Below are 57,671 nucleotides of genomic sequence, written 5' to 3'. Positions count from 1 at the left end.
TTGCATATTGAGTGCTGTATAAAGTTCAGATTGCTTATCGTTTAATATCGATGCAAAATCTCGCCCCTTCTCAGCGTTTAAGACTGCATTAATTATTAGTTCCACTTTTGCGTTGCTGTTACGCCAGTAAGGGTTCCAGCTATTTTGATGCTCAGCCAAACGGTTAATAAGGTTTATAATCGTATTACCTATCGTTCCCTGATTATTTAAAATCGCAATGGCTTTGTCATAATGCGTTTTTGGAATAAACACTAGTTCTGAAGTATTTAGCCGTTCTGAGAGTTGCTCTTTAATATGTAAATAAAGCTCATTAATCCTGGCATCCATAAATGGAAAGTTATCAGCTAATTCCCTGGATAGCTCCGGGGACAGTTTAAGCATATCAGGAAGCGGCATGGAGGACGCCTTTTCAAATAATCGATTAAATTCCTCGATTATCTCTGAGCTAGGCGCTAGACATGTCTCATTTTCTTGCAGCTTTCGTAATTTATTAGCAAATTTAATAATAATCACTAGATGGCCAAAAAAATTGGAGACAGTGTCGAATGCTTCCTTTGCATTGATAGCTCGATTCCCCAGCTGAATTGTTGAAGCTATCCTTTTTTGCTCATCCACAGCCTGATCATAAGTCTCTATCTGTATACACAATTGGTTGAACAAAGGCATTAGCTGCTTCGCATACAAATCCTGCTGATTAATTGCAGCTGCTATATATTCATAAATTTTTGCAAACTCAAGAACACGTTCCATCGACATTTTACCAATGTAGGACTCGTAGCCTGTTACTATTTCCTGCTTTTGTAACTGCGATAAATCCTCATCAAAATGACCTAAAAATGCTTCCAGGTTTGATGGGGTTGCCAGGGCAGGCAATATAAAATGAAAATGCTCATGCGGGCTCTTTTTGAATAGCCAGCCAAGATGCTTATTGCGGGTGTTGTGGGCATAATCATGCATTGCGCCTTCCCCTATGGCGAGTGTTTCATACTCATGGCCCAGGCGATTATAACGCTCCTTGAACGCTTCCAGTTTATCTAATGGCACATAAACACTTATAAACCGGCCATTAATTTTTATTTTTTGAATAAGGGGATTTTCAGGAAATCTTTTTAAGAACATATCGGCTCTCCAAAACAATTGAGCCATTATAACATTAATTGATCTATATTTGAACACCGATTTTTGTTAGTTGCTTATCAGGTCAAAATGACTTTGAATAATGTCGTTTCCGCGTAGGGGGAAATCCATCTTGCAAACAACGTCAGAAATTATCTTGAGAAATAGATTCCCGCCCTTCCAATTAGCCTTAAGTTTTTCTTGACATTAAGAATGTATGATGTAGCGCCCCCTCGCCCGCGCAAGAAAAGTGATTAAAATCCAGGTGGTAAGCGCGGGAGAGGGTTGGGGAGAGGGAATGACTCCAATCATTGTTAGAACAGCTTTGAATAGTTCCTATCTATATTAATTTTCTTGTAATGTACGGGGATTTTATTCCTGCTGAAACCGGTTTTTTACCCTCTCCCCAACCCTCTCCCGCGAGAAACATAAGTATTTTGCTCAAATTTCTTCCGCGGGCGAGGGGGCTATTTACACAATTGATCTACTGGAGTCAAGAAAAACTTAAGGCTAATTGGAAGTTCCCGCCTACGCGGGAACGACACGATAATAGATCTGTTTGAGTAATTGGTAAGTCATCCGCTGACTATATAAATAATGAGGGGATTCCTCAGAGACAAGCCGAGCTACAACATAGAATCTGTAATTGACTTATTCGTGTTCGGGATCTACTACAAATATTCCAGGTGCATTACGAAGATATTCATTGTAGTCCATTCCATAACCAAAAATATAATGATCCTCTACCTCAAGCCCGACAAAATCTGCTTTTTGCAGGCCATTCGGAACTCTCTTGCGGTATTTATCTACCAGAACGGCACTATATACCGCCTCAGCCCCCATCTCGGCCACTGTGTCAATAATAGCTGCCAGAGTAACCCCCCCATCAAGAATGTCATCTACAACCAATACCGTACGCCCTTCAAGATTTACGCTGGGCTTTACTTTCCAGATAAGCTCGCCGCCACGAATCTCGCCGTTATAGCGTGTCGCATGGACATAATCAACTTCAAGAGGAAAGTTAAGCCGGGGAAGCAAGTTGCCCATAGGAACCAGGCCGCCAATCATAACGCATAAGATGACCGGATTTTTATCCTGCAGCACTTCATTGATACTGGCCGCCATCTTGTCCAAGGCAGCTTCCACTTCCTGGGTGCTAAAAAGAAGCGATGACTTTTCATAAACTTCTTTGATATTAACTGGTATTGACATCAGAATTCCTAAAATTGAATTAATTAATCTGCAAGCATCGTCTTCATTAAATATTATTCTCTTTTACCAGGCACTGGGAACATACTCACCTTGGCCTCCGACTTGCCATGCTCTTTAATTTTAGCAACTCCCTGCTTGTTCACTTCATCGATTCGATGAATGGAATGAAGCGGGATGAATGTTTTTTTAATGTTGCTAAACTCCAGTTTAAGACGCTCCTCGGAAGGGTCGACTACCAGCGAAGAGTTTTCACCAAATACAAAGTCCTCTACCTCAAGAAAGCCAAACATTTCACTTTCGCTAATTTTACGAGCATAAATTTCATACACCGTCTCCTGATGATTAAACATAATGCGGTAAATAGTTTTTTTTGACATAATTTGACCTGAAGTAAGTGACTTGGGTGCAGTCTATAAAACGATAGACAATCCTGGCGCGATTATACCGAATTTATTCAGAGTTTACACGCTCCTGTTCATCTTGAGTCAACGAGTCTGCTCTGAGTTACAACCCTGCTGGGCTGGTCGGATACGCATTTCAGCCAATTGTTCTTTGAAAGTTATCGCCTGAGGATGAATAGGATCTTCCTGATATTTTTTCATAACCAGACAATAAAATCCTGAAGGAAGAATCGATATCATCTTGCTTAATTGATTTAACACCTTAAATCTCTGTATCCACAAAGGATTACTGCAGGGCGGGATATAGTGAAAATAGGATAGATGGCATTGAATAAAGCCTCGATGAATCATCGCCCTTTTGACCGAAAAAGCGGAGCGTGTTGTACTTCGAGTATGGCCAAAACACAAATTCTCTGACCAGCGCAGGCGCGCTCCCCATAAACTGATTGGATTAATGCCAAGAAATACCGCATAACCCATAGGTTTTAATATTCGATCAATTTCATCAACAACCGCTATGCGAGAAGTACCCTCCAGGGTCAATGGCGCTAAAACACAATCGACACTATTTCTGTCGAGAGGCAGCAGATCCAGTTCTGAATTAAACGTACTGAGATTAACATTGGAATGCGGTGTTGCAATCCATTTGTGCTGATAACGTAAAAGAGGAAGCCATTCGTTTTTCCCACAGCAACCTAATTGCAGCAGGCATTCACCATGAAGCAACTCTTTCAACGGCTGGAGCTCCTCGCAGAACGCTTTTGATACTGACAAACCTGGCTCGCTTAAAAACCATTCATCCAGCATCCTGAATCGGCTCTTTTGTTTTTCTAGGGACAAGCTTTATTCCAGTTATATAACCAGCTTCTTTTGTATCACAGGCATAACAGAAACAGCAAGATTACTGTATTTCCTTACCAGCACAGACTCGTCTATTTCGTGCATTGAGCTGATTTTTTGTCTATAGTAATCATAGTATTAACTTCTTAATAAACTGATGGCAATCACAACGGAAGAACAAAGACTACAAGGGATTGCGCAGCTAATGGTCCATGAAAATCTCCTTGACAAGACCAAAGCCCTTGAATGTCAAACTCAGGCTCAACAGAATAAGCAAACTTTATTGCAATATCTGGTGCAGAATCATATTTTGAGCGCACAGCAGGTGGCTTTGATTGTCGCACAGAATTTCGGCCTGCCTTTTATTGATTTGGATAGCGTTGATCCTGAAGTGCTTCCGGTATCACTCGTTAACGAAAAGCTTATTCGACGTCATACTATTCTCCCCCTTTTTACCCGTGGAAACCATCTTTTCCTGGCCACGGATGATCCCAGCAAGCAAGCGTCTTTTAAAGAAATTCAGTTTCATACCGGTCTTCACACCAACACGATTGTTGTTGAAAGCAATAAATTAGCAAAACTGGTTGATCGATTACTCAATGAAAAAGAAAATCAGGGACTAAATGACTACGTTAAGGAAGACCTTGATGATCTCGAAATAAGCGCAGACGAGGAAGAAGCAGATCGCAGTGCGGCCGGCGAAGATGCTCCCGTTGTTAAATTCGTCAACAAAATTCTTTATGAGGCAATTAAAAAAGGCGTTTCGGACATTCATTTCGAGCCCTATGAGCGTGATTATCGTATCCGCTACCGGCTCGATGGTCTTTTAAACGAAGTGGCTGCCCCTCCTGTCAGTCTGGCAAGTCGAATTACAGCTCGAATAAAAATCATGTCCAATCTGGATATTTCAGAAAAACGAATCCCTCAGGATGGACGTTTTAAACTGAAACTTTCCCGTGCACGCTCTATTGATTTCAGAGTAAGCACCTGTCCGACAATTGCTGGTGAAAAAGTTGTCATGCGGATCCTGGATCCCGGGTCGACTAAACTTGGAATTGAGGCCCTTGGATTTAGCCCTCTGCAACGAGCTCATTTTCTAAAAGCAATTGAAAAACCGCAGGGTATGATATTGGTAACCGGCCCGACGGGAAGCGGTAAAACCGTAACCCTCTATACCGCCTTGAATATTCTGAATACTAAAGAAAGCAACATCTCGACAGCGGAAGATCCAGTGGAAATCAAGGTGCCTGGAATTAATCAGGTTAACATTAATCCCAAAGCGGGATTAACGTTTTCAAACACCCTGAGAGCATTTTTACGTCAGGATCCGGATATTATCATGGTGGGGGAAATACGCGATCTCGAAACGGCAGAAATTGCGGTCAAAGCTGCACAAACAGGACATCTTGTCTTATCGACTCTGCACACCAATAGTGCGGCGGAAACCCTCACCCGTCTGGTAAACATGGGAATTCCCTCTTTTAACATAGCAAGCTCTGTCAGTCTATTGATTGCTCAAAGACTTGCGCGTAAATTATGCGATGCCTGCAAAGTAGTTCGTGATGATACCACGCCCAAAAGTCTTGTTGAATTGGGATTCTCAGAGGAAGATAGCCAGAGAATGAAAATCTATAAGGCAGTCGGCTGTCCCAATTGCAATCAAAACGGCTATCGAGGGCGTGTTGGGCTTTTTGAAGTGATGCCAATGTCCAAGGCACTGGGTGAAATTATCATGTCAGGCGGTACATCCCTTGACATTCTAAAGCAGGCACAGAAAGAAGGAATGTGGACCATTTATCATGCCGGACTTGAAAAAATAAAGGAAGGAATTACGACCATCGAAGAGGTCAACCGAGTCACAATGGATTAATCTATGGAAAAAACTGAAAATAATTTAAAAAGCTTTCGCTGGGAAGGCGTTAATCGGGCCGGAGAAAAGGTTAAGGGGATAATTGAAGCCAAGACTTTAGTTCTGGCTAAAGCCGATTTAAACAAGCAAGGCTATATCGTTAAAAAAGTAGTCAAAAAGAGAAAGCCCTTTTTTGATAGAAAAAATAAAAAAATCAAGCAGGCAGATATCACAATTTTTAGCCGGCAACTCGCGACTATGATTGCCGCGGGAATCCCCCTCATTCAATCTTTTGATATTGTCACAAAAGGCCAAACGAATGCGAGGATGATCAAACTGCTGGAAAATGTAAAAAAAGATATTGAGTCCGGTACGGGCATGGCGGAAGCATTATCAAAGCATCCGGTGTATTTCAATGAATTGTTTACAAATCTCGTGGATGCCGGGGAAAAATCCGGTTCATTGGATATCATGCTAGACAAGGTTGCCACCTATAAAGAAAAAATCGAAACCATTAAAAAGAAAATTAAAAAAGCATTAACCTATCCTATCGCCGTCCTTATCGTTGCGATTCTGGTAACCGCTGCATTACTCATCTTTGTAGTGCCGCAATTTCAATCCCTTTTTGAAGGCTTTGGCGCGGACTTACCTGCTTTGACAAGAGGCGTTATTGATTTATCAAAGTTTTTCCAATCCTATTGGTATATTATCTTTGGATTGCTGGGGGGTGCTATTTATGCCTTTATTTATGCAAAAAATCATTCACCTCAATTTGCGCATACCATCGATCGCAGCCTGCTTAAAATTCCGATTATTGGTACTATTCTCGTCAACGCGTCTATCGCTCGATTCGCTCGAACGCTCTCAATAACCTTTGCAGCAGGATTACCGCTGGTGGATGCACTGAAATCAGTCGCCGGTGCGACAGGAAATATCCTCTATGCAGAGGCTACCGACAAGATTCGCCAGGATGTCTCAACAGGCCAGCAAATGCAGCTTGCTATGCACAATACCCATATGTTTCCTAATATGGTGATACAAATGGTTGCCATTGGTGAAGAATCAGGTACTCTTGAAAAGATGTTAGGCAAGGTAGCTGATTTTTATGAGGAAGAGGTTGACAACGCCGTTGATGCCCTAAGCAGTTTGTTAGAACCGATAATTATGTCGATTCTGGGTATTTTGGTGGGCGGATTGGTTGTTGCTATGTATCTGCCTATTTTCAAACTTGGTTCTGTGGTGTAATTTCATGCTTGATCAACTCTCACAACTACATCCCGCAGTATTATATTCTTTCATAGCTCTATTTACATTGTCAGTAGGCAGTGTACTCAATATGATTATTTATCGTTTGCCAATTATGTTAAAACGACAATGGACTGAGGAGTGCGAGTGTCTTTTGAACCTTGAAACAGAAAAACCGGCAGCAAATATTAATCTTTTTTTCCCCCGTTCATTCTGCCCTTCCTGTAAAAAAACCATTCCGGCAATTGCTAATATTCCACTGTTCAGTTATCTCTTTTTGCGTGGAAAGTGCAAATCCTGCAAGCAAAATATCCCATTTAAATACCCATTTATTGAGTTGCTGACCTGCGCCCTTAGTCTTTATGCGACCTGGGTATTCGGCTTTACCTGGCTATTGCCGCTTATTTTTTTGTTTTTATGGATATTAATTATCATGGTCTATATTGACCTTGAACATCAGATCCTTCCTGATAATCTGACCCTAAGTTTATTATGGCTTGGACTTTTGGCTAATACACAGCATCTATTTGCAGATTTACCCAATGCAGTCATTTCAGCCGCAGCGGCCTACCTGTTTCTCTGGTCGATTATGAAAATCTTCTACCTCATAACTGGTAAGATAGGAATGGGCAATGGAGACTTTAAGTTATTTGCCGCTTTTGGTGCCTGGTTTGGCTGGATAATGCTTCCTCTGATTTTGCTTTTAGCATCCCTTTGCGGGGCAATTATCGGATTAATATATCTCCGTTTACAGGATAAAGACCGCAATACCCCGATTCCATTTGGCCCTTTTTTATGCTTCGCTGCACTAGTCGCTTTATTTTGGGGCAAATCAATAATCCATTGGTATCTCGGATTTTGGCTGTGACTCGGTAAAAAGGTGAATTGTTCTGCTCATGATTAACAGCAAAGGCATCAAATCAAGCTCTTAATTGATTATTTATTTTAATAACCAATTCAATAATGTTACGAGCCTGATATTTATTTTTTAATATGGAGATGTGGTCTTCTACCGTTCGGAAAGATAAATGCAGGCTCTGGGCAATTTCTTTTGCTCGTTTGCCTTGCATGAGAAATAGTGCAATGTCCAATTGTCTTGGAGTCAGTTTTTTTTCGGTATCGGTGTTCAATAGAGAGTTGATATCGGCTTTCTCACAGATCTCAATCGGGGTGCTGTTATATTCATGGATTAATTTGTTTTTTTCAGCACGTTCGATCAGGCTTTTACCTTGATCTTTAAAATAGTCACAAAATTGCTGCAAAAAATCTAGATTGTTTAAATAAAAATTGACCATGCCTTGCGTATTTGATGAGGTGGCAAAACAGAAAAACTCTGTGTAAGTTTCAGATTTTCGTACTATATAAATGCCATTATCAATCTGAAAGTTAACGCGCACCCATTCCACTATCACTTGATTTTTTAAGGAGGAAAAAAGCATTGCCTGATTCAGATAAAGTTCAGGACTGGCATCGATATTACCAGTTTTATAAAACTCATTCTCCAGAAAAGCCTTTAAGTGAGGAGCATTTGTGGTAAGACGAATACGGGAACCATCTAAATAATTTTTATTATAAGTAAAATAATTAATATTGTATTTTTCTAAAGGCTTGATCAGCTCTTGCATTTCGCTGCTGGCTGTAAAGAATAAATGCTTATCCGAAAGACGCATGCTAGAACAAATATTAATCCAGATGTGCAGTAATTATACCACTCCGATTGATTTGAATCAAATTTTCAGTATCCAGTCACTGACAAATGGATTCCTTAACGAATGGCAATGAAAGTTATGAAATACCTATTTACTACCAGGCTTAAGAAGTTTTTTTTCTTTGCTCTGTATTACTTTGAAAAGGATATATGCACTTAAACAAGAGGGAATTAATGCCAAAAATGCAAAACCAAAGAGGTAGGAGATAAATAACTCCATAAATGGCGCAAAAAATACTAATAAAAATTCAGGGAATTTCCAAACCACATAGTTATTCAACAAAGCATCTAATAGGAACATTAACAATAAAGATAAATTCCCAATATAAAAACCTAATAGAAAATAGGGATACGGCTGGTGTGACAAACGTTTTTTCATTATTTTAATTATTAAGACACTGGCTATGAGTGACGAAAATAAAATTATTGCTCCATTTATGTCTTTGCTAAGTGGTGAAGATTTTAAAATTTTAAAGCTATCAGCGAAGCCAAATATTAAAAGAAAAACTATGACACCAAAGAAGAAATAGGAAAGGATGTAAATACTTATTATTTTATATGTTTTCACTCTTAAATTACCTTATGGTAAATACTATAATCCTAATCAAAACAACTTCTCCTGGAAATATATATCAATTCTGACAATAATCAATGAAAAGATATGTTGACTTCATGGAGATGAATTTGACTGTGAACCACTTCGTTAAATTACTAATCTGGATCCTTATATTTCAATTGATAGGTTTTTCATTAGGATTATTAACACAAAGCAACCTACACCCCTGGTACGAAAGTCTTAATAAATCAGCTCTCACCCCTCCAGGCTTCGTTTTCTCAATTGTCTGGACAATTCTATATGTGATACTTGCATTCATAGCCTGGACTTTATGGAATAAAGAAAAACATATTTATTCTGACTCATTCCGTTACTTATTCGCACTCCAGATGCTTATAAACTGGGTCTGGACGCCATTTTTCTTTCAGTTTCATTACTTGATTTTCAGCGCTTTTCTATTAATGATTCTTATTATGATTAATTTGATATTAATGGTAAAAATCCGAACCACGAATAAATTAGTGTTTTCATTATTGTTACCTTATATTATTTGGCTTGTCTTCGCTTTTTACCTCAATGCAGTGATCGCATTGCTTAACTAAAAAGCAAAATTATTCACTCAGAAGCTAATTTGCATTACTGAATGCTATCAGAGCTCCCAGAAGGTATGAGAGCTTTTAGTGGTTCATTATAAGGTCCGTATCTTCCCTACTCTAAATATTTCATTAGGTGGGTCTGGTGTCATACACTGGATGTGAATAAGTATAAGATTCTTCCGTAGGCTGTTCGCCACCCAGGATATTTCGTTTAAAAAATTGCGGCCAGGTTTCAGGACAAGGTTTATTTATTTTCTTATCAATTGAAGTCCAGTTAACATATCGATTGTCCGCAACACTTAGCGTCCTTCTAAAATCTGCTCCCTCTTCCTCTTCACCATATTTCTGATAAAAACCGTACTTTATGAATGTATTATATAGCTTACGCAGCTTATATTCCTGAGTATTCTTATTAAAGAACAGTGAATTGGTTTGCGCAGGTTCAGCGAATTCAAAACCTGTGGCTGGTTTACCATTAATAAGTAATCCATTTACAACATGAGTCCAAGGTTTTTCTCTGAAGTAGGCGTAAAAATCAACAATACCTGAATAAATAAATGTTCTGCCAAAAGGCAAACCCTGATTATCTAAAAGTGCTGCTACATGGAATGGCGTGGGTTCAAAACCAGCTTCACGAATGAAATACTCCATATCCGCAAGAATTTCATCGCTTAAGATAATATTTTCCAGAACTAATTGTCTGGCCCTTTCAATTATTTCCGGATTTTCCCAGCATTCTGGTTTATTAATTGAGTGCCAAAACTCTCTTGATAACCTGGAGGTATGGACCAGACGGGCGTAAAATCCATCATCAGGTTGATATGATGAGCGTAATTCAATCAATCGTTTTAGATCATTTTTTTGAGCAGTCAGGGAATCATATTGATTGGCTCTTAATCTGGCAATAACATTGAAGCGGTCCTCTTCTTGTACTTCCTCTGTCTGAGGAACAGGGTACGGCGTCGCCCGTGTAAAACGAACTAACTGCTCTGAAAGCCAACTCCTAAATGTATGAAGATAATCGATTGCAGGATTAGAATATCCAATCTGAGGGCTCTCTGAAACTGACCATTGCGCTTTAATTGTATTGAGATGTTTCTTTCGGGCACGTGCTGGATGGTAGTTTAATTTGTTGATTATTTCTTTTCTTTCTTCCGGTGAAAGGAAAAGTCCATAAGCTTGTTGCTGATACTCAAAAGCCTCATTAATTGCATTATCTTCAAGACTTACATTGCGCAGCAAAAGATCAGCAACACTAATAAATAAACGAAATTGCTCCTTGGAATACTCGCGTGAATAATACCTGACAGGAAGCAGATGTTTACCCAGAGAGCCGCCAATGACTGCATGGAAAGAGAGATAATAGCGTGTATCACCAATATCCAAAGGGGTTCTGTTTAGAAGTGATTTGAATTGTGAAAGAATTTCATCCTTGCCTGAAATTTGAAAATGATCAAAGACAGCTTGTTGATCCCGGATACACCAGGTATTTTCTTTTAGCTTCGCTAAGGGATCTTCTTTTGCCACATAGGGAACTGCGCTTAGCTGATATACCGGCTCAAGGGAGCGCTCATCCACTTGAATTTTAAGTTTCAGAATACACTCTCTGGAAAAATGAGTAATATGAAGCGAATCGTCCTCATCAGAGGATGAGTCACTGTCACTCCAGTCCTCTAATATTTCGGTGGCGGGATAATTACTAGCTGTGGAAGTGCTCTCGGGATTAACAATTATGCTATCTTCATTCATGAAGGCGGTTCCTATTTATAATACGGGTTTGACTATTTTATTTGACTTCAGCTTCTACGGTACTGTTTATATCAAAAGCTGTAAGCGTTGCTTTTTTAGAAACTATAAACAAGCCTCTGGATGATAAAGACATTTTACCCCCTACGGGTGCCTGCCAAACCACTTGATGTTTTTTTGATTTTGAATAGGCTTTTGTTTCTTTCCCATCCGAAACAAAAACCAGGTTTTTAGTGACCAGGAGATCCTCAACTTTATGATATTCAGACTTATCAATGCTCCACTCCACGTTCCCTGTCTCTGCATTGATTGCCGTAAGATGAGAGTCTTTAATAACATAGACGTTTTTATCATCCACTGATGGATTGCTGGACACATTAGAAATTGCAAATTCAATTTTATCTTCTGCAATATTAAATTTAGTTAAGAAATGATTACTGGTCACAAAAGCAGAATCACCCAAGAGGACGGGAGTTGGATCATAGTCATTACTCCATTCCCAATTGTCATCGTGAATTTTAGCGAGAACCTTGCCTTTGTTTTTATCAAGCTTATACAGGTATCCGGCATTATAATAAAGGGCATACTGTTTATTTACAGCAGGAGAAGCTCCGTTAGACAAACGAGGAAAAGGAGTATGCCAAAGTTTATTGTCTTTATGTGCATCAAAAGCAGTAATTCCAGAGTAATAACCAGAGCTAATGAACACGACGCCTTCATCAATCACAGGCGCCTTGTAATCCTGGTATTGTGCAGGAAAATGCGATGAAAAAATGTATTCGCCTGTATTTTCATCAAATGCCCTAAGCCTGGTTTTATACGAATCGCTATACACCGTTTGTACATAAACCACACCATCATGATAGGCACTTGGCTGAACGGCCACGTGGTTTAAATCTGCGGTCCAGACAACCTGCCCGTCTGTAAACGAAAATGCTTCTAATGAATTTGCCTGGCCATAGTTATATCTTGAGACAAATACATACTTCTGACCAATGGAGGCCTGATGAACTTCAGTTCTCCAACCTGGAAAGCCGTCCTGTCCCACGGGTACTGCCCAAAGCTTTTTGATCAGTTCAGGATCAATGGCGATGGGAACATATCCTGTATGGGCAGCATTGCCCTGGTAGGTTTCCCAAATGGAGGTATCGACTGATTGACCCGTGTTTGAGTAAGATACAGAGAATGATAATAGACCAACTGAAAGTGCTGCCAGCTTCCCTAACTTTCCTGATAACATCATGTTTTCCTTTGATTAAACCACTTCAGATCCACGCTGTTATATCATAAAGGTTAGGGCTTTTAAAGCTCAGACCTATTCACTTGTTGGCTTGAGCTGGCACACAGCTCCACTGCGCCCTGCGGCTAGTCCCCACTGCCATTAAGTTAGGGAAATTCTGCAATTGCATGTAGGTTGTGCCCTTGGCACAACCTTGAGTTCTGAAGTGGTTCAACTCCTTTGCGTGGGCCTAAGAGCAATTACATAAGGCTTTAACTCTTACTCCTACGTCCCTCGCTTTATGCGGGGAATCCAGTTTATCTATCAGACCTCTGGATCCCTCGGACAAGCCGAGGGACGTAGAAGTTAGGAGCAAGGCAGTATAGAAGAAGCAAATAGGAGTACTAACTTTTGCCTCTGAGTTTAGTTAGGGCAGAAAAGAACTCAGGTTTATTTAAACCGAGAGAGGCAAAGATTTGCGGTACCTTATCCCAGCTATTTTCCTGATTGATACTGGCAACAATCATCTCAAACCCTTTCTCACGATCGGGCTCAACACCCCAGCCATTGATATAAGCAAGTCCTTGCAAGCGTTTGGCTTGGATGTGATTCAGTTTCTGTGCAGCAATAAAATAGGCATGCGCTTCGTCATACAATTGAGTCATATGTTTTTCATTGATTGTGCTGGAAAAGATTTTATCTTTTTCCAATTGCTCTCTGAATTTAGCTTCCTCCAGGAGATCTTTCCCCAGCAGATACTGGGCTTCTGCATCATCAATTGCTGCGGCTGCGCGTTGGCACTCCCGAATCATCTGATCAGCAAATGGATACTTTTTCTTTCCTCTCAGGGATTTATAAATATCAATCAGTGTTTTATAAATTGCGCGCTCCTTAATCAGAGCCTCTTCGCTCGGCTGAGTACTTAAACGACTTTGCTGCAAAGCCTTTAATTTTTTATTGAGCGATTTGATTTTATAACGTTTAAAAAATGTCATGATTACCCCCAAATTCCTTGTATTTATGAGATATAACTCATATCGAAAACATTAACCAATCCACAAAAAGCACAAGCATTACTATTCCTATGATTAAAAGTAACAATTGCGATCCGAATGTCACGCTCTCAAGTCTGTTCTTACTCTGTTCTTCTTTCTCATCTGAAGGCTTGTCAAAGCCGTGAATTTTATTATCGATGGCATTGGAGGTACTATAAGAGATAAGCCCTGTAATCAATGCCGGAATTAAAAACATCAGAAAAACACTCCAACCCGCCGCTATTTCACTAATGCCGTACTTTTCAACTAACCATTGGCGAAAGGTAATCGCAAATTCTGGCACATCATAAACCCAGTTAAAAATAAGATAAGGAAACAGATAAAGGGCAAGGCAAATCAGTACCAGACACATGGCAAGACTAATCATACCCGTTATGAACAACTTATTGTTGTACTCAAATCGACTGGGTTCCATTGCATATCCTCTTAATCATATACAGTGCATAAAGTTGCATCCCTTTGTAAATCAACCAGTTTTTCTATTTGAGAAACTGTTATTCGATAGCGCGATAACGGCGGTAAATCATCTAAAGGGAAAAATTTAACATCACTGATTTCATGGCTCACAGAAAACTCCCCACCAACGATATTGCAATCAAATATACATTTATAAATATAGGGCCAATGTGGCGGATGATCATGTTTTGCTGTATCCCAGAGCGCAAGCAATCTGTTTACCTGACAGATTAGCCCTGTCTCCTCCAATACCTCTTTAGCCACACATTCCGAAGGCGATAGATTTACATCCGCCCATCCACCAGGCAAAGACCATTTATTATCCTGAGCCTCTCTGACTAATAATAATTGATCATCTTTACGAATAAAGGCCCTGACATCTATTTTAGGACAGGAATAACCAATTTCTGTAAGAAATTCTACAGAAAGATGCTCGGAATTTAAGTCGCAAAGAGGTGAAAACAATTCTGCGGCAATTCGCATTAATTGCTGGTAGCGCTCGAGATCAAAGGGATCTTTGCTGTATGCCAGTCCAATTTGAGCTATTGCCTGGATTTCAGTGGCAATTGCGTGTAAATCTCTTGTTTTCTCTTTTAATTCAGTCATTCAAATTGTTTCTATAACTTTATGATTAAATTCAACATAGCAGAAGAATGCACTCTTGCCAAGTTTGCCGAAACTGGATAAATTTTGTAATATAGTGTCAATCTGCTAAACCAAAAGGCAAAAGAATGAAACGGTATGTTTTTATGATTTCAGATGGCACCGGGATTACTGCTGAAACCTTAGGCAATAGCCTGATGACCCAGTTTGAAAATATCGTTTTTGAAAAGCAAACCATCCCTTATGTGGATACTCATGAAAAAGCCGAAAAAGTCGTTGAGCGTATAAACAACTGCTATAAAGAAACCGGCGTTAAACCCTTGCTGTTTATGACATTAGTCAATATGGAAATCGCTAAGACGATTCGACTGGCAGAGGCCTGTGTTTTTGATTTATTTAATACTTTTATCGGCCCGCTTGAGACTGAACTGCACTCAAAATCATCCTACACTGTAGGCCGTACTCATGGGGTTGCTAATTCCCAATCCTACAGTAATCGCATTGAGGCAGTCGATTATGCCCTGATGCATGATGATGGCATCAAAATCAGAGATTACGATAAAGCCGATATTATTCTTGTGGGTGTCTCACGCTCTGGCAAAACACCCAGCTGTCTTTATATGGCTTTGCATTTTGGTGTGTTGGCCGCCAATTATCCTTTTACTGAGGAAGACACACTCCATTATCATCTACCCGAGATATTACGGCCTTACAAGCGTAAATTATTTGGCTTAACTATTGATCCTGAACGTCTGCAGCACATAAGAACCGAACGCCGTCCAAATAGTCAGTATGCCTCAGCTGAACAATGCCGGCTTGAAATTGCAGAGGTTGAAGCAATGTATAAACACGAGAACATTCCCTATTTGAATTCGACCCGCTTTTCTATTGAAGAAATCGCTACCAAGATCCTCGCCGCGGCAAATATAAAGAGAAAGTTTTAGTTTGTCATCCCCGCGCATGCGGGGATCCATCTCTGAACTCGCTATAAAGCCAACCGAGGAATAGATTCCCGCCTTCGCGGGAATGACAAATTTCCGTACTTAGTTATTTAACCTGCCACATCGCCATAAATTGATCCACAGACATCGCAGCCAGTGAATTGGTATCATACATGGCAGAGGCTATTTTTTCAGTTTGTGGCGTTGAGAAGCGGGTTTTCAGATTACGCATAAATTTATCATTTAACACCGGGATCCCTTCAGCACGGCGTCTCTTATGTCCAATTGGATACTCAATGCTTATCAGTTCAGATTGGCTTCCATCTTTAAACACCAGTTGCATACTGTTGGCAATCGAACGCTTGTCCGGATCATGATAATCTTTGGAAAAAGATTCATTTTCAGTAACATGCATCAGTTCCCGCAGCTGGTCGATTCGTGGATCGGAAGCATAATCATCTTCATAATGCTCAGCTCTTAAATCACCATGCAATAAGGCAACAGCAGCCATGTACTGCAGGCAATGGTCTCTATCCGCCGGATTATGAAGCTTCCCCTGCTTACTGATGATACGAATAGCCGATTCGTGGGTAATCATCTTAATTTGATTAATCTCATCAAACCTTGCAATAACCTCCGGATGAAGTTTAACTGCGCATTCCACTGCAGTTTGTGCATGAAACTCCGCCGGAAAGGATAATTTAAAGAGGACATTTTCCATAACATAACTGCCATAGGATCTTTGGAAAGCGAATGGCTTGCCTTTGAAAAGCACATCATAGAAGCCCCATTTGGGTGCTGACAAGGCGCTTGGATAACCCATTTCACCCGCCTTGGCAATCAATGCCAGACGAACTGCACGGGAGGTAGCATCGCCGGCAGCCCAGGATTTTCGCGAACCGGCATTAGGCGCATGGCGATAGGTGCGAAGGCTTTGACCATCGACAAAAACCTGCGATAAGGATCGTAACAGCATATCGCGATCACCACCCAATAATTGGGCTGCCACCGCTGTACTGGCCACTTTGACCAGAAAAACATGATCCAGTCCGACACGATTAAAACTGTTTTCCAGTGCCAGACAACCCTGTATTTCATGCGCCTTGATCATAGCAGTCAAGACATCCTGCATATACAAAGGCGACCTGCCCTGCTTTAAATTGAGTCTGCTTATGTAGTCGGCAACTGCAAGAATTGCCCCTAAATTATCAGATGGATGTCCCCATTCTGCCGCAAGCCAGGTATCGTTAAAATCGAGCCAGCGAATCATCGCGCCAATATTAAAAGCCGCCTGAACCGGATCCAGTTCGTAGGAAGTTCCTGGCACTCTCGCCCCACCCTGCAGCTCAGCCCCCGGTACAACAGGCCCCAGGAGCTTGGTGCATTCTGAAAAATTAAGCGCCAGCATTCCACAGCCCAGAGTATCCATCAGGCACAGCCTGGCAGTCTCATAAGCCTCAGGGCTATTTATTTCATAGTTCAGAACATAGTCTGCAATATCCTGAATCACCGAGTCATAATCTGGTTTTACATTATCTTCAACATAGGAATGCATATTAACCTCGTTTTTCAATGGGCAGGTAAGATTTTGGCTCTGGTCCGGTATATTCTGAAGTAGGCCTGATCAGCTTGTTATCCGCTCGCTGTTCAAAGACATGGGCAGCCCATCCGGTGATACGGGACATCACAAAAATCGGTGTAAACAGAGGAGTTGGAATACCTGCATAGTGGTATGCCGAGGCACTGTAGAAGTCCAAATTGGGAAAGAGCTTCTTTTCTCTGCGCATCACAGCTTCAACCCGCTCAGAAATATGATATAACTGAGTGTCATTACGCACTTCTGCTAATTTCTTCGACCATTCCTTGATAATATCCGAACGCGGATCACTCACGGTATAGACCCGATGGCCGAATCCCATAATTTTTTCTTTATTAGCCAGCATTGACATCAGCCGTGATTCTGCCTCATCGGGGTTTTTAAACTGTTCCAGCATTTCCATCGCCGCTTCGTTGGCACCGCCATGCAAGGGTCCACGCAAAGTACCAATAGCTGAAGTAATTGCAGAATAAAAGTCAGATAATGTGGCAGCAGTAACTCTGGCAGCAAAAGTAGACGCGTTAAACTCATGCTCTGCATAGAGAATCAATGAAACATTCATCATATCTCGTTCGAGTTTTTCGGGCTTTCTGCCATGAAGCATTGCCAGAAAATGGCCACCGATGGAGGTTTCATCGGTTTCAAGACTAATTTCCTTACCTTCAAAATGATAGGCATGCCAATAACAAATCATTCCTGGAAATGAGGCTAGCAGGCGATCAGCAATATCATATTGCTGCTTGAAATCAGTTTCTGGCTCAATGTTTCCAAGAAACGAGCACGCTGTTCTCAATACATCCATCGGATGTGAATTCCTGGGAATCATTTTAAGGACTTGTTTTAATGGCTCAGGTAATTTACGCAAGCTCATCAATCTGTCTTTATAAGCATCCAGCTCTTTTTGAGTGGGTAAATGACCGTAGTGAAGAAGATAGGCCACTTCCTCAAAGCTGGCATAGAGGGCCAAGTCATCAATCGAATATCCACGGTAGTTTAAGCCCTTTCCAGCTTTCCCTACTGTACAAATTGCTGACTGCCCAGCAACAACTCCAGCTAATCCGGCTGTATTATTGACCATCCTCTTTCTCCCTCAGTTGATCCAAAATTTGTTCATAGCGGTGATATCCCAAAACATCATATAATTCTTCTCTCGTTTGCATTGAGTCAAGCAATGAAGACTGGGTTCCCTGATTCAGAATTGTTTCATACATTTGTAAAGCAGCTTTTGACATGACTCGAAAAGCACTCAGCGGGTAAAGAATAAGGCTGATACCTGCCTTCTTCAGCTCATCGCGCGTGAATAGAGGGGTCTTGCCAAACTCGGTGATATTTGCCAGAACGGGCACAGGCAAACTGTCTGTGAATTGCTTATATTCATCAAGCGAAGCCATTGCCTCTGGGAAAATCATATCAGCACCCAGTTCTACACAAAGCTGGGCACGCTCAATAGCAGCAGTCATGCCTTCTACCGAGTAAGCGTCCGTTCTTGCCATAATGACAAACTGTTCATCAGTACGCGCATCCACCGCGGCTTTTATCCGATCGCCCATTTCGCTCATACTGACTATTGCTTTATTGGGGCGATGGCCGCAACGCTTGGCAATAACCTGATCTTCTATATGAATGGCGGCAACCTTCGCATCTTCCATTGTCCTGATTGTCCTGGCAATGTTGAATGCATGCCCCCAACCGGTATCGACATCCACTAAAAGTGGAAGCTCGCTAACAGAGGTGATCCGTCGCGCATCTTCAGCAACTTCCTGCAAACTGGTCATACCCAAATCCGGTAAACCATGAGATGCGTTGGCGACACCTGCTCCAGATAAATAAATTGCCTGGCAACCTGCACGCTCTGCCAGCATAGCGCAATACGCATTAATTGTTCCCATCACCTGAAGTGGCGCCTGGGTTTTTACTAATAACCTAAATCGTTTCCCTGCAGATTCAGTCATAACATGATTCCATCCTGAGTGTGTTGGCATTTTTACATGATGGATGATGTATGGCAAGACGAAAAGACAGAAGTTTTAAAAAGCAATTTATGTGAAATAGCAAGAGCTTAAATGAATACAACACTATAGCGAGGCTTACGGGGAGCAATCCAAACTAAATCATTAATGCTTAGTCTGGATTGCGCACTAAATCTTTAACATTCGAAACAATTGCAGCTTATCGTTTATCGATTTGCTTCCACCAATTGGTTTTGGTTTGAGTAGCCCAATGGCCTTCACGCATGCGATTAACAAACTCTTCAGTTTTCTCAGGACTTGAAGATTTGCTATCCAGCTTGATGCACCAATCCCAATCGCCGGTGGTTGACCACATATTTTCTATGCCGTCCCATTTGGACATCATGTTCATCATGTCAGAAGATGATTTTTCAGTTTTTAAGAAAATAACACTGTTCCAATTGTTCATCATTTTAACTATCCTTAGTCAATTTATAAAAATCGTCTTTACCGACGACTTATTCAGCATAAACCATAATATTTAAACTTGCCACGGACATTCAGACGATGCCTTAAAAATTTTTTCTCCCCTTAAAGCAATCCTCACCCTAGCCCTCACTGCTATTAAGTTAAGGAATTATTGTAGGTTGGGCCCTTGGCCTAAATCACCAGCTGGCCTTTAAGAAACCACTTGCAGCTGCCAGTTATATAGACTCTGTCAGAGGACACCTCACACCAAAGCTCGCCTTTTCTTAAAGAACCCTGAACTGCTTTTAAAGTATTCTTTTGCAAGCGTTCAGCCCAAAATGGTGCCAGTACACAATGCGCTGATCCAGTTACCGGATCTTCAGTGATATTATGCTTGGGATAAAAACAGCGCGAATAAAAATCATGGTCTGCTGCAGCTGACGTAATAATTAAACCGCGTTTGAGTAATAAGCTTAAACTTCGATAATCTATTTGTGCCGAAGCGACCGCAGTTTCATCAGAAAGCAGAAACAGATAATCCAGTTCACTTTCATAAAACTCCACTACTTTCTGATCGAGCAGCGTCTCATATTGTTCCGGTGCGTGGATTTGAGAATACCCGAGTCTTGGGAAATCAAGCATGTAACGCTCTGATTTCTTTTTGACGCTTAACTGCCCGCCGATACTGGAAAAATGAATCACATCACCGCTGCACTTGCCCAGTTCAAACAGAACGAATCCAGCTGCCAGAGTGGCATGGCCGCAAAGACTGATTTCGCCTTTAGGAGTAAACCAGCGGATATGAAAGCCATTACTCGTTTCAATGACAAATGCAGTCTCGGACAGATTGTTCTCTACCGCGATTGCCTGCATCAACTCATCATTTAACCAATCGCTTAGGAGACAGACAGCTGCTGGATTACCATGAAAAATCTTGTCAGTGAACGCATCTATTTGAAAAATTTCAATACTTAACACAACAAACCCCTCATGGCAGTCGGTCTTAACAAATGCTGCCAAGATTAACTATCTCTGCAATCAGAATCAAGGAAAAGTTATTTGAACGCAGAATCTATTTTTTGTGCATAATTACTATTTTTTCCCAAACACAATACGTTTGATTAAAAAACGACCCGCTGATAGTGCTCGGATAGTGTCTCTGGGCAGAAACCCAGGTTCATTATTTATAAGCCCGGCAAGCCATTCCGCACAGACAGGCACGCTGGTCAGGCCGCGCGAACCAAAACCTGAACAGACATACAATCCAGGGAGATAACTCCCACTCGCCGCAATCCAGCGTTTAGAGTCATCGGCCAATCCTGCAAAGCGCTTCAAAAAAGTATGCGCATCTGGCACAGGTCCTGCCACTGGAAGATAATCAGGGGCTGCAGCTCGAACACCTGCCCATTGTTCACGCACTTCTTTTTGCCAGTATATATTACCAGCCAGAGAGGCTAGCCTGTTTAAATTCAGCTGACTCCCCTGGTCATCCACTTGATCATGCGTAAAATTTAATTCAAATGTGGCACCCACAGCATGAAGGCCATTTCGCGCAGGAAGCACATGTCCATCGCCGCATAGCGGCCGGGTTAAAGCACGACTTTCAAATGATTCATCAATCCAGGTCATCTGCCCTTTGATTCGTTTCAATGGCAGCCAGCTGGTTTGCTCAAACTGACTTGCCTGATATCCATTTGCAATAACCAGGACTTCCGCTCTCTGGCTATTAACCAGCCAATATCCATTCTCGTAGTGAATTTGAGAAATGGATGTCTCAGTCTGAGTATTAATTCCTGGATGCTCAAGTAAAAAACGACATAACTCAGGCAGATCGATCCATCCGGTCTCAGGTATAAACAAACCTCCATTTTCCAAAACAATACCAGCCTTTTGAGAGGCCTCTTCTGCATCGATTGGAACAGCCATTTCAGGATATAGTTCGAGCCATTTTTTTAAACTGGACTGTAATTTACGTTCCTTATCGCTATAAGCGAGTTGAATAATACCCTTTAAATCAGCAAACTTTTCAATAGCTGGTAATTGCTTATAAAAACGCAGCGCATAGAGATAGGCCATCAGCATGAAATCGGTCAGAGGAGATTTAAAAGCAGATAGCTGAGGATATAATATCGCCTGCGAGTTTCCTGAGGCGCCTTGAGCTGGATTGGCTGCCCGTTCAAGCACTGTGACTTTCCATCCCCGCCGGGCAAGCGCATTGGCAGTCATTGCTCCTGCAAGACCTGCCCCTATAATAGCTGCTTTGCGGGTTGTTATTTCTTTTTTTGTTGAAAAATGCCAGGGGGTACTTCGTCTGCCGCCATTATACCGTGCGGTGAGAAGTTCCCCGCTTAGCATATCAGTCTTCGCATCCAGTTTATTTAGTTTATTGATTATAAAACCACAGGTTAATAAATTGTCTTTAACCCTGTTTCCCGTAGACCGTGTCGCGAAGGTGCAGGCCGGCCTGGACAGCAAGGCAATCACCTTAAAGAGATCTTCACTCCACATGGATTCATTTTTTTCAGGATCAAAGCCATCAAAGTACCAGGCATCAAATCCTGCACATTTTAGCTGGGTATCCAGTTTTAAATCACCTGAGACTGATAGCTGCTTAAAACAGGAGTCTGCCTCGCCCAGCATTAGAATTAATTTGACTTTTCCTTCGGAAAGAGAAAGATAATGAAATCCTGGCGTCAATAAAGGATACTGGCTAATCAGCTCGGCCGACAAGCATTCAAACTCAGGCCATTGAGCAAGACATTTTTTCAAATCAGCAATAGATAATGGATGCTTTTCACAACTGTAATAATATAATATTGCCTCTTCAGGCGCATGTTGAAGCCAGTAATGCCAGGTTATAAGAAAGTTTAAGGCAGTTCCGAATCCTGTTTCTCCAATACAAAATTGCTTGCGTGCAAGAGGCTGTGATTTTAGCCAGCGATTGATTAAATCATTACCTTCTATGAAAACACCTCTCGCCTCCGACAAAGCATTTTCTCTGGAAAAATAGAAGTCTTGGTACAAAAGTGAATAAGGGGTGTTTTCTTGCCAGACAATTTGGGCAGTTTCTATAGGAATAAAGGGATTACTCACATGAAGAGCTCTTCAAAAAATACAACTGACAACAGTGTATCCCGATTAGCTCTTCATGAACAGGCAGTGATCCTTGAATTCTTATCCAATTGCAGCTAATGTGCTGACATTTGTTTTTGAACTAAGCGTGGATTGATACATCCACCGCTTCAATAAGGGAGTCAATGTAAATAACAAACAACCGGCAGCGATAGCCGTTATACCCAGAATAAGGAACACGCGGCCATATCCTGGGTTCGTAATAAGCGGTTCAACGCTATTCATCCCGGCAGTCATCCAGTTAGAGCTATAGCTCGAAAGCGTTGCCCCCACACCTGTGGTCAGCATCCACATTCCCATCATTACCCCCTGCAAGGAGGCCGGAGCCAGGCTCCCCACCATTGCATAGCCTATGGGTGAAATTAATAATTCGCCTGCGCTCTGTAAAATAAAGCTGCTAACAACCCAAAATGGTGAAGTCAGTCCCCTGGCATCTGCATGACTGATCCCTATAGGTAATATTGCAAAGGCAACGCCAATAAATACCAGGGCAATCGCGAATTGTGTAGGGATATTTACACCAATATTACGGGCTCTCAATTTATTTAGTATCACGCTTAATAGTGGGCCGCCGATAACGATACAAATTGTATTAATGTTCTGGAACCACTGCGGTGGAATGGTAACAAATAGCCAGTGACGCTGGACATTATGGTCAATAAAATGGGTAAGACCCATCGGTCCTATCTGATACAAGGTCCAGAATACAATGCTTACCGCCATCAACGTAATAAAGGCATAAATCTTGTCTCGAGCCACAGGGGTGTCCTGTGATCTTGCAATATACAATATCACCAGCAGCATTATTCCACCGGTTGTCAGAACCAGCTTGTTAGCAAACGCGGCGAAATGAAGCAAAGGCTGCAGTAGAAGGAATAGCAGGAATACCATTATGGCGCCTAAAAAAAGAAATTTTTTCTGCTTTTGTCTTGGCAGCCTGGCATAAACCGTATCCTTATCAGCCAGAGATGGCCAATTATAAAGACAAATAACCAGCGCTATTAAATTTCCCAGGCTGCTTAATAAAAATAATCGTTCATATCCCTGAGATAACTGGAAATACCCGCTTAAACTAAATCCCACGAAAAAACCAATATTCATGCCGGCATAATTATATAAAAAGGCTGTTTCTCTGCGAGTATCTTCAGGAGAAAACAATTGCGTCAGTATGCAGTTGATACAAGTGACGTTCAAACCACAACCTGTCAAAAATGCGGCAAGTCCATAATAAAGGTAAGTCAGACTTTCCGTTGAAAGCAAAATACAGCCAATAACCTGAGCAAGCATGCCAATGCTAAACAGCATTCGGTTGGAAAGATAGCGGCCACCCCAGCAACCACCCAGCAGATGGAGAGCAAAATTAAATGCGACAAATACGCCCATTATGCTGTTGGCGTTCTGTGCAGAGAGATTTAACGGGCCTGTCATATAAAGAACAAGAGTTGAATAGAGAACGCTAAAGCTTAAAGTCGAAAAAATCTGAATACAAAACAGAGCAAATACACCTTGCGGCCAATTAGTTGAGGCTGATTGGATTCTATCTTCTGTCGACACAATACGTCCTTCTGTTAGATTGCCTGTTTTGACTATGCCATGCAATTATTAAGCTGTCTATGCCTTTACCCCACCCTTTTAATGAGTGACCAAATAAAAAACTGTATTAAAGTTCTTAACTTGGATATCCGGATAGTCTAAAATCAACTAAGACTGACCCAGAGAGAATCAATATGCACAAAAAAATATATCTATCAGGTATAGAGAAACGAGCGGGCAAATCATTTATCTCCCTGGGTATCGTTTCGACCTTATTAGCAGAGCATATTGCGTTTCGCTGCTTCAAGCTTTTCAGCGAAAAAGACGACGCCCAGAAGTGCTTATTAGAAAAAACCACCGGCACTGTGGTTCCTGCAATTATGGACGTAAACCAGGCTATATCCATGATGCGAACCCAGCCTGATGATCTGTTCGGGATGGTCCTTGAAAAAACGCAGCTCGATAACACCTCGTCTCTCGATTATTTTGAAGGTACTGATTTTGAAAGCGACAATGATGTGTATGAATTTCAGTTTAACATTAACATGGCTTACCAGTTAAACTGCTCATTATTTCTGGTCGTTTCCTCAAAAGACAGAACACTGGAACATACTCTGGCAGTACTCAATACGGCAATTGAAATGTGCAGGCGCTCCCATGTGGCTGTTGCCGGGATCATTATCAGCCGTGTGCAGGATGAAACAGAGGCGGAATTATTATTTAAAAAACAGTTTGCATCTATCCCGTTTCTTGTAATTATCCCCGAATTTGAGCAGTTATCCAGCCCTTCGGTCAAAGCGATAGCAGAGTTATTGGAGGCTGAAGTACTTTGCGGTAAAGAGGAACTGGACAGACCAGTTCGGCAATTTACCATCGCAGCAAAAACTATTGGGAACTTTCTCGAGTCACGTCTGGACCGAGGCGGCATGCTGATTATTACCCCGGATGATCGAATCGATATTCTGCTGGGTTCATTACTGGCCGAACAATCCGCCAACTATCCCAAAATCGCTGGAATTGTTCTGACCGGCGGGGAAAAACCAGGTATTATTATCCGGAATATCATTACGGGTCTTGAGCATTGCTTCCCTGTGTTATTAGTTGAACACAAAACCTATGAAACGGCCACGCGATTATTTTCAGCGAAATTCAGCCTGAGTAGCCATGATGAGGAACGAGTTAAAACAGCAATGCAGGCCCTGGTGCCTTATCTGTCACAGCCTTTGTTGAGTGTATTAAGCAGCAAAACGTATATCCGCTCAATGAGTCCGGCTATGTTTCTCTATGAATTAATCCGCAAAGCCAGAGAAAAAAAATGCCACATCGTTCTTCCTGAAGGCGAAGACAGCAGAATCCTCATTGCTGCGGATTATCTACTCAAACGCAATGTAGTCAGAATTACGCTCATTGGTGATCCGCAAAAAATCAAAATGCATTCCAAACGCCTGGAACTGGAACTTCCCAATGTCCGTATTATTGACATTGACAAGTCCACTGACAAGGTAATTTTTGCTAATGAGTATTTCAAACTAAGGCAGCATAAAAATATCAATTTCCCCATTGCGCTTGAGCGTATGACAGATGTGAATTATTTTGCCGCAATGATGGTTTACAGTGGTGAAGCCGATGGGATGGTATCGGGTGCTGCTCACACTACGGCAGATACCGTACGTCCTGCTCTGGAAATTATTAAAACAAAACCTGGAATTTCCAAGGTATCTTCTGTGTTCATCATGTGTATGCCTACCCGAGTGCTGATTTATGGCGATTGCGCTATTAATCCAGAACCAGACAGTGAAACGCTCGCAGAAATAGCTGAACAGGCAGTAGATATGGCAAGAAGGCTGGGAATAAGTCCCAAAGTGGCATTGTTGTCCTATTCTTCAGGAGAATCCGGAAAAGGCCAAAGTGTAGCGAAAGTAGCAGGCGCCATGGAAATTTTACGTCAGAAACATCCTAAGTTAGCGGCTGAGGGTCCCTTGCAATATGATGCAGCGGTTGACGCAGAAGTCGCTGCGAAGAAAATGCCTGATTCCAAAGTGGCCGGCAAAGCCAATGTGTTAATTTTTCCAGATTTGAACACAGGGAATAACACTTATAAGGCAGTACAGAGGGAAAGTGGTGCATTGGCTATTGGCCCTGTATTACTGGGGTTAAATAAACCTATAAATGATTTAAGCAGAGGTTGCACACCCCAGGATGTAATCAATACGATTCTGGTTACGGCACTTCAGGTCAACCGGGAAAAATTATGAATATTCTTTCAATTAATGCGGGCAGCTCTTCTATTAAATACAAGGCCTATACGTTTTCCAGCAAAGGTCACAAGCTTTTGCTAAGCGGTCTGATTGAAGGAATTGGCGAGTCGAGTGCCAGCTGGCATCACCACTTTAAAACCAGCTCCGTTTCCCAGGAGCAATTAGCCAATCATGCCGAGGCGTTTTCACTATTGTCTACCCGTTTGAAATCAGATCTCGCCCATCATCCACTGACACGTATTGGTCATCGGGTTGTACATGGAGGTACTGACTTGTTTGAACCTACTATCATTACTCCGGAAACGCTCCAGCAAATTAAAGAATTAAGTTTTCTTGCGCCGATACATAATCCCGTTAATGTCATTGGGATTGAGCTGGCGCAGCAGAATTTTCCGGAAGCAGTGCATGTCGCTGTTTTTGATACAGGGTTTCATCATCAGATGCCTGATCATGTCTACAATTACCCAATTGACATGGAAGTCAGTAAGCAATTTAAAATCAGGCGTTACGGTTTTCATGGCATTAATCATGAATATGTTGCCAGACGCGCCGCTCAGTTCCTCGATAAGCCTTTGAACGCCTGTAATTTCATCAGCCTGCATCTGGGAAATGGAGCCAGTGCATGCCTGATTAAACGAGGAATGTCCGCAGATACTACAATGGGATTAACACCACTGGCAGGCCTGGTTATGGGAACACGTTGCGGCGATATTGACCCGGCAATTCCACTCTATTTGATAGATAAAGGCCTAAGCCCCAAAGAGGTAGATCATCTGTTAAACAAAAAAAGCGGACTTTATGGTATTGGCGGCGATAATGACATGCGCAATTTATCCTCTCGATTCACAAAAGGCGATCCGAAGGCAAAGCTGGCCATTTATATGTATGTTTATACCATTCAAAAAGTAATAGGCTCTTATCTCAGCCAAATAGAGCAACTCGACGCGCTTATTTTTACTGGCGGGGTTGGTGAAAATGCCGTTCAAATCCGTAAAATGATTTTAAGTCCGCTTAAGCATTTTAATTTTTTTATCGATGAGGAAAAAAACTCCGAGAAGATCGACAACTGCAATAATATTTCGGATGTAGGTCATAATATTCTGGTAATACGGGGCGATGAAGAAGCAATGATTGCAGAGAAAGTGTTTGGGTTTAAATAATCAGTTTTCGAGGAACCTTCCTTAAAAGTCCTCTCTCCCTACGGTGGAGAGAGTTAGAGACACACTTGCCATTAAGTTAAGGAAATTTTGTCTTTCCCGCGAAGGCGGGAATCCTTTCTCCAGTTAACATCATAGCTTGCTTAGAGATGGATCCCCGCCTTCGCGGGGAGGACAGTTCATATACAACTGAGCTTAACTCAATGGTAGTGAGATTTAGAGAGAGGGATTAAAATCCTCTGCGGGAAAAACAAATCTCAAGACAAAATAAAATCAGGCCCCAACTTTAAAACACTCTTCCAACACCTCTGCCGCTGCCTCCTGCGTCATCTGAATTTCTTCTTTCTGATGTGCGGAGGATACGAACCCCGCTTCGTAGAGAGACGGCGCAAAGTAAATGCCCTTGTTAAGCATGCCATGATAAAAGCGTTTAAATAGTGCTTCATCAGATGCCGCAATGTCTTCATAGCCAAAGACCTGCGATGCTTCGCTAAAGCAGAAACCGAACATTCCGCCCAGTGATGCTGAGCAAAATGGTACATTTAATGAGTCTGCCACTTCGGCCAGGGCCTGAACCAGGTTTTGTGTTGTTTGCCCGAGATTTTCAAAAAAACCAGGCTTTTCTATTTCAGTTAATGTGGCTAATCCCGCGGCCATTGCCAAAGGGTTGCCAGATAAAGTTCCCGCCTGATAAACCTTTCCTTCTGGCGCAAGATGGCTCATAATCTCGGCCTTGCCGCCTACAGCACCTACTGGCATGCCGCCGCCAATCACTTTACCTAATGTCGTAATATCCGGTTTAATGCTGAAAACGGTCTGAGCGCCCCCCAATGCCACACGAAAACCAGTCATCACTTCATCAAAAATCAGAAGCGAATTGTAATGATCGCAAAGTTCGCGCAAGCCTTTTAAAAATTCAGGTCGAGGTAAAACAAATCCCATATTGCCGGCCACCGGCTCAAGAATTACCGCTGCAATATCATCGGCATAAGCTTCAAATAACTTCGCGGTAGACGCCAGATCATTAAAATCGACGGTTAGTGTGTGCTCGGTAATACTGGCCGGAATGCCTGGTGTTGAAGGGATGCCCAAAGTTAAAAGACCTGAACCGGCTTTGACAAGTAAACTATCACTGTGACCATGATAGCATCCATTAAATTTAATGATTTTATTTTTTCCGGTAAATCCTCTGGCCAGGCGAATCGCAGTCATTGTAGCCTCAGTGCCGGAATTAACCATACGTATTTTTTCAACACAGGGCATTAACTGGATTATTTTTTCGGCAAGGCGAATTTCCAGCTCGGTAGGCGCACCAAAACTCATTCCATTATGAAGAGCAGTAGAAACCGCTTCGATTACCTTTGGATGACAATGCCCAAGAATCAATGGCCCCCACGATCCCACATAATCGATATAATGCCGATTGTCTGCATCGATGAGATAAGCTCCCTTCCCCTGTTTAAAGAATATGGGCTCACCGCCGACTCCTCTAAATGCACGAACAGGAGAATTAACTCCGCCGGGGATAATGGCCTGAGCTTCATTAAAAAGTTGTAGAGACTGACTCACGACGACTCCTTTGCCTAAGAAAGCGGTCATTCTACCTTTTTTTAACCATTTGATCAAAAATAACCACTTTCTATACTTAACTGTAATTTACTTTACAAGACAAAATACAATCGTTAAATTACAGCTTTTTTAAGGTAGAGACTTTCATTTATGCAGGATTTCAAAAAATACATTTGTGTGATTTGTGGTTTTATTTACGATGAACAGGAAGGCTGGCCCGAAGATGGCATTGAGCCAGGGACTCGCTGGGAAGACGTTCCCGAGAATTGGTTTTGTCCGGATTGCGGAGCAGGAAAAGAAGATTTTGAAATGGTTGAAATAGAGGAATAATCTGGTTTCAGCACCTTCCTCAAATTATTGCTATTCTTGTATAAGCAGGAATAGCAATATAGCCCAATTCATGGCAATGATGGAGAGGTGGTATGATGAACCAGCTAGAACAACTTAAACAGTATTCTGAAGTGGTTGCAGATACTGGGGATATCAAACTGTTAAATGAATTTCAAACACGCGATGCAACAACCAACCCCAAACTGATTCTTGATGCCGCACTTAATCCGGATTACCAACGGACATTGAAAGAAGCCCTGACCGAAGCTGAAAAAGATGATAATTCCGGCTACCCGCAGGCCATTCGCTTTGCAGCACGCTTCATCACCAAAATTGGAACAGAACTTTTACAGGTAATTCCTGGCAGAATTTCCAGTGAACTGGATCCTCGTTTAAGTTTCGATACAATCGAAACAATCAAGCGGGCTCAATACTTAATTTCCCTTTACGAAAAAAATGGAATCGCACCTGAACGTATTCTGATCAAAGTAGCAGCAACCTGGGAAGGTATAAAGGCAGCAGAAGAATTGGAAAAACAAGGGATCCATTGTAATTTAACTCTGGTGTTTTCCCTGGTTCAGGCGGCAGCCTGTGCACAGTCGAAAGTTACACTTATTTCCCCTTTTGTGGGACGTCTGAATGAATATTATTCCAATAATCATATCGAATCGAAACAATCCCCGGGGGTAGAGCTGATACAATCCATTGTTGACTATTATAGTGCCCATGCGATTTCTACTGAAATTATGGCAGCGAGCTTCAGGAATAAAGAGCAAGTGCTTTCAGTTGCCGGCACAAAATTATTAACCATTCCCCCAGATATTTTGAAAGACTTGAGGCAAAGCGAAGAGACTGTGATTCGGAAAATCAACTCCCCCGCATCAGGATTTCAAACGCCATCGATTTTATTCTCCTCACGAGAGGAGTTTTTGCACGAGCTGGCCCGTAATAAGCCGGCTTACCATCTTTTGAAAGATGGTAATTTTAAATTTACAAAAGCATTTCTCAAACTGAGACAGGTTGCTTTCAACCAACTCAAACCTATGCTCCTTTTTTCAGTATTAGCTGAAAAGCTGTCGCAGTCGATGAAAATGTAAAGCTAAGCTCTACCATACAATAGTTACTTATGAATTCTTTTTCGTTTATGACGTGAGCGTCTTAGCATATTAAGCAACTCTACACTAATTGAAAAACCCATCGCAAAATATACATAAGCCCGAGGAACATGGAAGGAGAAGCTGTCTGCGATAAGAACCGTACCTATTAAAATAAGAAAAGACAAGGCCAGCATTTTTATCGTCGGATGTTTATCGATGAAACGGCTGACTGGTTCGCTGGCATAAATCATTACCAGAATAGCGCAGGTAATTGCAGCCGCCATAACCCAGAAGCGGTTAGTCAGGCCAATCGCAGTTAGAACGCTATCCAGTGAAAATACCACATCCATAATTGCAACCTGTGTCACCACCGATTTCATAGTGGTTTTCCTGGAGGGCTTATCAATCATAAGCGGGGGATGTTCTCCCACTTCATCATGAATTTCCTGTGTCGCCTTAACAATAAGAAACGCACCGCCCGCGAAAAGAAAAAGATCCCGTGCCGAGAAGGAAAATTTGGCAATTGAAAATAAGGGATGCTTAAGTTCTGCCAGCCAGACCGCTGAGGCTAACAGGCATAAACGGGTCACCCAGGCAAATGTAAGCCCCCATCGTCTGGCGGCCTTACGTTGCTCCAAAGGCAGTTTTTCTGTAAGGATTGATAAAAAGATTAAATTGTCTATTCCTAGTACAATCTCCAATATAACCAATGCTATCAGACTAAATATGATATCCAACATATCCATTTGTAATTCTCATGACTTGATCGAAATCAATTATTTATTGAGCTAAAAAAATGTATTTTCTCTTGAGAATAAGACTATGATTTTAATTAAACATAACCATTTCACTTTACTACATATCTTAGCTATAATAGACAGCGTTATACAATCTTTATTTAGGTGACCACAATAATTAAGTTAATAAAAAAGCTGTTGCGAAAGTCCAGGGGAAAACATACTCCTATAGAAGCCAGCTTCATCATACCCCGCACACAGCATAATGTTTCAAAAACGGATATCAGTCCTAATGCCCTGAAGGTTTTAAACCGCCTCAATGGCGCTGGCTTTCAAGCTTATCTTGTTGGAGGAAGCGTGCGTGATCTTCTTTTAGGTCAGGCTCCAAAAGATTTTGACGTGGCAACTAACGCTACTCCCAGTCAGATTAAAAGCTTATTTAGAAATGCCCGTATAATTGGTCGCCGCTTCAAATTAGTTCATATTATATTCCATCGCGATATTATCGAAGTAGCCACATTTCGCGGTAATCAGTCAATTGATGAAAGCCAGCAGGTTAATGAGCGCGGCATGCTTGTGCGCGATAATGTTTACGGTAGTCTGGATGAAGATGCCTGGCGGCGTGATTTTACCGTTAACTCACTTTACTATAATATCGAAGATTCTTCCATTGTCGACTTCACAGGCGGAGTGGAAGACATCCATCGCAGACAATTGCGTATGATAGGAGATCCGCTCATTCGCTATCAGGAAGATCCGGTGAGGATGCTTCGTGCCATTCGTTTCAGCGCCAAACTTAATTTTGCTCTGGAAGAAGAAACGGCGAAACCCTTGACGAAAATGAGTTCGTTAATACGTCATGTGTCAAGCTCCAGATTATTTGATGAGATCACCAAGCTCTATCAATGCGGACAAGGTGAGGCCGTTCAGCGCTTACTGATTGAGCATGGCTTATTTGCAGAACTCTTTAGCCAAACCTCGCAATTGCTTCATTCCGAATACCCGGTAAGTGCGCTATTAGGAATTGCTCTGGAAAGTACAGATACCCGAATACAAGGTAATAAACCGGTAACCCCTGCCTTTCTTTTTGCCGTATTGCTCTGGTTTCCTCTGAAACAGCAGGCAGCGATTTATCAGCAAGCAGAAAATTTAGCGCCCTTATCGGCACTGGAAAAAGCAATGAATCATGTGATTTTTGAACAGAATAAGGTCATTGCTATTCCCAAACGATTTACTCAGGTTATTCGTGAAATCTGGCTTTTGCAATTTCGCTTTACAAAACGACATGGCGGAAGAGCGATTAATTTGTTGCAACATCCCCGATTCAGGGCAGCATTCGATTTTCTGGCACTAAGGGCGCTAGCTGGTGATGAATCCATGGAGCTTGCCCAATGGTGGACAAATTTTCAGGATGCAGACGAAACCAGGCAGCATGAAATGATCACCGAAATATCCCCTCCTCCGTCAAGAAAACCCAGACGCAGACAACGGAGTAAATCGGTTTCAGAATGATTTGCTATCTTGCGCTTGGAAGTAACTTGAAAAGTCCTGAAAGACAGATACGAACGGCAATTCAGGCCATAGCTTCCTTACCTAAGACCCAGGTACTCAAAACAGCGAGTCTGTATGAGAGTGTCGCCTGGGGCAGAAAAATTCAGCCTTGTTTTTGTAATACAGTCATTAAGATTAAAACAGGGCTTCGGGCTTTAGATTTGTTGAAACAATGCCAGCAGATTGAGAAAACTCATGGCAGGATCCGACGAATACGTTGGGGGTCTCGTACCCTGGACATTGATATCCTGATTTTTGGAAAGCATTTCTTACGCCATCCACGGCTTCAGATCCCACATCCACGATTGTTGGAGCGCGATTTTATGTTTCTTCCCTTATTGGAAATCTCACCGAAAACTCAACTACCCGATGGAAGCAAAGTGTCAGATTCTATTGCAAAAAATCCAACTCAAACCTGTATTACCATCTCTAAATAATTAAATCAAAATGATCTATTTATTGACAGTTTATCGTCCATATACCTAAAATAGCCGATTTTGAAGCACCATTCCGGTACCAATCACTATGCCTCTTTTTTTAAATAACTCTCAGCAAATAATCAATCTTCTTAGCAGAGAATATAATGTCGATTGCACAGCTTATGAAAATATTAACTTTAAAATAATGAAGAACTATAAGTACTTTTCACAAAAGAAACTTATAAACGCATCGCCTTCAGATTTCATTCCTACTGAAAATGAAGTGCACGACAATCCTCAACTACTCAAATTGATTACTTCTATTTTATTCAGTGATCTCTTCGACTTTCTTAATTTCGAAGAAAATATCTTAATCAGTGCAGATTATTTTAAGAGCAAATTGATTGAAGTGCAGAATTATATCCAGATCTGCCACTCGTCCTTAAGCCCCGATGAAAGGGCGCTTAAAGTTGACGCCATTGAATTCCTGATATGCCAAATGATTGGTTTACGATTGCTCAAAGAAATCAGGGAGAAGAAACTGGAACTCCCATTTGAACCGATAAGTAAAAAAGACGCCGAACAAGATTTGCAAGCTTTAAAGAATATTATGCCAAAGCTTGGTACAACAAGAAAACTGACCCTGTCTTTTAACGACAGTTTTCCACAAACTCTAGTGGGAGCGTCTGTCTCAGCCCGCTATGTGGATCCTTTCCGTTATGCCGTTAGCAATGGACAAAGGGCCAAAACAAATGCCTATACTCCTTTAAGTGCCTGGAGTGAAGATAATCTGGCTTCATTTTTTTGTGGGCAACTTCGCCAGACAGCGATGAAGGCCAGAAAAAATGCCCAGAAAGCACAAACTGCGGTGACTGCTCCCAATCTATCTGAAAATACACCGTCAGATATGTATAATTTTCACAGGCTTGACATGCATCTTTCATGTTCAAAAATAAGATATGCACTTATAAGAAAATATGGTGTAAACCAATATCATCCCTTATACGTAGGTTCTCTTGTTGAATTCCTGAAAAGAGAATATGGCTACTCAGTGGAAAACTATCTCGATTTATGTATGGGATGGGCCGATCGCATGGCAGGTGCCTTTGGTGCTTCCCCTTTGGGCGTTAAACGTTATGTTGGAACCGATCCGAACACTAAACTGGTCCCAGCCTATAAAGAGATTATTGCAAACCATCAACCCAGAAACTTCCAAACCTTTACTTATGCACTTCCTATGGAAGCCCTCACACAAGCTCAGTTATGCCCAGACGGCAAGCCCAACCACATGATGTTAACCTCTCCTCCTTATTTTGATAAAGAAAACTATCCAGGCAAACTACAATCACATAAATTGTATCCAAAATATGAGGACTGGTTCAAAAACTTCATGATGCCACTCATTAGCCAGGCGCAGATGGGTTTGGAAGTGGGCGGATTTATTGCTATTGAAATGGGAACCGCCCTGGATAGATCAATCGATATCCCAGGCGATATTGACACTTATCTCGGCAAATGTCCCCAATTAGAAAAGCTCGGCAAGTTTGTTAATACCAGGTATTACAGTACCCCGACATTCTTGGTGCGATATGTTGGTACATTTCCATTAGAAAAGCCGATTCAGCTGCAAATATCAGAAAGTTTAGAATTTATAGGCAGTGGAAACTTCAATGATAAAACCTGCGTTGATGAGTTTGAGCAGAAGAAATTAATGGCAGCATCTGCTTTGGCATTAATGTCTTCGGATTATTCTAATGAACCCCCTCTATTACCTGAGGATCCCTTGCAAGAAGATGAGGTACTGGCAGGTGGTGCGGTTTTTAAAAGAGCTAATGACAGCGAAGATACTGATACCCTAAAAAGACAGAAAGGAAATCAAAATCCGTCACGAGCAAAAAATGCAGGGCATCTTTCGAAATTTGGCATACATGCTCACAGAGAGGATTCATTTACCTCTCCCTTTGTGAAGTCTGCAGAACAGGCCATGAATTCACTCGAACAGGATATTGATCGACCAGGGTTTAAATTTTAGGCCAAGGGAGTATATATCGCTTCATTAAAAATCCTCACTCCCTAGGGTGTGGGTTAAAGAGAGGGTTAAAATCATCCCTCCCCCTGGCCCTCATTGCCGTTAAGTTAAGCTCAATTTTGTATTAACTGTCTTCCCCGCAAAGGCGGGGATCCATCTCTGAGCTAGCTGCAGTATCAATTGAGGAATGGATTCCCGCCTTCGCGGGAAAGACAAGATTCTAAACTTAACAGGTAAATTTAAGATACATCAAACTCACAAGGCTTACAAACGGGATAAAGGTTGTTGTTTTTACTGAAAGAAACTACAATTAAGTTGATACCTGTTTTATGGATGAGGCAATCTTGTATAAAATAATTCTGCACGCGACGGACTTAAAAGAAAATCATAGGATTTACTGTCAGCAGGCAGTGATGTTGGCAAAGGCTTTTAATGCCGAGCTTCATTTTCTTCATGTCATTGAGCCCCCTAAGTCGCTTCAATTCGCACAAAGCCTGGGATTTGCTGAAATTGCCAAACCATCCAAGGAAGATGCCCAAACAGTTATGGACTTACTCTGCGAAAGTCTGGGTATACCAGCCGAACAGCAATACATTGAAATTGGCACAGCTTCTCAGCATATTTTACAAAAAATTAAAGAATTAGGCTGCGATCTGGTTATCCTTGGCAGTCATAGCTCAAGCATTCCCGCATTTTTAGGAAGTACAGCCAATGCGGTCATGCATCATGCAAGTTGCGACGTGCTGACTCTTAGAAATACTGAAACTGGTTAGAGAACCTTATCTGACTGTTACTTGAAAAGAGCCTTTTCTATCATTGGGATAATTTTAAGATTAGCCTCTGGAAATTCAAAATCGCTCAGACTATTAAGATTCACCCATCTTAGGTCAAGTTGGGATTCCTTACAAACGGCAGTGCCTGAGAAATGAGAAACCAGAAAAACCTGGAGTTGAACGGGCTTTGCCCCATAAGAATGGACAACTTCGCCCAAGAAATCATACTTCTCAACAGTTAAACCCACTTCTTCATGCACTTCTCGAATCAGCGCATCCGCTGCATTTTCAGTGGCCTCGACTTTCCCCCCTGGAAATTCCCAGGCCCCTGGATGCGGAACATGCAAGGGCCTTTGAGTAATGAGAATTTTCTGTAAGTGGTCAACAATGACTGCAACGGCTACTTTCACACCAGACTACCATGACAGCTTTTATATTTTTTGCCAGAACCACAAGGACAAGGCTCATTACGCCCTACTTTTTGCTCTGTCCGGCGAAAAGTAGTTTGCCCGTCTTGCTGCTGGTCATGTTCAGCTAGCGACTCATCTTCATGAATGAATTGCATTTTCTGAACCTGTTCAGAGCGGCGCTGCTCCTCAACCGCATTCACATCTTCTTCAGTCTGCACTTGAACCGAGGTGAGCAGACGAATAATATCGTATTTCAAATTGTCTAACATCATTGTAAATAATGTAAACGCTTCTCGTTTATATTCCTGCTTCGGATCTTTTTGAGCATAACCTCTTAAGTGGATTCCCTGACGCAGGTGGTCCATTGCTGCCAGGTGCTCACGCCATTGAGTATCCATCGTTTGAAGGATTACTGATTTCTCAAATTGTGAAAGGACTTCGCGTCCGGCCAGCTGTTCTTTTTCCTCATAGCGTTTCAAGCATAAATCAAAGATTCGATCCCTGATTTGTTCAGGTTGCAGGGAGTGATCGTTTTCAACCCAGCTTTCTACATCCGCTTTAATTTGAAAATCTTCCTGCAGAGTTGTGGATAAGCCTTTTAAATCCCATTGATCTTCAAGGCTCTGTGGAGGAATGTAACTATCAACCAGACCGAATATTACATCTTCGCGCATTGAGTCGACAGTTTCCTTAGGATCACTCATTGCCATAATTTCAGCCCGCTGGCTATAAATCACTTTACGCTGGTTGTTCGCAACATTATCGTAGTCCAGTAATTGCTTACGCACATCAAAATGATGACCTTCCAATTTACGCTGTGCATTTTCAATTGCTTTTGTAACCAGGTTATGCTCGATAGGCTCTCCAGGTTTCATTCCCAGACGGCGCATCATATTCGCCACACGCTCTGAAGCAAAGATACGCATTAAATTGTCTTCCAACGACAGATAAAAGCGGCTGCTGCCAGGATCCCCCTGACGGCCTGCTCTACCACGCAACTGATTATCAATACGGCGAGATTCATGGCGCTCGGAACCAATAATTCGCAAGCCCCCTGCCTTTAATACTTCTTCATGACGCTTTTGCCATTCTTCTTTTACTTTCTGACGATCAGCTTCTGAAGCATCGGCAGGCAACTCCGCCAGAGCGGCAGACAAGCTGCCTCCCAATACGATGTCAGTTCCCCGGCCCGCCATATTGGTAGCAATTGTGACCACGCCAGGCCGACCCGCTTCAGCAATGATATGCGCTTCTTTTTCATGGAATTTCGCATTGAGCACCTGATGCTTGATCTTGACTTTATCCAGGAGACGGCTAACCAGCTCAGAGGCTTCAATGGAAGCCGTACCGACCAGTACTGGCTGACGTCTGGTAATACAATCACGAATATCTTCAATAATCGCTTCGTATTTATCTTTCTGAGTCAGATAAACAAGATCGGCCTGGTCCTGACGCTGCATCGAGCGATTGGTTGGGATGACAACCACTTCCAGGTTATAAATCTGCTGAAACTCATAAGCCTCAGTATCCGCTGTACCAGTCATTCCAGCCAGCTTATTATAAATACGGAAGAAGTTCTGGAAGGTAATAGAGGCAAGCGTCTGATTTTCATGCTGGATAGCCACTCGTTCCTTGGCTTCAACAGCCTGATGCAACCCTTCGGACCATCGACGACCGGGCATGGTACGTCCAGTGTGTTCGTCCACAATAACAACCTGATTGTCTTTGACGATATAATCTACATCACGATGGAACATGACATGGGCGCGCAAGGATGCATTGACATGATGCATTAATATGATATTGCTTGCATGATAGAGGCTTTCACCTGGATCGAGTAAACCTTCATTGGTCAATAACTCTTCAATAAGCTGATGACCAGACTCAGTCAGATGCGCCTGTTTCTGCTTCTCATCTACGGTGTAATGGCCGCCATCACCTTCTTCCTCCTGTTTCTTAAGCTGGGGAATCAGTTTATTTACTTTCACATAAAAATCAGAGCTGCCCTCTGCAGCACCAGAAATAATTAAAGGCGTTCGTGCTTCGTCAATGAGGATGGAATCGACTTCGTCGACGATAGCAAAGTTTAGCTCTCTCTGAACCTTATCTGCCAGGCTGAATGCCATATTATCGCGCAGATAATCAAAGCCAAATTCATTATTGGTTCCATAGACGATATCGGCTTTATACGCTTCCTGTTTCGCTGGATGCGCCATGTCGGGGGTAATGACTCCAACCGTTAAGCCCAGAAATTCATAGATTGGCTTCATCCACTGGCTGTCCCGCTTAGCGAGATAATCGTTTACAGTCACCACGTGGACACCTAAACCGGTAATAGCGTTTAAGTAAGCGGGCAATGTGGCTACAAGGGTTTTACCTTCACCAGTTCGCATCTCGGCAATATTCCCTTCATGCAGAACCATTCCCCCAATCAATTGCACATCAAAATGCCGCAATCCCATTGTCCGTACAGAGACTTCCCTGACAACCGCAAATGCTTCAGCCAGCATTTCATCAAGCGATTCACCTTGTTCCAGGCGCGCTTTAAATTCTTGGGTTTTTGCTGCCAATTGCTCATCAGAGAGGCTTTGCATCATTGGCTCAAAACCATTGATAGCCAGCACAACCTTCTCCATGCGTCTCAAGGTCCGCTCATTCCGACTACCAAACATTTTTTTCATCAATGTATTTAGCATGGCCTAATAATCCCCTGTGATTTTTGCACGTCAAAAGCGCTTAATTTACTAGAATTAAAGAAAAATTGCCATGAATAAGACCATTTCTATGTAAATTAAGCTCTCAAAACAAAGTACAGACTTCCAAATCAGCTCGAATTATGAAAATTCTGTGTTATGCCTTGGCAGTGCAGCACAATTTTAAAATACGCGCAGGTTGAATTTTGGGCTAAAATCTTAAGAGAAACCTTGCAATGAATCAGGATTTTCACGAGAGAATTAAAAACCTGCCAATGAACTATTTCAAAAAAAGAGGTTATTCAATATGCAAGTCACAACCGCAAGAGGACTCATTTACCTTGTCAGATTTATTAAAATGCTATGCACTCTGGTTATAATACTCATTGCCATTTCATTTCTAAGCCATTATATATCCGATCCAAAGGCCTATCCAGTTCTGATGAAACTCAATCAGTTTACAAACTCGCATACAGCCGAAGCAATCGGGTTAATTAAAAGAACTATTCCCTACCAGTTTTCCGGAACAGATTTCAGTCAGATCATCCTGATAGCTTTAATTTCAATCGTCCTGCATTTTTTAAGCCTGATACAGGACAAGCTTGGTTTATTGATATACAAAAGACGAGAAAGTATTCAATATCAGCAATGGCGAAAAAAACTTGAGGAACGCCTGTCCAGGGAGCAGATGCAGGAAATTGACAGTAAATTTTCGCAACTCGATTCCTCCCTCTCATCCAGCGAACGGCGAAAAATGTTGAAAGAGTTTGCCCGTCTTAAAAGTAAACTGGATGCGATGGGACAGCAATTAGCATTTCTATCCATTGATGTTGTGGATTCCACAGGAATGAAACGTAATGAAGACAAGTACCTCGCGGCTTATGATTTCGATCGCTATAATGAATTGGTGATACAGTGTCTGAAAGAAAATCATGTCATTAAATATGCAATGACACCTGATGGTATGATGAGCTGCTTTCAAAAAATAGATGAAGCGGTCAGCGCTGCCAAAATGCTTCTTGAACGCCTGGTTGACTTTAATCAACACTCAAAACAGATTAAGCGAAATTTTCATGTCCGCTGCGGCATCAATGGCGGCTTTGTTTATATCGATGACGATACTCCCCTGGAACAAGTCAGTGATCGGGCAATTGATATTGCGGGGCATATGCAAAAACATGCGAAACCTGACTGCATTAATATTGCTGCCTCAGCAATTGAACCCCTGAAAAACAGAGAGGGTTTTGCTGAAACACGCAATATTGTTGATGAGCAGAAAGTCTATGAATGGGGAAAGCAGCTCACTTAGTGCTGACAGGCTTCTCATCCAGTTGGCAATAGTAATAAAAAATTAATCCTTTATAACAACTTGTATTGTAAGTTTTCCCTCTCATTAAATCCTGCAGACGATAGTAATCGCAGCTTGCCTGAAAGCTATAATTTTCACTGTAGTGATAGCCCGATAGACAAAAATAGGCATTGGCAGTAAAGGAAACCAAACTGATAAGCAAAGTTAACACGGTTTTTGTAAACATAATTACTCCTGAAAATCCTCTGAACTTCAAAGCGCTGCAGATTCGGGAATGACTGAGTTAAGTAATGACTCCCGATTTTCAAGCCATTCTGTCGCAAAGTCCAGTTGGGCGGCATTTTTAGCTTGCAAAATTGACTGCAATAATGCTTTCCACTCTTTATTTCCCGACTGTCCATGATAAATATTAAAAACAGGCTTTAACAGAACTGAAAGCGGAACCGATTGCTCCAACTGGATTTTCACATAATACATATAGTTCTGAAAGATACTCAGACGACTTAAAACGGGAACATCAGGATAAACGTGACGATGTAAACCAGCCAGTGCAAAGGGATTATCGCAGGCTAACCGGCCCAGCATAACTCCATCTACTTGCTCAAGATGTGTTTTAACGGCCTCAAGGTTTGATATATTTCCGTTTACAACCATTGGAGTCGCTGGAAACTCTTTTTTTAGTCGATACACATAGTCATAGTTTATAGGGGGAATGCTGCGGTTTTGCTTGGGATTTAAGCCATGCAGCCAGGCTTTTCGCGCATGAACAATTAACTTGTCAGCGCCTGCCTTAATAATTTTCTCTGCAAAGCCTGCAAAAAAATCATAACTGTCCTGATGATCTATGCCTATTCTTGTCTTGGCTGTAACCGGAATTCGGACAGCCTCCTTCATCGCAGCGATACATTCACCAACCAGCGACGGCTCTCGCATCATACAGGCGCCAAAGCGCCCTGCCAGGACTCGATCACTGGGGCAGCCTAAATTCAGATTCACTTCCGCAAAGCCCCTTTCCTCTGCAATCTTTGCACATTCTGCGAGTACCTCAGGCTCTGAGCCCCCTAATTGTAAAGCCAGCGGATGTTCGCAGGCATCATAGCCCAATGCCCGCTCCGGCTTGTTACGTATGGCTCCTGCTGTCTGCATTTCCGTATAAAGCAATGCCTTCGGGGCTATCAGACGCATGAAAACTCGAAAATGAGTATTTGTCCAGTCTATCATTGGGGCAATAGCCAATGGGGAAAAAATCGCATCACTTGACATAATGGAAAATAAACTTCAAAAAATTAGACATAGTATACAGTAGGTTTTATTTTGTACAAATTAATTGTAAGTGAGCATTTAAGTCAAAGGCACTAGCATTTCAGCTATTAACTGTAGCCGTGCCCGCCTCTGGAACACATTAATATCCAGTTTATATGCCATATGCAACTTACGCAGACGATGATTCGGCCATTGATTGAGATCCACATTAAATGCTATCGCATCAATTGTATCGCCCCCGCTTTCATGAATAAGACTCAGCTTAAGATGATTTTTACCAACCAGGCGCTGTTCAATAATTTCAAATACGTCATCAAAGCAAGGTTCAGGGAATTGCTGTCCCCAGGGACCTGCCTGTTGCAGCATTAAAGCAGTTTCTATGGATAGTTCTGATGATGTCAGTGAACCATCGCTTAATAACACCCCTTCCAAATCGAGTTCATGGCGATGCTTTGCGACTTCTTCAACAAATACTTTTTGAAAATCTGAAAATGCGCCGGGATGCAAACTTAATCCCGCAGCCATCGCATGACCGCCAAAGCGATTGATAAGACCTGGGTAATGGGTATCGATTTCTGCAAGAACGTCTCGAATATTGAGACCTGAAACAGAGCGTGCTGAACCTTTCATTTCACTGTCACTGACTACCGCGAAAGCGATAACCGGCCGGTGAAAGCGATCTTTCAGGCGCCCCGCCAGGATCCCAATCACTCCCTGATGCCAGTTTTCATCCATTAAGCATAATGCCGGAGGAAGATGAACACTATTTTCCATTTTTTTAGCCATCTGGTTTACGACCGCTAAAGCCTGCTCTTTCATCTCCGCCTCAATTTGACGGCGCTCCTGATTCAACTCATCCAATTGACGGGCATAAAGCCTTGCCCGATTCATGTCCTCACATAAAAGGCATTCAATACCTAAAGACATATCATCAAGACGCCCGGCAGCATTCAAACGCGGAGCCACAGAAAATCCCATATCCGATTCGCGAATCGTTTCAGCACTCTTGCCTGCAACTTCCATTAAGGCCAGAATGCCAGGCCGGCAATGCCCTTGCCGAATGCGGGCAATCCCCTGATTAATCATGATGCGATTGTTTTGATCCAGAGTAACGACGTCGGCGACAGTTCCCAAGGCCACCAAATCCAGAAACTGGGCCATATTCGGTGCTTCAATACCTTGTTCAGTGAACCAGTTTGAATTCACAAGATGCCTGCGCAAGGCCAGCATGACGTAAAAAATAACCCCAACTCCTGCCATTGATTTACTGGCGAACCCATCGCCATACTGATTGGGATTTACAATAGCACAGGCTTTGGGCAATTGATCTCCGGGTAAATGGTGATCTGTAATTAATACATCTATTCCGGCCCGGTTGGCAGCATCCACACCCTCAATGCTAGCGATGCCGTTATCAACAGTAATTAATAAATCAGGAGCTCGTTGTCTGGCCACCTCAACGATTGCGGGAGTCAGTCCATAGCCAAATTCAAAGCGGTTAGGAACCAGATAATCCACATTTGCTGCCCCCATGCTCCTCAATGCCGAAATAGCTACCGCGGTTGATGTGGCGCCATCAGCATCAAAATCACCAATAACCAGGATTCTTTGTTTCTGTCTTAAGGCCTGCTCGAGACGCTGACTGGCTTTGTCAATGTCGATCAACTCATTATAAGGAAGCAGAGATTGTACACGTTTGTCCAGTTGACTCTCATGTTCAATACCTCTGGCTGTATAAATACGTTGTAACAGCGGGGATAACGAGTTCAGGGTCGAGGAAATTTCAGCAATCGCTCTTCTTTTTATTTGCATGAATCAGGGATCTCCACAATCGTATCAATACATTTGGTTTTGTTATCTGGCAGGCCATATTATTCCAGTAACAGCGAACTGCCAAACCTTTCTTTTTTGCTTTATCGAGGAGAACATTCAGCGCTTGTTCATCATGCAAACAGATGACGGTGTTTTTATCCAGTTTACACTGCAGATTAAGATTCTCAATAATTTGAGGAAATGCTGAGATTAATTGTGCATCATCGCTTAAAATTCTTTTTTTAGCAGGAAAATGAAATTCCCCTTCGCCATAAAACCACAGCCCGTTTACATTAGCCCCATTATACTGATTACTTACGATGCTTGCGGAAAACAACATCTGCATTTCGGTAAACAGACGTTGCCAATATAGAGATTCACCCATATTTTTTAAGATAGGCAATAAGGAGTGATGTAAAATGCGAGGAAGAAATTGGCTTTGTAATTTGGGCTTATCACCTGGATTCAACAGCCATAAGTGTGCATCATGGTAATAGACTGAACAATTGTCCTGTTCTAAAAATTGTTTAACTTGCTGAAATAAGTTTCGGGCATCTGCCTTGCTTAATTCAAGTTCATGGCCCATTGCCACAATCATTGCATCATTATGAGTTGCTTCCCAGTGAATGGGAGAGGCGACAATCCACTGGCCTTCCAATTGATGAAGGCGTCGTAAAAAATCTCCAATCGCAGGATTTTCATTGTGACTATCCAGAACATGAAGAATGTTCAACCAGTAATTACCCTGAGTTGGTAAGAGACTGGCCTCAGATGGGCAATTATCAGATAAGCCATTGATGATAATATCCATTTATACCGCCTCAGCGTAACCATCCTTTTTAAATAATGCCTTTAAATTACGAAGTGCCTGGCGAGTTCGCTGCCTGTTTTCAATCAGCCCAAAACGGACATACTGATCACCCTGCGGGCCAAAGCCAATACCAGGGGATACCGCGACATGCGCTTCCTGTAACAAATATTTTGAGAACTCAAGCGAACCCATATGACGATAAAACGGGGGAATTTTTGCCCAGACAAACATAGTGGCTTTGGGCTTTTCCACAAACCAGCCCAATTCGCACAAACCTTCACAGAGCACATCGCGGCGCTTTTCGTACAAGGATCTAATCTCATGGACGCAATCATCCGGTCCCTCAAGTGCTGCAATTGCTGCCACCTGAATTGGGGTAAAAGTGCCGTAATCGAGATAGGACTTTATGCGGGTTAAGGCGGCGACCAGTTCTTCGTTTCCACAGGCGAAACCAACCCGCCAGCCAGGCATGTTATAGGACTTTGACATTGAATAGGTTTCAATGGCGATATCGATAGCACCGGGGACCTGTAAAATGGAAGGTGCCTTATATCCATCAAAGACGATATCAGCATAGGCCAAATCATGAATAACCCAGATGTGATGACGCTTTGCCAATTCAACTATTTTTACAAAAAAATCATATTCTACACAGTGTGTACTGGGATTAGCAGGAAAGTTAATAACCAGCGCTTTGGGTCGTGGCCAGGTTTGCTCTATGGCTATTTCAATGTCCTGCAGGAACTGATTTTCATCAACCAGCGGAATTTGCTTGACATTGGCTCCAGCGATAATAAATCCGTAGGTGTGAATTGGATAAGCTGGGTCAGGTACAATCACGGTATCTCCCGGGCCGCTGATAGCCAGGGCCAGATGAGCAAGGCCTTCTTTAGATCCAATAGTGGTCAGCACCTGCTTTTCGCTATCCAGCTCAACATTGTAATTGCGCTTATACCAGCTGGCCATTGCCCGTCTCAGGCGAGGAATACCTTTGGACATCGAGTACCGATGCGTATCGGGACGTTGTGCCGTTTCAACAAGCTTGTCGACGATATGCTGCGGCGTAGGCTGATCGGGATTTCCCATGCCAAAATCAATTACGTCCTCTCCACGCGCCCGCGCTTCTGACTTTAATTGGGTCATTGTATTAAAGACATAAGGGGGTAAACGTTTTATGCGTGGAAACTGACTCATGATTCACCTCTATGATATAATGCTCGATATTATAAATTATTGTGTGACTAAAAACCATGCACCTACATTTGGAATCCGCAGATAAATTTGCCGTGCAGGCATACAGTGATTCAGAAGTTAAAATTGACGGCGAAATTTATCAGCACAATCTTATTGTCTCAGCTCAAGGAGTACTTACCGATTGGCCTGTCACCAGGATCTCTGAAATGATTATTCAATCGTTAAACAGTTTTTTAGCTGTTCGACCAGAGATTATCATCATTGGCCATACAGAGTCTGGTAAATTACCCTCTCCGGCTATTTTTGAGTTATTGTCACAAAAACGCATCGGTTTGGAATCCATGTCCATTGGTGCCGCCTGCCGAACTTACAATGTATTACTTAGCGAACAACGACGAGTCGCTTTGGGTATCATTTTGAACCCGGCGCTCTCGTAAAATTGATTCATGCCGTTGAGATAGATAAGTTTTTTGTAGACAGGATTCCTCCCCTTATTCATAGTTAATTGGTGCAACGATGGATTTGACTGTCTGTGAATTTGAGAGTGTTCATTACACTGTGTCATTACTCACAGGCACGCCATCATCTCGAACGCAGGGCCGTCATCTCGAACGCAGTGAGAGATCTCCCAAACCTTGGTTTGTGCCAGCACTCGGAGATCTCTCACTACGTTCGAGATGACATGGCATGACACAGTTTGATGAACACTCTCGTGAATTTCGACTTTTTCATGCAGAATCTCCACGAAGTAGCCTTGGCGTTGCTGTGTAGCCAAGGCTCTCGATAGTCCTAAGAGGTACGCCCACTAATCTGCTTCGGAAGGTGTCATGCCTAAACCCGGCAAAATAGATACTTGGCTCTCTGGCTCAGATTTGGAAGTTTAAATAGCCCATTTCGATTTTATGCTGACTAATATGCTGAAATAACTCACTCCTGATTCCTTGAAGTTGTGTTGTAAACTCACTGAGTGTTGTTGAAGAACTAACTGGGGAGATAAAGTTTTGACTGGCCAGAACTCGAGCGGTTTTTTCAACTAAAAATCAGCGGACCCTCTAGGTTCACATACGCTGGAAGACCAACACGACCAACAACCAGAGGATCAACGATTGGAAATGAAAAAATAACCGATGGAATTTTTGTTAGTCCTATCTTCTTCGACATAGTTGTTTTTCTTTGAATTATAATTAGGGAGAAATATCAAATATTCACAGTGCTTACGATAATGCTGTCAAAAATTGACGTCAAATAATAATTAATAAACCTAAAAAGAATTTGCTATTTTTTACTGAATGAATAAAAATCCTGCACGCTGTATTTAGCCATTACATTACATAAGAGGTGTGTTGTGACACGACAAGCATTGATGCAGAAAATAGAGCAGACTGACAACGAAATCAAAGCAGTAACTGCTGAGTTGAAACGAGTTCATAAAATTACCCAGGACTATGCAAGCAAAGTCTGGGAGGAAAGTCCTGTAGCATTCACCGCTGAACAAATTAAGGCTCGTGCCAAAGAATTGGCAGCCGAGATTGTAAAAAACTATCCCCAGGGCACTAATCCGGTACTCATTACCCTTCTCGATGGAGGAATACCCTTTGCCCGCGATGTAGAAGATGCACTCAATGAGCTTGGATATATTTACACGCCAGCCACCATGCAGGTGTCAAGCTATGGCAATAAAACAACAGGCGGTAAGGTTAATATAATTGCTGAATCCAAAGTTCCCGTGGGCGGGCGGCATGTTATTTTTCTGGATGATGTCTGTGAAACCGCACACACCTACCTTGAAGTCAGGAAGCACTTGAAAAAAGCAGGGCCTGAAAGTATTTCATTAATGGTTATGGTGGATAAAGAGCAGGAAAAACCAAGAGATGAGAATTATTCTCCAGAATATGCCGGCTTTAAAGCCAGGCTTGATTTCTTAATTGGTAAAGGACTTGATTTATTCAAACGCCTGAGGCAGACCAAAGAAATCAGAATGGTTGATCCCAGTAAGCTTGATCAGGAAATATTAGCAACTATTGAGACTGAAGGACCACTGAATAAGAAACTGCAAGAACTGATCGCTCAGAAAGGCGCGCTGGAATTAGAATTGAGTTCTTTCAAGGAAGAACAGCCATCCAGCCCGGGAACAAACCGACATGGAATGTACGGCGCTACAGTACCTCAGCCAGTAGGTAAGAAAGAAGATTCCAAAGATAGTCAAGAAGAAGCAAGAAACATATCATACTTCAGTTGATAAGCCAGCCTCATGTCGGCTGGTATAAGTCCGGCCGATAAATTACATCTTTTATTTTGTTTGAATTTTGTACTTTGCGATGATATAATGCCCGCATTGTTCACCGAATAGAAATTAAATATGATTAAAGTAATTCTTGTTCCAACCAAGTGGCTGTCAACAATCACTCCTATATCTTTTGCAGATGAAGATACGCTTAACGCGTCAAGACATAATAAAGTATATGGAAGCTTTATAGCCTCACTTCAAGCGCCGAGTGAAACAATTCTTATGCCCTTCCAATACAACAGCATATCGGAAACTCCCACGTCTCCTGCCAGAATTGGCCTGGTTCCAGAACTCAAGCTCTATCTTACTACTAAAAATGAACTATTCAATCTAAGTGAATTACCCGCTGTGGATCCCTTAATAAATAGAGATTGCCAGCGGCTTATATTTTTAGCTGATAGCGATGATGCAACCTCCGGTTTGTTGTTTGATAATGAAAAGGCAGTGGAAATGTTCACCGACAAGTATACTGTTAAATCGTTCATGGATACCCATATCCTTAATTCAAGACGCATTAAATTCGAGCATCAGAGTGTCCATCAATATTTATTTATTACGGGAGACGATGTAACCAAAGTTCACGAAGAACGCCGCCAACATTTAGGATATGACATCGAGATCATCCCATTATCCAAAATCGTAAATGATGAAATGCTCCCGTTAACTGCCAATGTATCCGGTGAGTACAATTATTGGAATGTTGTCCGATTTCCAATAGCGCTTGACATGGAAACTATTAAAAGGCAATTCACACACACTTATGCCGCACATGTAGAACATACGCAGGGAATTAAACGTACAGTCACAATCGCAGAATTAAACCTTGTTAAAAAAGCAGAAGCAGACGCCGCGGTTCTTGAAGAAAGACTGCAAGCAGCAAGAGAACCCCGAAGAGCTGCTCCTGAGAGACAAGGAGGCTGGAGCCCTGCTTTCCTCTCAACCTGGATTTCAAAACTGGTAGCCAGTGACCCAACGCCGGAACAGTCTCCTCTTGTAGGTCCTAAGTAGTTAAAATCAACCTCACCCTAGCCCTCACTGCCATCAAGTTAAGGAAATTTTGTCGTTCCCGCGAAGGCGGGAATCCATTCCTCGATTGGCATTATAGCGAGCTTGAAGATGGATCCCCGCCTTCGCGGGGAGGACAGTTTATATACAAACTAAGCTTAACTTAATGGCAGTGACCCTAGCCCTCGCCCAACTTGGGAGAGGGGATTTTTTGTCAGTCTGCTCTCCTCAGAATAAACCGGTTTAAACCTGCCTGCGAGCTTCTAAAACATTGGGTATCTGTTCCAGTTTATTCAGTAACCTCGAAAGGCTGTTTAAGCCATCAATCTCCACGGTTAATTTAATAGTCGCCATGTTTTCCTGCTTGTCGCTTTGCGTTTGCAAGGCATAGACATGCGCTTTTTCATTGGATAACAGGGAGGTGACATCTCGTAAAAGTCCTGAGCGGTCGAAGGCTTTAATAATGACGTCAACCACATAATGATCGCGGGTCGCCGAGCCCCAGGAGACTTCCAGAAAACGCTGCTTTTGCCTGTCACTGGCATGCAGAATATTAGCGCAATCTTTGCGGTGGACGGACACACCGCGTCCAACGGTAATATAACCAACGACATCATCACCGGGTAATGGCTGACAGCATCTCGCCATATTAGTCAATAAATTACCCACTCCTTCGATACGTAAATCACTCCCTCTGACCTCCGGGATAGCCTGGGATTTGACAATGGTATGGATGTCCGGCTCTGATTCCACGGAAGGCGTGATTCGATGTAATATTTGCCCAAGTTTAATATCACCGCGGCCTAATGCTGCCAGCATATCGTCGAGACGCTTAAAATTGAACGAAGAGACCACGTCGCCAAGGCGATCCATTTTAATACCGAGGTTTTTCAATTCTTTATCGAGAATTTCATGGCCTTCAGCCTTGTTTTTGTCATAATCCTGCATTTTAAACCAATGCAGTACTTTTGCCCTTGCGCGGGAAGTTCTCAGATAGTTTAAATGAGGATTGATCCAGTCTCGCGATGGCCTTGATTCTTTGCCAGTTAACACTTCGACTCGATCGCCCGTTTGCAGTTGATAAGTCAGGTTAACAATAGAACCATTCACTTTCGCACCGCGGCATCGGTGGCCGAGCTGACTATGGACGTGATAGGCAAAATCAAGAGGAGTTACGCCGCTGGGCAGATCGAGCACATCGCCATCTGGTGTAAATACATAGACACGATCTTCAAGAAATTCGGTTTCCATTGCTTCGGAAACACCACTTGAGGCAGCCATTTCCTTATGCCAGGCCAAAACATCGCGCAGCCATTCAATTTTGCGTTCATGACTTTCTTTTTGCTGAAGTCCACCTTCTTTGTATTTCCAATGGGCGGCAACTCCCATCTCAGCCAGATCATGCATATGGAAAGTTCGTATTTGGACTTCAAACACGCGATTCTCGGGACCTTCAACTGCTGTATGCAGCGATTGATACCCATTGGGTTTGGGATTGACGATATAATCATCAAACTCAGCGGGAATTTGTTTCCATAGAGCATGCACCATGCTTAACACATCGTAACATTGCTCTTTCGTTTCGAGGAGAACACGAACTGCCGTAGCGTCGTAAATTTCTTCCAGCGGTACATTCTTGCGCTGCATCTTTTTGTAAATGCTGTGAATATGTTTAGAGCGACCGTAAACAGCAAAATGAGTAGCGCCGGTGGCCTTGATCCGTGTATTTAACTCCTGGACAATCAGATTTACATAACGATCACGGTCCAGGCGCTTGGCCTTTAATCCTTTGGCAATGGACTTGTATTCAGCTGGATGGAGATAGCGGAAAGCGAGATCCTCCATCTCCCATTTGATGGCACCAATTCCAAGACGATTCGCCAGAGGCGCATAAATCTCCATGACCTCCGTGGCAATCTGGCGTCGAATAGCTTCGGGTAATTGTGAGCAGGTACGCAAAACACATAAACGCTCTGCCAGCTTAATCAGCACAACCCGTGCATCATCCACCATAGCCAGCAGCATTTTACGAACATTATCAATCTGATGTTTATTTTGCGGATATTTGTTAAGTGCCTGCAGATTATGAATAGCACTCATTTTTTCAATGCCTTTAACCAGCTTGGCTATCGATGGCCCCAGCTGCTCTTCGACATCATCCAGTGAGAGTTCCGCATAATGAACATTTTCAAAAATAATAGCGGCGCTGAGTGTTTCCTGATCCACTTCAAGATCAGCCAGCAGATCAGCCATTTGCAAACCCTGCTGCAGGCAGGAAATTCCGGTTTCAGTAGCATGATCAAAGCCTGCAAGCTGGCTCAAGGTACAGGCATTGCGGATTAAATCCAAATCCTGAAAATACCCCTTGCTCCCTAACTGGTGCAGCCATTGCTCCAGATCAATACCATTGTCGCTTAACCAGGGAGTATCTTCTTTAACCTTTACCATAACTACTTTTCCTTTTGAAACACCGCAATCGATTCTACATGAGACGTATGAGGGAACATATCCATAACCCCAGCAGCGATAAAACGATAACCCTGCTGATTAACCAGAATATCGCTATCGCGAGCCAGAGTGGCTGGATTACAGGAAACATAAACAATACGCTCTGGTTTAAGTTTATCGATTTGCCGCATAATTTCCAGTGCTCCTGAACGCGGAGGATCAATTAACATTTTACTGATGGCTGGAAGATTAAATTTGGCCAGAATATCTGGTTCATCAAGATTGGCGGCATAAAATTGCAGATTATCCAGATGATTGATTCTGGCATTCATCGCAGCGCGCTCAACCATGGTTTCACTTCCTTCAAAACCAATCACCTGGCGGCATCGTTTGGCAATGGGTAAAGAGAAATTTCCCAGTCCGCAAAACAGATCTAGAACTGTATCGTCTTGATTTAATTCCAATAATTCTAAAGCGTTTGGAATCATAAGTCGATTTAATCGCGGATTGATCTGAGTAAAATCAGTGGGGTGAAATTGATAGCGAATGCCCTCTTCAGGTAATTCATAGTGCAGAAACTCGTCATCTGATTCCGGATAGAAACGTTTTACAGTTTCGCTGTTACCCCGCTGAAGATATAAGATAAAGCCGCTGGCATCAGCAAAGGCTTTCAATTGCTGTTCTTCCTGACTGGATAGCGCATCCAGATTTCGTAAAATTAGAGCCACCTCTTCATCGCCCGCCGCCACCTCAATCTGTGCTATCTTTTCAGGGGACTCTAAAGAGTCCATTAATTGACGCAAAGCCTGAATATTATCATCCACTTTTTTATGCAGGACCGGACAATGGCTGATTTCTGTGATATAGCGAGGATTATTTTTTTCTCGAAACCCAACCAGAGTGGCTTGCTTCTTATGTACATAACGAACACTTAAGCGGGCTTTGTTTCTATAATTCCAGCTGCCAGCACTTAAAGGCTCAAGAATCATTTCAGGTTGACAATGGCCTATTCTCTGGAACATATCAAACAACAGGGCTTGTTTCTCCTGAATTTGCGTCTCTTCATCCAAATGCTGTAAAGAGCAGCCGCCACAGAGTTGATAATGCTGACAGCGAGGGTTTGCCCGATGAACGGATGGGTTAATCACCTCAACCAGTCTTCCCTCGTCATAATCCTTTTTGGTTCGCAGGTACTCAAATGAAACGGTTTCCTCAGGTAAAGCACCATCAATAAACGTCGTTTTGCCGTTGATACGGGCGATTCCACGCCCATCATGGCTGAATTTTTCGATAATAGCAGTGCTTAAAACAGGTGGAGTTTTGCGTTTTCTTGTCATGTTACATCTATCTTCTATATTAATTAGGAAATTTACCCATCATCTTGTCATACGTCGCTCATGCCTACTGACGATAAAAAGGAATGCACTTCCTTATCGGACAACTCATGAGAATCTCCTCTTGCCAGCGATCTTGGCATGGTAATTCGACCATAACGGATGCGGATTAAACGGCTTACTTCAACACCTTGCGATTGCCAAAGGCGCCTGACTTCACGATTTCGTCCCTCAGTCAGTGTGACATGATACCAGGCATTCGCGCCTTCACCGCCCCGGTATTCCACTTTTTTGAATTTGGCGAAACCGTCGTCCAGGGTAACCCCCTTTAAAAGGTTACTTACTATTTCATCACTGACCTGACCATGCACACGGACAGCATATTCTCTTTCAAGCTGTTGTTTGGGGTGCATCAGATGGTTTGCCAATTCCCCATTATTGGTAAATATAAGCAAACCCGAGGTATTAATATCCAAACGACCGACCTGCACCCATCGCCCTTCTTTTAAATGAGGCAGCTGATCAAAAACGGTCTTGCTATGTTTGGGATCGCGGCGGCTGGAAATTTCACCGACCGGCTTATGATAGATAAGCACCCGAGTTTTAGTTTTATGTTTGAGTGGATTCGCGATAAGTCTGCCTTTTACCGCAATTTTATCCTCTGGGCCCGCCGATTCTCCAATTTTGGCAATTTCTCCATTCACTGAAACCAAACCCTGCTCAATCCACTTCTCCATTTCTCTGCGCGAGCCAAAACCAGCCTGGCTTAATATCTTCTGTAAACGTTCTTTCATAATTCAACACACTCTTCTTCTACATCGACAGACTGCTCGGTTTTGCCTGAAGGCATATCCTCGAAATGAGAAAGCGGCGGCAGCTGATGGATGGATGATAAATTAAAATAATCCAAAAAAAATTTGGTCGTGATATACACTGCCGGCCTTCCGGGAACATCCCGATAACCAGCAGCCCTTACCCAGTTTCGCTCCAACAGGGTTTTGATGATGGCGGTACTTACAGCAACCCCGCGGATCTCTTCAATATCAGCTCTTGTGACCGGCTGGCGATAGGCAATAATGGCCAGGGTTTCCAGCAGGGCACGCGAATATTTTACCGGTTTCTCGGCATTTAGCCGATTAACCCAGTAGCTGTATTTACTCCTCGTTTGTATGCAAAAACCACTGGCTAGCTGCTTTAACTCAATACCACTGTTATCATACTGCCGGGCAAGGTTCTCAAGCTCCTGTTTAATTAGTTCTTTCTCTGGAGGGCATTCGTCGAATACCGATTGCAATTGTTCAATAGTCAATGGACTTTCCGAACTCATTAATAAAGCTTCGAGAATTCCTCTTAAGTTAATCTCATCCATTATCAAACTCCCGAATATGAATGGGCTCAAACGCGGCCGTTTGTATAATAATGACAATTGATTGCCGGGCTAACTCGAGAACAGCCAGTAATGTAACAGCAATTCCCATTCGCCCTTCTTCCTTGTTTAACAGCGCGACAAAGGACATGTTTTCGCCCTGCTGCAGGCGTTCGAGAACGATGGCCATTCGCTCCCGAACCGATAGCGGCTCACGCATAATCTGATGATGCACCTGATGACCCTGGCGGATAATCAGCTCCGCCATTGCTTCTATTAGCGATTGAAGCGAAACATCCGGATGTAATCTTAATTTTTCCGCGCCATCAACCGGCAGATTCACACTGAAAAAATCCCGTTCTTCACGGGGTAATTCATCTAATTGTAGTGCGGCCTGTTTAAATTGCTCATAGAGTTGTAATTTTCGAACCAGCGCCGCACGCGGGTCTTCTTCAATTTCTTCTTCAGAACTGGTTTGCGGCAAAAGCATTCTTGATTTGATTTCAGCAAGCATGGCAGCCATCACCAGATAATCAGCGGCCAGCTCCATTCTATCCGTCATCAATTGAATGTATTGCATATATTGACGGGTAATCAAGGCAATAGGAATGTCCAGAATATCCAGGTTCTGTTTTCTAATCAGATACAGCAAGAGATCTAACGGTCCGGTAAATGAATCGAGCAATACTTCCAGCGCATCAGGAGGGATGAACAGATCCGGAGGCAAATCAGTGAATGGTTTGCCTCCGATCGTCGCGAGTATTATTTGTTCCGGCTCTGTTTCAGCAGTGTGCATTAATAATCAAGGCCTATCACTTCACGCACATCTTTTAGCGTTTTATTCGCTTCATCGCGGGCAGCTTCACTACCCTCCGCTACCAGACGTTTAACAGAACTTAAATCCGCCTCATATGTTTTAATAGCTTCCTGAATAGGAATCAGTTCCTGCTTAATCGCATCCACCACGGGCCGTTTGCAATCAATGCAGCCAATTCCAGCCGAACGGCAGCCAGTTTGAACCCAGTCTTTCACATCTTCAGAGGAGTAGATTTTATGCAATTGCCAGACCGGACATTTCTCAGGTTCGCCCGGATCTGTCCTTTTCACTCGAGCAGGATCGGTCGGCATAGTGAAAATTTTCTTTTCTACCTGCGTCAAATCTTCTCTCAGACTAATAGTATTACCATAGGACTTCGACATTTTCTGCCCGTCTGTACCTGGCATTTTCGGTGTTTCCGTCAGCAGAGGTTGCGGCTCGGGAAGAATAATTTTGCCTGAACCATCCAGATAACCCATTAAACGCTCTTTATCCCCAATTGAAAGATTGTGTTGATTAGCAATTAATGCTTTGGCGGTATTAAGCGATTCATGGCAACCATCCTGCTGAAATTTTTTACGCAACTCGCTGTAAAGGGAACCATTTTTTTTGCCCATTTTTTTGATTGCTTCAGCAGCCTGCACTTCAAAGTTTGGCTCTTTGCCATAAATAAAATTGAACCGGCGTGCGATTTCACGGGTTAATTCAATATGCGCAACCTGATCTTCACCCACAGGAACCCAATCGGCTTTATACAATAAGACATCGGCGCTTTGTAAAAGTGGATAACCCAGAAATCCATAAGTAGATAAATCTTTCTCTCGAAGTTTCTCTTGCTGATCTTTATAAGTAGGCACTCTTTCCAGCCAGCCAAGCGGCGTTATCATCGATAAAAGCAGGTGCAACTCAGCATGCTCAGGCACCCAGGACTGGATGAAAACCTTGGATAAACTGGGATTAATCCCGCAAGCCAGCCAGTCAACCACCATATCCCATAAAATGTTTTCTATAAATCCTGGTTCTTCATAGGAAGTGGTTAAGCCATGCCAGTCAGCCACAAAAAAATAGCAATCATACTGGTGTTGAAGCTTCAACCAGTTTTTTAAAACACCATGATAATGACCTAAATGTAAACGGCCACTGGCACGCATACCTGAAACGACACGTTTGTTAGCACTAAATAAAGACATCTAAAACCTCAGGTTTATATAAATCAGCGAAACGGTTCCGGGTCACCCTTACCTTCCCGGATTATTACAGGGTAATCACCAGTTAAATCGACGACAGTAGTGGGTTCGTGACCGCAATCACCTCCATCAATAATTAAATCAATCTGATTGCCCAGCAAGTCTCTGATGGCTTCAGGCTGACTCAAGGGAACTTCGGCCCCGGGTAAAATTAAAGTCGTGCTCATAAGAGGTGCTTCAAGACACTCCAGTAAAGACAAGGTGATATTATTGTCCGGCACACGCAAACCCAATGTTTTCCGCTTGGGGTGCAGCATAAGCCTGGGTACTTCATGAGTGGCGTTTAAAATAAATGTATAGGATCCGGGAGTGAATGCTTTTAACAGGCGAAATATAGGATTAGATACTCTGGCATAAGTTCCCAGCTGCGAAAGATCGCGGCAGACCAGCGTCATATTGTGATTTTTATCAAGCTGACGCAGGCGTCTGATACGTTCAAGCGCCGCTTTGTTGCCCAAACGGCATCCTAAAGCGTAGCCTGAATCAGTTGGATAGACAATCAAACCACCCTCTTCAATAATGGACGCTGCTTTTCTTAGCAATCTTGCCTGTGGATTGTCCGGGTGAATTGCAAAAAACTGACTCATTAAAAGGTCCCCTGTTAAATGTCTCATAGGTATCTACACATCTCTGAAAACACAGTCAGCTCCTAGCTTCTACGTCCCTCGGCTTGTCGAGGGATCCAGAAGACTTATAGAGAAACACTGGACCCTGCGGACAAGCCGCAGGGCGTAGTGGCGATGTGTAGATGCCTATGGTTAAATGTCCATTGATGCCAGATACAGTTTAGGGGACTGATTGTATCACTTAATTTTGTTTCTGTGCAGCTTTCAAAAACTCTGATAAATCCTTTGAACAGGATCATTGGTACAGAATACTTGTAACTCCCCAGGTACGTCATCCTGAGCGTAGCGAAGGATCTCAAACTGCTTAGAACTGAGCCAGATTCAGGAGATCCTTCACTGCGTTCAGGATGACGTTGAGACGATTTGTACGAATATTCTATTAAGCAGGTCTGCGGTTTCGCTTCGCCTGCTGCTTGTCAGCACCAAGGGGTTTTCTCCTCTTGAATGCCACAGCTTTTCCGGGAGGAGTCTTGTTAGGAACTGAAGCAGGTAAATTGTGATTAGGTTCAAAATCTTCAATTTCAACCCGGTTTAATTTGCGTTTGATTAATTTTTCAATGGCATTTAACTGACCCACTTCATCGGCGCTTACCAGGGACACAGCCAAGCCGTCAGCACCCGCACGACCGGTGCGGCCAATGCGATGGACATAATCTTCAGCCACTTGCGGTAAATCAAAATTAACCACACAGGGCAGTTGATCAATATCAATTCCTCGCGCAGCAATATCAGTGGCAACCAGGATATGCAGCGTACCCGCTTTGAACTCGGCTAAAACCTTGGTGCGCTGTGACTGTGATTTATTGCCATGAATTGCCGCGGCATAGATCTGCTGTTCAGCCAATTGTTTGACCAGCTTGTTTGCCCCATGTTTGGTGCGCGAGAATACTATTGTCTGTCCCCATTT

Annotated in this window: 52 protein-coding genes (2 of these 52 cut by a window edge); 17 read left to right on the top strand and 35 right to left on the bottom strand. The window is 42.6% G+C overall.

Annotated features, from left to right (window positions below):
* The 4 genes from E1O89_RS10020 to E1O89_RS10005 all read right to left on the bottom strand — a co-directional run.
* Positions 1-1,119, bottom strand: partial view of a hypothetical protein gene (locus tag E1O89_RS10020; RefSeq protein WP_133140046.1) — the 5' portion only. 123 nt of this gene lie to the left of the window's left edge; only the first 1,119 of its 1,242 coding nucleotides appear in the window; its start codon is at positions 1,117-1,119; its stop codon lies beyond the left edge, outside the window.
* Positions 1,120-1,767: 648 nt separating this feature from the next.
* Positions 1,768-2,328 (bottom strand): hypoxanthine-guanine phosphoribosyltransferase, encoded by a 561-nt coding sequence (locus E1O89_RS10015; RefSeq protein WP_133140045.1) that lies wholly within the window; start codon positions 2,326-2,328, stop codon positions 1,768-1,770.
* 53 nt (positions 2,329-2,381) lie between these two features.
* On the bottom strand, positions 2,382-2,705 hold the full coding sequence (locus E1O89_RS10010; protein ID WP_058508328.1) for a DUF1820 family protein: 324 nt from the start codon (positions 2,703-2,705) through the stop codon (positions 2,382-2,384).
* A gap of 108 nt (positions 2,706-2,813) precedes the next feature.
* Complete coding sequence (locus E1O89_RS10005; RefSeq protein WP_133140044.1) at positions 2,814-3,569, bottom strand: methyltransferase domain-containing protein; 756 nt, start codon at positions 3,567-3,569, stop codon at positions 2,814-2,816.
* A 157-nt stretch (positions 3,570-3,726) separates the two neighbouring features.
* Here E1O89_RS10005 and pilB point away from each other — a divergent pair, with 157 nt between their 5' ends.
* Genes pilB through E1O89_RS09990 form a run of 3 tightly spaced genes read left to right on the top strand, consistent with a single transcriptional unit; the run spans position 3,727 to position 7,531 of the window.
* Complete coding sequence (gene pilB, locus E1O89_RS10000; protein ID WP_133140043.1) at positions 3,727-5,439, top strand: type IV-A pilus assembly ATPase PilB; 1,713 nt, start codon at positions 3,727-3,729, stop codon at positions 5,437-5,439.
* Between the two features lie 3 nt (positions 5,440-5,442).
* On the top strand, positions 5,443-6,663 hold the full coding sequence (locus tag E1O89_RS09995) for a type II secretion system F family protein (RefSeq protein ID WP_133140042.1): 1,221 nt from the start codon (positions 5,443-5,445) through the stop codon (positions 6,661-6,663).
* Positions 6,664-6,667: 4 nt separating this feature from the next.
* Complete coding sequence (locus E1O89_RS09990) at positions 6,668-7,531, top strand: prepilin peptidase (RefSeq protein ID WP_133140041.1); 864 nt, start codon at positions 6,668-6,670, stop codon at positions 7,529-7,531.
* A 52-nt stretch (positions 7,532-7,583) separates the two neighbouring features.
* Here E1O89_RS09990 and E1O89_RS09985 read toward each other — a convergent pair whose 3' ends face one another.
* Together E1O89_RS09985 and E1O89_RS09980 are read right to left on the bottom strand one after the other, a co-directional pair.
* Positions 7,584-8,288, bottom strand: coding sequence for a response regulator transcription factor (locus E1O89_RS09985; protein WP_165483122.1), 705 nt, complete (start codon positions 8,286-8,288; stop codon positions 7,584-7,586).
* 171 nt (positions 8,289-8,459) lie between these two features.
* Positions 8,460-8,939 carry a hypothetical protein gene (locus tag E1O89_RS09980; protein WP_133140039.1) on the bottom strand — a complete coding sequence of 160 codons (480 nt, stop codon included), beginning with the start codon at positions 8,937-8,939 and terminating at the stop codon, positions 8,460-8,462.
* A gap of 83 nt (positions 8,940-9,022) precedes the next feature.
* Here E1O89_RS09980 and E1O89_RS15795 point away from each other — a divergent pair, with 83 nt between their 5' ends.
* Positions 9,023-9,529, top strand: coding sequence for a TspO/MBR family protein (locus E1O89_RS15795; RefSeq protein ID WP_133140038.1), 507 nt, complete (start codon positions 9,023-9,025; stop codon positions 9,527-9,529).
* 123 nt (positions 9,530-9,652) lie between these two features.
* Here E1O89_RS15795 and E1O89_RS09970 read toward each other — a convergent pair whose 3' ends face one another.
* The 5 genes from E1O89_RS09970 to E1O89_RS09950 all read right to left on the bottom strand — a co-directional run bounded on the left by E1O89_RS09970 (position 9,653) and on the right by E1O89_RS09950 (position 14,605).
* Positions 9,653-11,272, bottom strand: a complete 1,620-nt coding sequence (locus E1O89_RS09970; protein WP_133140037.1) for a hypothetical protein — start codon at positions 11,270-11,272, stop codon at positions 9,653-9,655.
* Between the two features lie 37 nt (positions 11,273-11,309).
* Positions 11,310-12,512, bottom strand: coding sequence for a PQQ-binding-like beta-propeller repeat protein (locus tag E1O89_RS09965; protein ID WP_133140036.1), 1,203 nt, complete (start codon positions 12,510-12,512; stop codon positions 11,310-11,312).
* Positions 12,513-12,892: 380 nt separating this feature from the next.
* Positions 12,893-13,483, bottom strand: a complete 591-nt coding sequence (locus tag E1O89_RS09960; RefSeq protein ID WP_133140035.1) for a hypothetical protein — start codon at positions 13,481-13,483, stop codon at positions 12,893-12,895.
* Between the two features lie 37 nt (positions 13,484-13,520).
* Positions 13,521-13,958 carry a hypothetical protein gene (locus tag E1O89_RS09955; RefSeq protein ID WP_133140034.1) on the bottom strand — a complete coding sequence of 146 codons (438 nt, stop codon included), beginning with the start codon at positions 13,956-13,958 and terminating at the stop codon, positions 13,521-13,523.
* A gap of 11 nt (positions 13,959-13,969) precedes the next feature.
* The gene (locus E1O89_RS09950; protein ID WP_133140033.1) at positions 13,970-14,605 is read right to left on the bottom strand and encodes an NUDIX hydrolase; all 636 of its coding nucleotides are present in this window, start codon (positions 14,603-14,605) and stop codon (positions 13,970-13,972) included.
* A 125-nt stretch (positions 14,606-14,730) separates the two neighbouring features.
* Between E1O89_RS09950 and E1O89_RS09945 the strand changes: the two genes are divergently transcribed.
* Positions 14,731-15,546 (top strand): pyruvate, water dikinase regulatory protein, encoded by an 816-nt coding sequence (locus E1O89_RS09945; protein WP_133140032.1) that lies wholly within the window; start codon positions 14,731-14,733, stop codon positions 15,544-15,546.
* Positions 15,547-15,649: 103 nt separating this feature from the next.
* On the opposite strand, the gene E1O89_RS09940 is transcribed toward E1O89_RS09945, so the two are convergent.
* From E1O89_RS09940 to E1O89_RS09910, 7 genes are all read right to left on the bottom strand, one after another.
* The gene (locus E1O89_RS09940) at positions 15,650-17,098 is read right to left on the bottom strand and encodes a bifunctional 2-methylcitrate dehydratase/aconitate hydratase (RefSeq protein WP_133140031.1); all 1,449 of its coding nucleotides are present in this window, start codon (positions 17,096-17,098) and stop codon (positions 15,650-15,652) included.
* 1 nt (position 17,099) lies between these two features.
* Entirely contained in the window at positions 17,100-18,218 is a 1,119-nt protein-coding gene (prpC, locus tag E1O89_RS09935; protein ID WP_112218401.1) for a 2-methylcitrate synthase, read from the bottom strand.
* Positions 18,208-19,092: a methylisocitrate lyase gene (gene prpB, locus E1O89_RS09930; RefSeq protein ID WP_133140030.1), complete on the bottom strand. Its 885-nt coding sequence runs from the start codon at positions 19,090-19,092 to the stop codon at positions 18,208-18,210. The genes prpC and prpB overlap by 11 nt, the downstream gene beginning before the upstream one ends.
* Before the next feature lie 217 nt (positions 19,093-19,309).
* Complete coding sequence (locus tag E1O89_RS09925; RefSeq protein WP_058508394.1) at positions 19,310-19,558, bottom strand: hypothetical protein; 249 nt, start codon at positions 19,556-19,558, stop codon at positions 19,310-19,312.
* 191 nt (positions 19,559-19,749) lie between these two features.
* The gene (locus tag E1O89_RS09920; RefSeq protein WP_133140029.1) at positions 19,750-20,535 is read right to left on the bottom strand and encodes a PhzF family phenazine biosynthesis protein; all 786 of its coding nucleotides are present in this window, start codon (positions 20,533-20,535) and stop codon (positions 19,750-19,752) included.
* 114 nt (positions 20,536-20,649) lie between these two features.
* A complete protein-coding gene (gene mnmC / locus E1O89_RS09915; protein ID WP_133140028.1) occupies positions 20,650-22,650 on the bottom strand; it encodes a bifunctional tRNA (5-methylaminomethyl-2-thiouridine)(34)-methyltransferase MnmD/FAD-dependent 5-carboxymethylaminomethyl-2-thiouridine(34) oxidoreductase MnmC in 2,001 nt (666 codons plus the stop codon).
* An 81-nt stretch (positions 22,651-22,731) separates the two neighbouring features.
* A complete protein-coding gene (locus E1O89_RS09910; protein ID WP_133140027.1) occupies positions 22,732-24,243 on the bottom strand; it encodes a peptide MFS transporter in 1,512 nt (503 codons plus the stop codon).
* Positions 24,244-24,416: 173 nt separating this feature from the next.
* On the opposite strand from E1O89_RS09910, the gene pta reads away from it, so the two are divergent.
* The gene (gene pta / locus E1O89_RS09905; RefSeq protein ID WP_133140026.1) at positions 24,417-26,477 is read left to right on the top strand and encodes a phosphate acetyltransferase; all 2,061 of its coding nucleotides are present in this window, start codon (positions 24,417-24,419) and stop codon (positions 26,475-26,477) included.
* Positions 26,474-27,640 (top strand): acetate/propionate family kinase, encoded by a 1,167-nt coding sequence (locus tag E1O89_RS09900; RefSeq protein ID WP_133140025.1) that lies wholly within the window; start codon positions 26,474-26,476, stop codon positions 27,638-27,640. Before pta ends, E1O89_RS09900 begins: the two co-directional genes overlap by 4 nt.
* A gap of 270 nt (positions 27,641-27,910) precedes the next feature.
* Here the strand turns inward: E1O89_RS09900 and hemL are convergent, their stop codons facing one another.
* On the bottom strand, positions 27,911-29,206 hold the full coding sequence (gene hemL, locus E1O89_RS09895; protein WP_165483121.1) for a glutamate-1-semialdehyde 2,1-aminomutase: 1,296 nt from the start codon (positions 29,204-29,206) through the stop codon (positions 27,911-27,913).
* Between the two features lie 150 nt (positions 29,207-29,356).
* On the opposite strand from hemL, the gene E1O89_RS09890 reads away from it, so the two are divergent.
* The gene (locus E1O89_RS09890) at positions 29,357-29,536 is read left to right on the top strand and encodes a rubredoxin (protein WP_058508349.1); all 180 of its coding nucleotides are present in this window, start codon (positions 29,357-29,359) and stop codon (positions 29,534-29,536) included.
* Between the two features lie 92 nt (positions 29,537-29,628).
* Entirely contained in the window at positions 29,629-30,633 is a 1,005-nt protein-coding gene (locus E1O89_RS09885) for a transaldolase family protein (RefSeq protein ID WP_133140023.1), read from the top strand.
* A 23-nt stretch (positions 30,634-30,656) separates the two neighbouring features.
* Here the strand turns inward: E1O89_RS09885 and E1O89_RS09880 are convergent, their stop codons facing one another.
* Complete coding sequence (locus E1O89_RS09880; RefSeq protein WP_133140022.1) at positions 30,657-31,379, bottom strand: TerC family protein; 723 nt, start codon at positions 31,377-31,379, stop codon at positions 30,657-30,659.
* A 186-nt stretch (positions 31,380-31,565) separates the two neighbouring features.
* Here E1O89_RS09880 and pcnB point away from each other — a divergent pair, with 186 nt between their 5' ends.
* The 4 genes from pcnB (at position 31,566) to E1O89_RS09860 (ending at position 36,142) form a co-directional block, all read left to right on the top strand.
* The gene (gene pcnB / locus E1O89_RS09875; RefSeq protein WP_133140060.1) at positions 31,566-32,882 is read left to right on the top strand and encodes a polynucleotide adenylyltransferase PcnB; all 1,317 of its coding nucleotides are present in this window, start codon (positions 31,566-31,568) and stop codon (positions 32,880-32,882) included.
* Entirely contained in the window at positions 32,879-33,358 is a 480-nt protein-coding gene (folK, locus tag E1O89_RS09870; RefSeq protein WP_133140021.1) for a 2-amino-4-hydroxy-6-hydroxymethyldihydropteridine diphosphokinase, read from the top strand. Before pcnB ends, folK begins: the two co-directional genes overlap by 4 nt.
* Before the next feature lie 88 nt (positions 33,359-33,446).
* Positions 33,447-35,372: a hypothetical protein gene (locus tag E1O89_RS09865; protein WP_133140020.1), complete on the top strand. Its 1,926-nt coding sequence runs from the start codon at positions 33,447-33,449 to the stop codon at positions 35,370-35,372.
* 341 nt (positions 35,373-35,713) lie between these two features.
* Complete coding sequence (locus tag E1O89_RS09860; protein ID WP_165483120.1) at positions 35,714-36,142, top strand: universal stress protein; 429 nt, start codon at positions 35,714-35,716, stop codon at positions 36,140-36,142.
* Between the two features lie 17 nt (positions 36,143-36,159).
* Here E1O89_RS09860 and E1O89_RS09855 read toward each other — a convergent pair whose 3' ends face one another.
* Both E1O89_RS09855 and secA read right to left on the bottom strand, forming a co-directional pair.
* The gene (locus E1O89_RS09855) at positions 36,160-36,552 is read right to left on the bottom strand and encodes a (deoxy)nucleoside triphosphate pyrophosphohydrolase (RefSeq protein WP_133140018.1); all 393 of its coding nucleotides are present in this window, start codon (positions 36,550-36,552) and stop codon (positions 36,160-36,162) included.
* Complete coding sequence (secA, locus tag E1O89_RS09850; RefSeq protein WP_133140017.1) at positions 36,549-39,248, bottom strand: preprotein translocase subunit SecA; 2,700 nt, start codon at positions 39,246-39,248, stop codon at positions 36,549-36,551. The genes E1O89_RS09855 and secA overlap by 4 nt, the downstream gene beginning before the upstream one ends.
* Positions 39,249-39,552: 304 nt before the next feature.
* Between secA and E1O89_RS09845 the strand changes: the two genes are divergently transcribed.
* Complete coding sequence (locus E1O89_RS09845) at positions 39,553-40,554, top strand: adenylate/guanylate cyclase domain-containing protein (RefSeq protein WP_133140016.1); 1,002 nt, start codon at positions 39,553-39,555, stop codon at positions 40,552-40,554.
* Here the strand turns inward: E1O89_RS09845 and E1O89_RS09840 are convergent.
* The 5 genes from E1O89_RS09840 to alaC all read right to left on the bottom strand — a co-directional run bounded on the left by E1O89_RS09840 (position 40,547) and on the right by alaC (position 45,634).
* Positions 40,547-40,780: a hypothetical protein gene (locus tag E1O89_RS09840; RefSeq protein WP_112218419.1), complete on the bottom strand. Its 234-nt coding sequence runs from the start codon at positions 40,778-40,780 to the stop codon at positions 40,547-40,549. The two genes, E1O89_RS09845 and E1O89_RS09840, sit on opposite strands and share 8 nt — an antisense overlap.
* A gap of 26 nt (positions 40,781-40,806) precedes the next feature.
* On the bottom strand, positions 40,807-41,817 hold the full coding sequence (dusA, locus tag E1O89_RS09835; protein ID WP_133140015.1) for a tRNA dihydrouridine(20/20a) synthase DusA: 1,011 nt from the start codon (positions 41,815-41,817) through the stop codon (positions 40,807-40,809).
* Between the two features lie 78 nt (positions 41,818-41,895).
* Positions 41,896-43,629 carry a single-stranded-DNA-specific exonuclease RecJ gene (gene recJ, locus E1O89_RS09830; RefSeq protein ID WP_133140014.1) on the bottom strand — a complete coding sequence of 578 codons (1,734 nt, stop codon included), beginning with the start codon at positions 43,627-43,629 and terminating at the stop codon, positions 41,896-41,898.
* Entirely contained in the window at positions 43,601-44,440 is an 840-nt protein-coding gene (locus tag E1O89_RS09825) for a hypothetical protein (protein WP_133140013.1), read from the bottom strand. The genes recJ and E1O89_RS09825 overlap by 29 nt, the downstream gene beginning before the upstream one ends.
* On the bottom strand, positions 44,441-45,634 hold the full coding sequence (gene alaC, locus E1O89_RS09820) for an alanine transaminase (RefSeq protein ID WP_112218423.1): 1,194 nt from the start codon (positions 45,632-45,634) through the stop codon (positions 44,441-44,443).
* 56 nt (positions 45,635-45,690) lie between these two features.
* Between alaC and E1O89_RS09815 the strand changes: the two genes are divergently transcribed.
* The 3 genes from E1O89_RS09815 (at position 45,691) to E1O89_RS09805 (ending at position 48,929) form a co-directional block, all read left to right on the top strand.
* Positions 45,691-46,071 carry an Mth938-like domain-containing protein gene (locus E1O89_RS09815; RefSeq protein WP_133140012.1) on the top strand — a complete coding sequence of 127 codons (381 nt, stop codon included), beginning with the start codon at positions 45,691-45,693 and terminating at the stop codon, positions 46,069-46,071.
* A 908-nt stretch (positions 46,072-46,979) separates the two neighbouring features.
* On the top strand, positions 46,980-47,873 hold the full coding sequence (locus tag E1O89_RS09810; RefSeq protein WP_133140011.1) for a phosphoribosyltransferase: 894 nt from the start codon (positions 46,980-46,982) through the stop codon (positions 47,871-47,873).
* Between the two features lie 120 nt (positions 47,874-47,993).
* On the top strand, positions 47,994-48,929 hold the full coding sequence (locus tag E1O89_RS09805) for a hypothetical protein (protein ID WP_133140010.1): 936 nt from the start codon (positions 47,994-47,996) through the stop codon (positions 48,927-48,929).
* Between the two features lie 240 nt (positions 48,930-49,169).
* Here E1O89_RS09805 and relA read toward each other — a convergent pair whose 3' ends face one another.
* From relA to E1O89_RS09765, 8 genes are all read right to left on the bottom strand, one after another.
* Complete coding sequence (relA, locus tag E1O89_RS09800) at positions 49,170-51,374, bottom strand: GTP diphosphokinase (RefSeq protein WP_133140009.1); 2,205 nt, start codon at positions 51,372-51,374, stop codon at positions 49,170-49,172.
* Positions 51,375-51,376: 2 nt separating this feature from the next.
* Positions 51,377-52,711: a 23S rRNA (uracil(1939)-C(5))-methyltransferase RlmD gene (rlmD, locus tag E1O89_RS09795; protein WP_133140008.1), complete on the bottom strand. Its 1,335-nt coding sequence runs from the start codon at positions 52,709-52,711 to the stop codon at positions 51,377-51,379.
* A gap of 47 nt (positions 52,712-52,758) precedes the next feature.
* Entirely contained in the window at positions 52,759-53,505 is a 747-nt protein-coding gene (gene rluB / locus E1O89_RS09790) for a 23S rRNA pseudouridine(2605) synthase RluB (RefSeq protein ID WP_133140007.1), read from the bottom strand.
* On the bottom strand, positions 53,499-54,077 hold the full coding sequence (gene scpB / locus E1O89_RS09785; RefSeq protein WP_133140006.1) for an SMC-Scp complex subunit ScpB: 579 nt from the start codon (positions 54,075-54,077) through the stop codon (positions 53,499-53,501). The genes rluB and scpB overlap by 7 nt, the downstream gene beginning before the upstream one ends.
* Positions 54,070-54,870, bottom strand: coding sequence for a segregation and condensation protein A (locus tag E1O89_RS09780; protein WP_133140005.1), 801 nt, complete (start codon positions 54,868-54,870; stop codon positions 54,070-54,072). Before E1O89_RS09780 ends, scpB begins: the two co-directional genes overlap by 8 nt.
* Entirely contained in the window at positions 54,870-56,081 is a 1,212-nt protein-coding gene (locus E1O89_RS09775; RefSeq protein WP_112218435.1) for a tryptophan--tRNA ligase, read from the bottom strand. Before E1O89_RS09775 ends, E1O89_RS09780 begins: the two co-directional genes overlap by 1 nt.
* Before the next feature lie 23 nt (positions 56,082-56,104).
* On the bottom strand, positions 56,105-56,725 hold the full coding sequence (locus tag E1O89_RS09770; RefSeq protein ID WP_112218436.1) for an L-threonylcarbamoyladenylate synthase: 621 nt from the start codon (positions 56,723-56,725) through the stop codon (positions 56,105-56,107).
* Positions 56,726-57,143: 418 nt separating this feature from the next.
* Positions 57,144-57,671: the 3' end of a DEAD/DEAH box helicase gene (locus E1O89_RS09765; protein WP_133140004.1), read on the bottom strand. It continues 723 nt past the right edge of the window; the window shows 528 of its 1,251 coding nt (coding positions 724-1,251); its start codon lies off the right edge, out of view — the gene reads right to left on this strand; the stop codon is at positions 57,144-57,146.

The organism is Legionella genomosp. 1 (assembly GCF_900640215.1).
GTDB lineage: Bacteria > Pseudomonadota > Gammaproteobacteria > Legionellales > Legionellaceae > Legionella_C > Legionella_C quinlivanii_A.
Note: the sequence above shows the minus strand (reverse complement) of the source record. Positions and strands in the feature narration are given on the sequence as shown.

Bases quoted from the DNA above. Each gene is read 5' to 3' on its own strand.
- prpB (WP_133140030.1), bottom strand. From the start codon at position 19,092: ATGACTGAATCTGCAGGGAAACGATTTAGGTTATTAGTAAAAACCCAG.
- E1O89_RS09900 (WP_133140025.1), top strand. From the start codon at position 26,474: ATGAATATTCTTTCAATTAATGCGGGCAGCTCTTCTATTAAATACAAG.
- E1O89_RS09880 (WP_133140022.1), bottom strand. From the start codon at position 31,379: ATGGATATGTTGGATATCATATTTAGTCTGATAGCATTGGTTATATTG.
- E1O89_RS09945 (WP_133140032.1), top strand. From the start codon at position 14,731: ATGAAACGGTATGTTTTTATGATTTCAGATGGCACCGGGATTACTGCT.
- pta (WP_133140026.1), top strand. From the start codon at position 24,417: ATGCACAAAAAAATATATCTATCAGGTATAGAGAAACGAGCGGGCAAA.
- secA (WP_133140017.1), bottom strand. From the start codon at position 39,248: ATGCTAAATACATTGATGAAAAAAATGTTTGGTAGTCGGAATGAGCGG.
- E1O89_RS09865 (WP_133140020.1), top strand. From the start codon at position 33,447: ATGCCTCTTTTTTTAAATAACTCTCAGCAAATAATCAATCTTCTTAGC.
- E1O89_RS09970 (WP_133140037.1), bottom strand. From the start codon at position 11,272: ATGAATGAAGATAGCATAATTGTTAATCCCGAGAGCACTTCCACAGCT.
- E1O89_RS09925 (WP_058508394.1), bottom strand. From the start codon at position 19,558: ATGAACAATTGGAACAGTGTTATTTTCTTAAAAACTGAAAAATCATCT.
- E1O89_RS09780 (WP_133140005.1), bottom strand. From the start codon at position 54,870: ATGCACACTGCTGAAACAGAGCCGGAACAAATAATACTCGCGACGATC.
- prpC (WP_112218401.1), bottom strand. From the start codon at position 18,218: ATGGTCAATAATACAGCCGGATTAGCTGGAGTTGTTGCTGGGCAGTCA.
- E1O89_RS09965 (WP_133140036.1), bottom strand. From the start codon at position 12,512: ATGATGTTATCAGGAAAGTTAGGGAAGCTGGCAGCACTTTCAGTTGGT.
- dusA (WP_133140015.1), bottom strand. From the start codon at position 41,817: ATGTCAAGTGATGCGATTTTTTCCCCATTGGCTATTGCCCCAATGATA.
- E1O89_RS09985 (WP_165483122.1), bottom strand. From the start codon at position 8,288: ATGCAAGAGCTGATCAAGCCTTTAGAAAAATACAATATTAATTATTTT.
- relA (WP_133140009.1), bottom strand. From the start codon at position 51,374: ATGGTAAAGGTTAAAGAAGATACTCCCTGGTTAAGCGACAATGGTATT.
- E1O89_RS15795 (WP_133140038.1), top strand. From the start codon at position 9,023: ATGAAAAGATATGTTGACTTCATGGAGATGAATTTGACTGTGAACCAC.
- rlmD (WP_133140008.1), bottom strand. From the start codon at position 52,711: ATGACAAGAAAACGCAAAACTCCACCTGTTTTAAGCACTGCTATTATC.
- E1O89_RS09955 (WP_133140034.1), bottom strand. From the start codon at position 13,958: ATGGAACCCAGTCGATTTGAGTACAACAATAAGTTGTTCATAACGGGT.
- E1O89_RS09770 (WP_112218436.1), bottom strand. From the start codon at position 56,725: ATGAGTCAGTTTTTTGCAATTCACCCGGACAATCCACAGGCAAGATTG.
- E1O89_RS09775 (WP_112218435.1), bottom strand. From the start codon at position 56,081: ATGTCTTTATTTAGTGCTAACAAACGTGTCGTTTCAGGTATGCGTGCC.
- E1O89_RS10010 (WP_058508328.1), bottom strand. From the start codon at position 2,705: ATGTCAAAAAAAACTATTTACCGCATTATGTTTAATCATCAGGAGACG.
- E1O89_RS09940 (WP_133140031.1), bottom strand. From the start codon at position 17,098: ATGCATTCCTATGTTGAAGATAATGTAAAACCAGATTATGACTCGGTG.
- E1O89_RS09815 (WP_133140012.1), top strand. From the start codon at position 45,691: ATGCACCTACATTTGGAATCCGCAGATAAATTTGCCGTGCAGGCATAC.
- E1O89_RS09845 (WP_133140016.1), top strand. From the start codon at position 39,553: ATGCAAGTCACAACCGCAAGAGGACTCATTTACCTTGTCAGATTTATT.
- E1O89_RS09840 (WP_112218419.1), bottom strand. From the start codon at position 40,780: ATGTTTACAAAAACCGTGTTAACTTTGCTTATCAGTTTGGTTTCCTTT.
- E1O89_RS10015 (WP_133140045.1), bottom strand. From the start codon at position 2,328: ATGTCAATACCAGTTAATATCAAAGAAGTTTATGAAAAGTCATCGCTT.
- E1O89_RS09960 (WP_133140035.1), bottom strand. From the start codon at position 13,483: ATGACATTTTTTAAACGTTATAAAATCAAATCGCTCAATAAAAAATTA.
- recJ (WP_133140014.1), bottom strand. From the start codon at position 43,629: ATGCAAATAAAAAGAAGAGCGATTGCTGAAATTTCCTCGACCCTGAAC.
- scpB (WP_133140006.1), bottom strand. From the start codon at position 54,077: ATGGATGAGATTAACTTAAGAGGAATTCTCGAAGCTTTATTAATGAGT.
- alaC (WP_112218423.1), bottom strand. From the start codon at position 45,634: ATGAGTCAGTTTCCACGCATAAAACGTTTACCCCCTTATGTCTTTAAT.
- E1O89_RS09890 (WP_058508349.1), top strand. From the start codon at position 29,357: ATGCAGGATTTCAAAAAATACATTTGTGTGATTTGTGGTTTTATTTAC.
- E1O89_RS09995 (WP_133140042.1), top strand. From the start codon at position 5,443: ATGGAAAAAACTGAAAATAATTTAAAAAGCTTTCGCTGGGAAGGCGTT.
- E1O89_RS09805 (WP_133140010.1), top strand. From the start codon at position 47,994: ATGATTAAAGTAATTCTTGTTCCAACCAAGTGGCTGTCAACAATCACT.
- pilB (WP_133140043.1), top strand. From the start codon at position 3,727: ATGGCAATCACAACGGAAGAACAAAGACTACAAGGGATTGCGCAGCTA.
- E1O89_RS09825 (WP_133140013.1), bottom strand. From the start codon at position 44,440: ATGGATATTATCATCAATGGCTTATCTGATAATTGCCCATCTGAGGCC.
- E1O89_RS09885 (WP_133140023.1), top strand. From the start codon at position 29,629: ATGATGAACCAGCTAGAACAACTTAAACAGTATTCTGAAGTGGTTGCA.
- folK (WP_133140021.1), top strand. From the start codon at position 32,879: ATGATTTGCTATCTTGCGCTTGGAAGTAACTTGAAAAGTCCTGAAAGA.
- E1O89_RS09950 (WP_133140033.1), bottom strand. From the start codon at position 14,605: ATGACTGAATTAAAAGAGAAAACAAGAGATTTACACGCAATTGCCACT.
- E1O89_RS09990 (WP_133140041.1), top strand. From the start codon at position 6,668: ATGCTTGATCAACTCTCACAACTACATCCCGCAGTATTATATTCTTTC.